The following is a 57671-nucleotide window of genomic DNA, read 5'->3' as shown; positions in this document are numbered from 1 at the left end:
ACGAGCGCCAGGCCTGGCGCGACGAGCGGCGTGGGCGGCTGCACGGCGGCCATCGCGACTGACCGGCCGGCGGGCCGGTGTCGCGGCGGCGGCCCCCGGCCCGGAGGCGGTGTTTCCGCGGCGCGTCCGTACTGCTCGGCGGCCGATCGCAACCGTGTGCATAAGCACGCGTACAGCGGGTAGGGCTGGTGCATCGTCTCTCGTACGGCTGCGGGGTGCGAAAAGTCGTGCGCAGCGAGACGGGCAAGGGTGACTCTTCGCCGAAGCCGTCGTCAGGAGTAGACCGTGCTGCTACCGCATCAGCCTCTGCAGGACACCGCAGTTGTTCCGTCCCAGCGGGTTCCCTCTCGCGAAGAGGCCGGTCCCTGGCACGCGGAGGCGGTGTGCCGCCGTGACGAGGCGGGCCTGTTCTTCGCACCGTCCAAGGAGCCGACCGCCGCGCGCCTGGCGAGGGAGGAAGCCGCCAAGCGGGTCTGTGCCCGCTGCCCGGTGATGATCGAATGCCGGGAGCACGCCCTCGTGCAGCCGGAACCCTACGGGGTGTGGGGCGGCCTGACCGCCGCCGAGCGCCGGGTCGTACTGGCCCGCCGCCGGCGCCGGGAGACCGAGCTGCAGCGCTCGGCCCGTATGCAGGCCGCCGCCGGTTGAGCGGCCCGTGCGACCGGCACGCGTGACGGGCCGGGACCCCGCCGGGAAGACGGCGGAGTCCCGGCCCGAGTGTTTGCGGGGCCGGCCGGGGCGCCCGAAGACGCATGCCGGGTGCCGCGACGGCCTTGTCGGGTGCCGCGACGGCCTTGCCGCGACCGGTTGTTGCCGGTCGGGGCCGGTTCGGGCTAGTTGGGGCGCTCGAAGTCGACCGAGCTGTACGCGCGCAGCTTGGAGAGCCGGTGCTCGGAGTCGACCCGGCGGATCGTGCCGGACTTGGAGCGCATCACCAACGACGAGGTGGTCGCGGTCTCGGCGCGGTAGCGCACCCCGCGCAGCAGGTCGCCGTCGGTGATGCCGGTGGCGACGAAGAAGACGTTGTCGCCGCGGACCAGGTCGTCGGTCTGCAGCACCTGGTCCAGGTCGTGCCCGGCGTCGATCGCGCGCTGCCGCTCCTCGTCGTCCTTGGGCCACAGCTTGGCCTGAAGGGTGCCGCCCAGGCACTTCAGCGCGCACGCGGCGATGATGCCCTCCGGCGTGCCGCCGATGCCCAGCAGCAGGTCGACGCCGGTGCCCTCGCGGGCCGCCATGATCGCGCCGGCCACGTCGCCGTCGGAGATGAACTTGATCCGGGCGCCGGCCTCCCGTACCTCCTTGACCAGGCCCTCGTGGCGCGGCCGGTCCAGGATGACGACGGTGACGTCCTCGACGGAGGACTTCTTCGCCTTGGCGATCCGGCGGATGTTCACGCCGACCGGCGCCGTGATGTCGACGAAGTCGGCGGCCTCCGGGCCGGTGGCCAGCTTGTCCATGTAGAAGACCGCGGACGGGTCGAACATGGCGCCGCGCTCGGCCACGGCCATCACGGAGACGGCGTTGGCCATGCCCTTGGCGGTCAGCGTGGTGCCGTCGACCGGGTCCACGGCCACGTCGCACTCGGCTCCGGTGCCGTCACCGACCCGCTCGCCGTTGTAGAGCATCGGGGCGTTGTCCTTCTCGCCCTCCCCGATGACCACGACGCCGTTCATCGAGACGGTGTGGATCAAGGCGCGCATGGCCTTGACGGCGGCGCCGTCGGCGCCGTTCTTGTCGCCGCGCCCGACCCAGCGGCCCGAGGCCATGGCTCCGGCTTCGGTCACCCGGACGAGCTCCAGCGCGAGGTTGCGGTCGGGAGCCTCAGGGCTGACCTCTAGTTGGGACGGCAGATGATGCTCGGTCATCGAGCGCACCTTTCTGTACGGCGACGGCCGGAATGGCGAGGGTGGCTATGACTTTATCGGTACGTCGCCAAAATGAGCAGCGGGCCCTACGCATGAGCGGCGACAAGCAGCCATGCGGGCGTGTCCCCGCGCGGCGGGCGGCGGGCGGGGGGCGTGTCTTCGCGGAGCCGGGGATGGGGGACCATAGAGGCGTGGCAGGTATGCGAGGCAAGCAGACGGTTCGGGACATGGTCCTGTCGATGGCGGTGATCGGCGCCCTCGTCGCGGGCATCTATGTCTTCATCCCGCACAACGACAGCAGGACCGCCGAGGTGAACGCGGTCAAGACGGTCGACTACCGCGTCGAGCTCGCGACCGCCCGGCGCGCCGCGCCGTACCCGGTCGCCGCGCCCGAGGGGCTGCCCGAGGGCTGGCGCGCCACCTCCGTCACGTACAAGGCCACCAAGGACGGCAAGGGCGGCGCCTGGCACCTGGGCTTCCTCGACCCGGAGCAGGAGTACGCGTCGCTGGAGCAGAGCGACGCGCCCGCGAAGAAGTTCATCCAGGACGTCACGCTGGGCGCCGAGAAGGCCGCGGGCCGGCAGGCCGTCGGCGGCGTGAAGTGGGACCGCTACAAGGGCGAGAAGTACCGCGCGCTGGTGCGCGAGGAGGAGGGCGTCACGACCGTCCTCACCGGCACCGCGCCGTACGGACGGCTCGCCGAGCTGGCGGCCTCGCTGAAGGCGGAGAAGGGCTGACCGGCCGGCCGTTCCGGACGGATACGTCGAGGCGCGGATACGTCGAGGCCGCCGCACCTGGGATGGGTGCGGCGGCCTCGGTGTGCGTACTGGTCGGGCGGTGCCGGATCAGACGGTGGTGACGGCCTCGTCGAAGCCCAGCCGCGGCGAGCGCGGGCTGTGTCTTTCCGGGGGCGACCCCCGGACCCCCGGCCGGATCAGACGGTGGTGACGGCCTCGTCGAAGCCGAGCCGCGGCGAGCGCGGGCTGTGTCTTTCCGGGGGCAACCCCCGGACCCCCGGCCGGATCAGACGGTGGTGACAGCCTCGTCGAAGCCCAGGCGCGGCGAGCGCGGGAAGAACGCGTCGGCGCCCGGCTTGCCGATGTTGATGACCATGAAGGACTTCTGCTTGCCGTCGCCGAAGAACTCCTTGTCGATGCCGGCGAAGTCGAAGCCGGTCATCGGGCCCGCGGCCAGGCCCGCCGCGCGGACGCCGACGATGAAGTAGCCGGCCTGCAGCGTGGCGTTCTGGACGCCGGCGACCTCGCGGACGGCGGCCTCGGAGAAGAAGGTGTCCTTGATGCCGGGGGCGTGCGGGAACAGCGTCGGCAGCTTCTCGTGGAAGTCCAGGTCCGTGGAGAGGATCACGGTCAGCGGCGCGCTCAGCGTCTTCGGGCCGTTGGCACCCATCGCGTGCCGCACCAGGCGCTCGCGGGCGTCCTCGGAGCGGACCATGGTGATGCGCAGCGGCGACTGGTTGAAGGCGGTGGGGGCGTACTTCACCAGGTCGTAGATGGCCTGCACCTGCTCGTCCGTCACCGGCTCGTCCGTGAACGAGTTGGCGGTCTGGGCCTCGCGGAAGAGGAGGTCCTGGGCGGCGGCGTCGAGCGCGAGAGACATGAGGGCACCTCGTAAGTCGGGATTTCCGTGTTCGTCGTCAACTGTAACCAAGGTAGATTAAGTTTCAACTAATACGGTGGAATCGTGACCCGATTCACAAGGTCTCACGGCGTGGTGGTGCCTCGGGGCGGGCTTGCGGCACCGAGGGCGGTGGCGGCAGCCCGGGCCCGGCCCTGTTCGGCCACTGAGGCTTCGGCCGCTGAAGCTTCGGCCTCCGAGGCCTCGGTCTGTAAGGCGCGGCTCCGCCGCGGCCCTGCCCGGCCGCTACCCGGCCGCGTCCTCGCCCGTCTCCGCTTCTTCCGCTTCCTCCGCCAGCGCCGCGTCCAGGCGCGCCCGCGCCCCGTCCAGCCAGCGGCGGCAGACCTTTGCCAGCTCCTCGCCGCGCTCCCAGAGCGCGAGGGACTCCTCCAGCGTGGTCCCGCCGGCCTCCAGGCTGCGGACGACCTCGATCAGCTCGTCCCGGGCCTGTTCGTACCCGAGCGTGGAGCCGTCCGACTGCGCCGCGTCCGCCGTGCCGTCCGCCATCGTGTCGTCGTCCGTCTTCGCCTTCGCCATGGCTCCCACCCTATTCCGGGGGTGTGACATCGGACCGCGGGCCGTTCCCGGTCACCCGTACCCGGAACTCGCCCTCGGCGACCCGGGCCCGCAGTTCGTCGTCCGGCGCGACCTCGCGCGGCGACCGCACGGCCGAGCCGTCCGGCTTCTGGAGCACCGCGTAGCCACGTTCCAGGGTCGCCTTGGGGGAGAGGGCGACGACCCGCGCCAGTGTGTGCGACAGCTCCGAGTCGGCGCGGTCCAGCAGATGCCCCAGAGTGCGCCGGCCGCGCTCCAACAGGGCTGTGACCTGGTCCTCGCGCTCCTCGACCATCCGGTGCGGCCGCTGCATGGAGGGCCTGCTCAGGGCCGCGGCCAGGCCGCGCTCCTCGCGGTCCAGGCAGCCGCTGATCGCGCGCAGCGCCCGCTCGCGCAGCTGCTGGATGCGGGCGAACTCCTCGCCGACGTCCGGTACGACCTTCTTCGCCGCGTCCGTCGGGGTCGAGGCGCGCAGGTCGGCGACCAGGTCCAGCAGCGGCGAGTCCGGTTCGTGGCCGATCGCGGAGACGACGGGGGTACGGGCGGCGCCCACGGCCCGTACGAGCTGCTCGTCCGAGAACGGCAGCAGATCCTCGACGCTGCCGCCGCCGCGCGCCACGATGATCACGTCGACCTCGGGGAGCGCGTCCAGCTCCTTGACCGCCTCGATCACCTGGGGCACCGCGTGCACACCCTGCACCGGCACGTTGCGCACCTCGAAGCGGACCGCCGGCCAGCGCAGCCGGGCGTTCTCCAGGACGTCCCGCTCGGCGGCGCTGGCCCGGCCGCACACCAGGCCGATCAGCTGCGGCAGGAACGGCAGCCCCCGCTTGCGCTCCGACCGGAACAGGCCCTCGGCGGCGAGCGACTTCTTCAGCTGCTCCAGGCGCGCCAGCAGCTCGCCGACGCCCACCGGTTTGATCTCGGCGGCCCGCAGCGAGAGCTGGCCGCGCGGGGCGTACCACTCCGGCTTGGCGTGCACGACGACGCGCGCGCCCTCGCTGACCACGTCCGCGATCTTGTCGAAGACCTGGCGGTAACACGTCACGCTCACCGAGATGTCGTACGACGGATCGCGCAGCGTCAGGAAGACCACACCGGCACCCGGCCGCCGGGACAGCTGCGTGATCTGCCCCTCGACCCAGACGGCACCCAGCCGGTCGATCCACCCCCCGATGAGCCGCGACACCTCGCCGACGGGGATCGGCGCCTCCGCAGACGTCCTCACACTCATGCCACGAGCGTATAGCCCGGCACTGACAACGCCGGGGCGCGCGGCTCCGCGCCCGTACGGACCGTCGGGGCGCGCGACCCGATGCCCGTACGGACCGTCGCGGCGTCAGCCACCCGCCGCCCCGGCCTTCCGCCGCCCGTACTGCACCGCCAGTACCACCAGCCCCACCACCAACCAGGCCGCGCCGACGATCTGCGCGGTCCGGGACGCCTCCACGACGACCGCGACCACCACACCCAGCCCCAGTACCGGCACCAGCACATGCTTGAGGAGGCTCGGCCGCTCGGCCCGCTTGCGTACCCAGAACCAGCCGATCACCGAGGCGTGCAGCAGCCCGAAGGCGGTCAGCGCGCCCACGTTGACGATCGAGGACAGGTGGTCCAGACCGTCGTCGCGACGGGCCGCCCACACCGCCGCGACCAGCGTCACCACCGCGGCGCCCAGCAAGGCCCGGCGCGGCACCCCGCTGCCCGCGTCCACCTTCGACATCGCGCCCGGCAGCCGCCGGTCCCGCGCCATCGCGAACAGCAGCCGCCCGGCCGCCGCCTGCCCCGCCAGCGCCGCGAACGCCGCCCCGACGGCTTTGCTCGCCGCCACCAGCTTCTGCAGCCATTCGCCGGCGGCCGCGTTCGCCGTCGTGTAGAAGGCGTCGCCCTGCTCGGCGGGCTTCTCCGCCAGCTCCGCCGCCGACATCGGCGCCAGCAGCGCCGCCAGGTACGTCTGTACGGCGAACAGCACCCCCGCGACGACCAGGCAGACCAGTACGGCCCGCGCCACCGGCGCTCCGCCCGCCCGCCGCCCGCCGCCACCTTCCCCCGGACGTGCTTCGCGCGGCGCTTCCTTCGCCTCCTCCGCGAACGAAGCGATCGCATCGAACCCCAGATACGACAGCACCGCGACCGACACCGCGGCCAGCACCGCACTCGTGGAGAACGCCCCCTCGCCGGTCAGCGGCACCGACCAGCCGCGCTGCGCCCCGTCCGTGGCCAGCACCCACACCGCCGTCACCACGAACACCACCAGCACCGCGAGCTCCATCGCCAGCACCACGAAGCCGGCCACCGCCGCCGTCCGTACCCCCAGGAGGTTCAGCAGCGTGGTGACGACCACCGCGAGCGCCGTCCACACCCACTGGTGCACGGACGGCACCAGCGCGTGCATGGCGATGCCGGAGAAGAGGTACGCCACCGCCGGGATCAGCAGGTAGTCGAGCATCGCCATCCACCCGGCGACGAATCCCGCCCCGTCGCCGAGCCCGGCCCGCGCGTAGGTGAAGACCGACCCGGCCTGCGGGGCGACCCGCACCATCTGCGCGTACGAGTACGCGGTGAAGGCCATCGCGACCGTCGCCACCACGTAGACGATGGTGATCGCGCCGTGCGACTTGGCCTGGAGTGTGCCGAAGATCCCGACGGGCGCCATCGGGGCGATGAACAGCAGCCCGTAGACGACCAGGTCGCGGAAGGACAGCGTGCGCCGGAGCCCGCCGCCGTCGGGCGCGGCGGACGCGCCGGGCGCCGTGGCGGTACCGGAGGCGGCGTCGCGCGCAGCGCGTCCGGGGGAGGGCGGCGGTGAACGACGGGCGGGCGGGTTCGGCTCGGACGGTGCGCTCATGGCGGTCACTCCAGCAGGGGACGTACGGCCGACGATGATCGTCGGCTGTCTCCCAGCTTCGGGCAAGGCCGCATCCGGACGGGGGTGACGCGCCAGGAGAGGCGGCCGGGGGGCGGTCAAGGGGGCGGTCAAGGGGGGCGCGCGGGAGCCGGAGGGGCGGTGGGGGGCGCCCACGCCCGCGTGAACCCCCGTGACCCGCGTGAACCCTCGTGGACCCGCGCGACCCGCGTGAACCGCGTGAACCCGTGTGAAGCGGAACCCGCACGCCCCCGTCGCGCTGCGCGCCCCGCCACGTCCCGGCGGCATCACGAACCCCGAAGTCGGCCCCGTACGATGGATCGTATGACTGCTGCTACGCCCAGCCCGTCGCCCGCCACCGTTCCGGACGGCGAGACCGTTCCGGACGGAGACGCCGCACCGCGCGAGGACCGCCGCCGGGTCCTGCTCGCCGCGCCCCGCGGCTATTGCGCGGGCGTGGACCGTGCCGTGATCGCCGTCGAGAAAGCCCTGGAACAGTACGGCGCGCCCGTCTACGTGCGCCACGAGATCGTCCACAACAAGTACGTCGTCAAGACCCTGGAGAAGAAGGGCGCGATCTTCGTCGAGGAGACCGCGGAGGTGCCCGAGGGCAACATCGTCATCTTCTCCGCGCACGGCGTCGCCCCGGTCGTCCACGACGAGGCCAAGCAGGGCAAGCTGGCGACCATCGACGCCACCTGCCCGCTGGTCACCAAGGTCCACAAGGAAGCCGTCCGGTACGCCAAGGAGGACTTCGACATCCTCCTGATCGGCCACGAGGGCCACGAAGAGGTCATCGGCACCAGCGGCGAGGCTCCCGAGCACATCACCCTCGTCGACGGCCCCGAGGACGTGAAGAACATCGAGGTCCGCGACCCGGACCGGGTCGTCTGGCTCTCCCAGACCACCCTCTCGGTCGACGAGACCATGGAGACGGTCGACGCCATCAAGGGCCGCTACCCCAACCTTCTCTCCCCGCCCAGCGACGACATCTGCTACGCCACGCAGAACCGCCAGACCGCCGTCAAGCAGATGGGCGCCGAGGCCGACCTCGTCATCGTCGTCGGCTCCAAGAACTCCTCGAACTCCGTCCGCCTCGTCGAGGTCGCCCTCGGCGCCGGCGCCCGCACGGCCCACCTGGTCGACGGCGCGGAGGAGATCGACGAGAGCTGGCTGGAGGGCGTGACCACGGTCGGCCTCACCTCCGGTGCCTCCGTCCCCGAGGTCCTGGTGCACGGCGTCCTGGACTGGCTCGCCCAGCGCGGCTACGAGGACGTGGAGACGGTCAAGGCCGCCGAGGAGTCGATCACCTTCTCCCTGCCGAAGGAACTCCGCCGCGACCTGCGCTCCGAGGCGAAGACCGCCGCCGAGGGCTGAGGCTCCGGACGGCGCCCGGTCCGCTCGGTCCGGCGGATCCCCTTCCGAACCCGAAAGTCGAGGGGTGAACCGCCCCGTCCCCGCCTAGCCTCTAGACATGAAGGTCTTTGGTGTGGACATCGGCGGGTCGGGCATCAAGGGCGCCCCGGTGGACCTGGAGCGCGGTGACCTGGCGGACGAGCGGTACAAGGTACTGACCCCGCGGCCGGCGACCCCGGACGCGGTCGCGGACTGCGTCCAGCAGGTCGTGGACCACTTCGGCTGGACGGGACCGGTCGGCGCGACGTTCCCCGGCGTGGTGACGGACGGCGTCACCCGTACGGCGGCCAATGTCGACAAGGGGTGGATCGACCGGAACGCGGCGGCGCTGCTGGCGGGCCGCCTCGGCGGCGAGACCGACGGCTGCCCGGTCACGGTCCTCAACGACGCCGACGCGGCGGGCCTGGCCGAGATGCACTTCGGCGCGGGCAAGGGCCGCGGCGGCACGGTCGTCGTGCTCACCTTCGGCACCGGTATCGGCAGCGCCGTCTTCACCGACGGCAAGCTCGTGCCCAACACCGAGCTGGGCCACCTGGAGCTGCACGGCCACGACGCGGAGAAGCGGGCGTCCACCAAGGTCAAGGACGACGAGGACCTGAGCTGGGAGCAGTGGGCCCACCGGGTGCAGAAGTACCTGGCCCACGTGGAGATGCTCTTCTCGCCCCGGCTGTTCGTGATCGGCGGCGGCGTCAGCCGCAAGGCGGCGAAGTTCCTGCCGCTGATCGAGGGCATCCGGGCGGAGATCGTGCCCGCCCAGTTGCAGAACAACGCGGGCATCGTGGGCGCCGCGATGGCCGCACGGGCAGCGGGCCAGGAGGGCACGGCGGCCCCCGCCGGCGCAGGCGCGTCAGCAGGCCCCCTCTCCACCGCCACTCCCGGCGCTTCTCCCGCTCCCTCCTCCGCTACGTCGCAGGTCGGCTGGCCGGCCGATCCCTGACCTGGCCCGCCCGCTGGACGGCGGACTGCCCCGGCGTGCGGCCGGGGCGGTGCGGCCCCTGGCCCAGCCCCGGGCGCTGTCCCGGCCCCGGCGTCTGCTCCACGCGCCGGCGCACGCGCTCCGGTTCCGCGCCCGGCGCCTTCCCGGCGCTCTGCGCCCGTGCGGGTGCCCGGCCCGCCGCACGCGCCGCCTGCCGCCGCGCGTGCCGTTCGGCCTGCCGCCGCGCCAGGGCCGCCACCTTGCGTACGAGGACGATCAGCGCGCAGGTCAGCGTGCCCGCGTACAGCCAGCCCGCCTGCGTCGCCAGCACCGTGAAGACGCCCATCAGCAGGCCGCCCACCCCGCCCGTGTTGTGGCTGATCGGTACGGTTCCGACGGTGTACGCGATGGGCAGCGCGACCGGCGCCGTGATCAGGTCGTACGGCCGTACCCACAGCCCGGCGCACACGCTCACCAGGACGAAGAACACTCCGTAGGCCGTCGGCGCGGCGCCGAACAGCAGCCGGTCGAGGAAGGCGAAGCCGAAGAGGGCGAGGGTGCTGAGCAGGCCGCACCCCAGCCCGGTGAGCCGGGGCGCGGGCAGCCGCGCGGCGGCCGCCGCGAGCGGAGCCAGCGGCCCGCTCCGGCGCGCGCGGACCCGGTAGACGGTCGAACTCTCCTCGCCGTACCCGTCCGCTCCGGGGCCGCGCGGGGCGCCTGGTCCGCCCGGTGCCCTGGGTGCTCCGGGAGTGCCCGCCGCATTCACGGCATTCCGGGCGTCCCGAGTGCCCCGGACCTCCGGAGCGTTCGTCGGCAAGGCCTCCGCGGGGCGGGGAAGCCGTGCGTCCTGGCCCGCTGCCGGACGGCCGGTCCGGGGCGGACTGTGCTGGGGGCTGCGCGCTCTGTGTTGCTCCACTCGGCAACGGTAGGCCGCCAAGTGGTATCAACCGGTTACAGGACACGCGTTTTGTCTGACCTGACCGGCCCATTCGGCGTACAAATCACCCCGCGGCCGTAACGCAGCGTACGCGTACCCGCCCCCAGGCCCCTCGAACTCCGCCCGTAACCGCCCTCCGGCCGCCTCCGCCACCCCTTCCCTCGCCCCGTAGACTGGACGACCGGTCCGCCGAGGACCGTACGGCCCTCACGAGGGCCGCCCGGGCCTCCAGCGGTCCGTACGTACCGTCGCCCAGTCCACCCGCATCCTCTCCGGGAAGTCGCCACCGTGTCGCTCACGATCGGAATCGTCGGTCTGCCGAATGTCGGCAAGTCGACCATGTTCAACGCCCTGACCAAGAACGACGTGCTGGCGGCCAACTACCCGTTCGCCACCATCGAGCCCAACGTCGGCGTCGTCGGCGTCCCCGACCCCCGCCTCGCCAAGCTGGCCGAGATCTTCGACTCCCAGAAGATCCTCCCGGCCACCGTCGACTTCGTCGACATCGCCGGCATCGTCCGCGGCGCCTCCGAGGGCGAGGGCCTGGGCAACAAGTTCCTGGCGAACATCCGCGAGTCCGACGCGATCTGCCAGGTTATCCGCGCCTTCAAGGACGAGAACGTCGTCCACGTCGACGGCAAGGTCTCGCCCAGGGACGACATCGAGACCATCAACACCGAGCTGATCCTCGCCGACCTCCAGACCATCGAGAAGGTCCTGCCGCGCCTCCAGAAGGAGTCGCGCATCAAGAAGGACGTCGCACCGAAGGTCAAGGCGGTCGAAGAGGCCAAGGCGATCCTGGAAAAGGGCGACACCCTCTTCTCCCAGGGCATCGTCCAGGGCTCCGGTAACGAGGAACTCCTCCACGACCTCCACCTCCTCACCACCAAGCCCTTCCTCTACGTCTTCAACGTCGACGAGGACGAGCTGACCGACGACGACTTCAAGGCCGAACAGCGCGCCCTGGTCGCCCCGGCCGAGGCCATCTTCCTCAACGCCAAGCTGGAAGCCGACCTCGCCGAACTGGACGAGGAGGAGGCCCTCGAACTCCTCCAGTCCGTAGGCCAGGAAGAACCCGGCCTCGCCACCCTCGCCCACGTAGGCTTCAACACCCTCGGCCTCCAGACCTACCTCACCGCCGGCCCCAAGGAAACCCGCGCCTGGACCATCAAGCGCGGCGCCACGGCCCCCGAAGCGGCCGGCGTGATCCACACGGACTTCCAGAAGGGCTTCATCAAGGCCGAGGTCATCTCGTTCGAGGACCTGGTGGAGACGGGGTCGGTGGCCGAGGCCCGGGCGGCCGGTAAGGCGCGTATGGAGGGCAAGGACTATGTGATGCAGGACGGGGATGTGGTGGAGTTCCGGTTCAACGTGTAGCGGCTGACGTATCACCACGTCGCTGATCTCGCAAACGTGCAGGTCAGATGGGGTCCGACTCTTCGGGGTCGGGCCCTTTGCGTTTTCCCGTGCTCATGGCTGAGGCGACGTACGGCATCGGGGAAGGGCCGGCGACGCGGGTGAGCTTGTCGCTGCCGGAGGGGACCGCGGAGGCGATCCGGGCTCGGGTGGGCAAGCGGGAGTTCTCCGCGTTCATCGCCGAGGCGGTCGAGCGTGAGCTGCGCGGGCAGGTCCTGGACGAGTACCTGGCGGACTACGAGAGCCGCAAGGGGCCGGTCTCCGAGTCGGCTCGTCAACGGGCGCGGGAGGTCTTCGACGAGGTGTTCGCCGAGGAGGGCGAGTGGCCCGCCGCAAGCTGAGTCACGAGGGGACGCTGGTCCTCGACAGCGAGGGGCTCTCGAAGCTGCTCGCCGACGACGAGCAGGTGGTGGCTCTGATCGCTGAGGCGCGCTCGCGTGGCATGGAGGTCGTGATCAGTGCGCTCGCCATCATCGAGGCCGTCCATGCCCGTACGGACAAGTCCCGCCTGAACCGGGTGCTTTCCGGGCTGCGGGTCGTCCCGGTCGGTGACGAGGAGGCGAGAGCCGCCTCGAAGTTGCTGATGAATGCCGGGTTGCACGGACACAAGTACGCGATCGATGCGGCCGTCGCCGAGGCCGCGCTGCGACAGCACCGCCCTGTGGTCATGCTGACTTCCGATATTGACGACATGGCCAAGCTGTGCGGTGATCGCGTCCGGCCTGTGTCGGCGTGATCCCCCATGGCCCGCGGCGTGGAGGAGCAGTGCCCCGCGTCGCTCCACTCACCGGTGTGACGAGTGCATCTCCCCTCTACGTCCCCGCATCCGTAGCGGTGGCGACACGGGCCTGCATCCCGGGAACGGGTGCCGGAGGCAGGCAACTTCCATGATCAGCACGTCGGTTGAGCTGGGCTTCATCACATCGAGTGAATTACTGGCCCAGGCTTGCGGTCAACAACGCGCGGTTGCCACGCTGTTGCTGACTGTCAAGCTGTTGGGAGGGGCATGTGCCTTTCGGTGAGCAGCCCGCGTACCTCCGCGTCGCCGGCGACCTGCGCCAGAAGATCGTCGAAGGTGTGCTGCCCCCGCACACCCGCCTCCCCTCCCAGGCCCGCATCCGCGAAGAGTACGGCGTCTCCGACACGGTCGCCCTGGAGGCGCGCAAGGTCCTGATGGCCGAAGGTCTGGTCGAGGGGCGCTCCGGGTCGGGGACGTATGTCCGCGAGCAGCCCGTGCCGCGCCGTATCGCCCGGGCCGGCTACCGCACCGGCGTCGGCGCCACGCCCTTCCGGCAGGAGCAGGCCGACGAGCGGGTCAAAGGGACCTGGGAGTCCAGCAGCGAGCGGGAGGAGGCCGGTCCGGTCGTCGCCTCCCGGTTGCGCATCCAGGTGGGGGACCGGGTGATGCGCACGCGGTATCTCTTCCGGGCGGAGGGCGAGCCGGCCATGCTCTCGACGTCCTGGGAGCCGCTGGACATCACGGGGCGTACACCGGTGATGCTGCCCGAGGAGGGGCCGCTGGCCGGGCGCGGGGTGGTCGAGCGGATGGCGGCCATCGACGTGATCGTGGACAACGTGGTGGAGGAGGTCGGGGCGCGTCCCGGGCTGGCGGAGGAGGCCATGGCGCTGGGCGGGGTGCCGGGCCATGCGGTGCTGGTCATCTCGCGTACGTACTTCGCGGGCGGTCGCCCTGTGGAGACCGCCGACGTCGTGACGCTCGCCGACCGCCATCGGGTGGCTTATCACTTGCCGGTGCATTGAGGGGGAGGCGGGGGACAGGGTAGGGGAGGGCGGGCCTTTCCCTTTCCTGTGGTGGCTGAAACCCGTTCCTGGGGAGCGATTTTCGCGGGGCCAGAGTCAAGATCGCACGTTGTGTACTGATGCGTAACCCGCCAGTAGCCACCCCCTAATTCCTGGTATGTCGGGATTTGGGCGGTCAATTGGCGTGTTGGAAACCTCACACACCTTCAGCCAGGGCCACGTTTTGACCCTGCATGGGAATCCGATCTTCCAATTCGCTCTTACGATGGCGAAGTTTGTGCACGGCACGGGGGAAGATCAGGAGACCAAGCACGTTGAGCACGACGCAGACCCAGAGCGCGGAGCAGGGCTCCCACTCGAATTACCGACGGTCCCTCGGGACCATTGCCCTGACCGCCACGGGTCTTGGGTCGATCATCGGTTCCGGCTGGCTCTTCGGGGCCGAGCGGGCCGCCGCCATCGCCGGTCCGGCCGCCATCCTGGCCTGGGTCATCGGCGCGGCCGTCGCGCTCACGATCGCCCTCACCTACACCGAGCTCGGCTCGATGTTCCCCAAGGCGGGCGGCATGGTCCGCTACGGCCAGTACTCGCACGGTTCGCTCGCCGGCTACCTCGCCGCCTGGGCCAACTGGATCGCGATCGTCTCCGTCATACCCGGGGAGGCGACCGCCTCCGTCCAGTACATGAGTTCGTGGAGCTTCGGGTGGACCCAGGGGCTGTACGACGGCAAGGAGCTGACCGGCAGCGGTGTCGCGCTGGCCAGCCTCCTGCTGATCTTCTACTTCTTCCTGAACTGGTTCGCGATCTCGCTCTTCGCGAAGACCAACACCGCGATCACGGTCTTCAAGGTCGTCGTCCCGATCCTGACCGCGAGCGCCCTGATGCTGGCGCACTTCGACACCGGCAACATCAAGGACCACGGCGGCTTCACACCGAACGGCTGGAGCGCGGTCTTCACCGCCGTCGCCGTCTCCGGCATCGTCTGGGCCTACAACGGCTTCCAGTCGCCGCTGAACATGGCCGGTGAGGCCCGCAACCCGGGCAAGTCGCTGCCCAAGGCCGTCATCTACTCGATCCTGATCGCGCTCGTCATCTACGTCGCGCTCCAGGTCGCCTTCCTGATGGCGGTCCCCGGCGGCAAGCTGGAGTCCGTCGGCGGCTGGGCCCACCTCGGCTACAACTCGCCGCTGGCCGACCTCGCCGTCGCCTGGGGCCTGAACTGGCTGGCGCTGCTGCTGTACGCGGACGCGTTCGTCTCCCCGTCGGGTACGGGCATGATCTACGCGGCCACCACCTCGCGCATGATCCAGGGCGTGCAGGAGAACGGCCACCTGCCGAAGATCTTCGGCCGGGTCGACAAGAAGACCGGTGTGCCGCGTCCGGCGCTGGTGCTGAACCTGTTCATCGCCTTCCTCTTCCTCGCGGTCTTCCGCGGCTGGGGCTCGCTCGCCGAGATCGTCTCGGTGGCCACCGTGATCTCGTACATCACCGGCCCGGTCGCGGTGATGTCGCTGCGCCGTCTCTCGCCCGACCTCAAGCGGCCGGTCAAGCTGCGCGCGATGCCGTACATCGCGCCGGTCGCGATGGTCTTCGGCTCGCTCGTCCTGTACTGGGGCCGCTGGCCGCTCACCGGCAAGGTCATCCTGATCATGGCGGTCGGTCTGCCGGTCTGGGCCTGGTACGAGCTGCGCAAGCCGTGGGCCGAGCTGAAGCCGCACCTGAAGGCGGGCGCCTGGATGGTGGCGTATCTGCTGGTCATGGCGTGTGTCTCGTACATGGGCGGCGAGGAGTTCGGCGGCAAGGGCTATCTGCCGCCGGGCTGGGACATCGTCGTGGTCGCCGTGATCGGTCTGCTCTTCTACATGTGGGGCGTACGCAGCTCCTGGCGCAACCCGTCGCTGATCGCGGCCGAGGCGGAGTCGCTGGCCGAGGCCGAGGCCGAGGCCGCCGAGGAGCGGGCCGCGGCCGGCACCGAGGCCGGTGACGCGGCCGACGCCAAGTCGGAGAAGGTCAGGGCGTAACGCCCCTGGGGGCGCGGTGCCGGTCCTCTCAGGCAGGGCGTGACGCCCTCCCGCGCACGGCGCCGTGCCTTCTCGCGCACGGAATCCGACGGGCGCCGTCGGTGGCAGGAGCCACCGGCGGCGCCCGTTCGTATGTGCGCCCGGGGCGCTCGAAGGGCCGCCCGCGCGCCCCTCGGGCCCAGTGCGATGGCCGGTTCGGTACCTCTTTGTGCAAAGCCGTATCCGGTGCGTAAAGGTCGGGCGTAGGCTCGGGCATATGCGGAATGCGGTTTCGGCATCAGTGCAGGAGGGGCGCGCGACGGCGCGCTGGACGGCGGACGGAGGGGCGCGATGACCGACAGTGGCGCGGTGCTGCCCTGGCTCGTCATTCGCCAGGACGAGGGCGGCAACCGCTATCGCGTCGGCCGCTACGCCACGCGTGCGGAAGCGGAGCAGGTGGCCGACCGGCTCGACACCCGCAGGAACGGGCGGCTGTACGTCGTGGAGCGGGTGGGGCACGCCGCCACCTGAGGCGAAGGGGCGGCAGCGCGGGACGTAGGCTGCCGCGCATGACGGACGTGCGTGTGGTGGTGGGTGGAGCGGTGCTCGACGGGGGAAGGCTGCTGGCGGCGCGGCGCAGTGCTCCGGCCGCGCTGGCCGGCCGCTGGGAGCTGCCCGGCGGCAAGGTCGAGACCGGCGAGACGCCCGAGGAGGCGCTGGTCCGCGAGCTGCGCGAGGAGCTGGGCATCGAGGTCGAACCGCTGGACCGGATTCCGGGGGAGTGGGCGCCGCGGCCCGGTCTCGCCCTGCGGGTGTGGACGGCCCGGCTGGTGTCCGGCGAACCGAGGCCTCTCCAGGACCACGACGAGCTGCGCTGGCTGGCGCCGGGGCAGGAGGGCGAGGTCGACTGGCTGGACCAGGACCGTCCGGCGGTCGACGAGGTGATGCGCCGCCTCGGGGCCGCGGAGGTGTCGGGGGCTCTGTATCCGTCCGGCGCCCCGTACGCGCCGTAACGCGCCCGACGCTCCGGGACCGCGCGCGGCGCCCCGTATGCCCCGTTACGAGTCCGATGCTCCGTAATACACCCGGCGCCCGGTCTGCCCCGAAGCGCACCCGACGCCCGTAGCCCCGCACGCTCCCGGCGTCCCGCCCCGCCCCAGGTGGACCGGTCATCTTGTCACCTCACCGTTCCCCCGTACGGGCCGATCATCGGATCGGGCGGGTCCCTCGTGCGGGTCTGCCGCAGTGCGGCGGCGCACCGGGGTGCCCCGCCGCACACGAGGCGCGCGCGTCGCGGTCCCGTCTGCCTCAGTACGCCGTTTGTGCCACAGTGCGCCATTGAGGGCGATATTGATGCGCTGATACCGGGTATGTGCTGTTTACCCCCTCACCACGGACCATCCGGAGGGTGTTCGCATCGGGCTGGGAAGTGATCGGCGTGAGCGACAACGCAGCGGCAGGGGCTCCCGAATCCGCCTCCTACGCGCCCCGACGCGGCATGATCTCCGGCTCCCCGCTCGCCGAGTGGAGCTTTCCGGCCGAGCCGGGCTCCGCCCGTACCGCCCGTGCCGTGGTCCGCGAGACACTGCAGGACTGGGGGCTGGACACCGTCGTCGACCTGGCCGTTCTGCTCGTCAGCGAGCTGGTGACCAACGCGCTGCGCTATGCGAGCGGCCCCATCGGCGTACGGATCGTCCTCAAGAGCGGGGGCGGGCTGCTCGTCGAGGTCTCGGACCCGGTGCCCGACCCGCCCCGGGAGCGCACCGCGACGGCCGAGGACGAGGGCGGCCGGGGACTCCAGCTGGTGGCGTGCACGTCACGGTGTTGGGGCACCCGACATGGCAGGACAGGTAAAACAGTGTGGTTCGAGCTGTCCGTGGCGGGTTAGGAGTCTGGTGGCGGCCTGATCGTTGCCGTTTCATTGACATTCTGTGGACGGCCTGCGATCGAGACTGTGCTGTGATCGTGAAGACCGTGTTCCGGACAGCCGCGGTGCTGGATACTCGGCTCGTCCGGTCCGGGCACGATGAGCTGGAGGGGACGGGGCTCGTGAGCGAGAAGTCATCTGGCGGGGCAGGACCCGCGCAGCCTGCCGGGCCGGGCGGTACGGACGGTCCGGCGCGGCCGTCGGGCCGCTCGGGGCCGGACGGCCCGGAAGGCCCGCCGATATGGCAGAGCAGCCCACCCGGCTCCATCTACGACTACATCCGGGTCGCGTCCTTCTCCCTCGGCCCCGACGGGCGCATCGACCGGTGGAGCGAGCGCGCCGCCGAGATGCTCGGCATTCCCGCCGCCGACGCGGTCGGCAAGGACCCGGTGACCGCCTTCGTCCCGCACGAGCTGCACGCACAGGCCCACCGCACGGTCTCGCAGATCCTGGACGGCCGGGAGTGGACCGGGCTGGTCCCGTACCGCCCCCGTGGCGCGGACCGGGAGGGCGGGCCGGGCGCCGGGGAGGACGGACTCGCGGAGATCTACGTGATGCCGTCCGAGACGGCGGACGGCGAGCGGGCCGCGGTCTGTCTCGTCGTCGACGTCCGCGCGCTGCGCGGCATCGAGACCGACCTCGCGGCCTCTCAAGCCGTTTTCGGCCAATCTCCGACAGGCTTCCTGCTCTTCGACACGGACCTGCGGATCCGCCGCGTCAACGAGCGTTTCGCGACCGTCTTCGGCGGCCCCGCGGCCAAGTACCGCGGCGGCGGGCCGCACGACTTCCTGCCCCGCTCCGAGGCCGAGCGGTTGCAGGCGGCGCTGCGGCGGGTGCTGGAGACGGGTGAGCCGGTCGGCGAGATGCAGCTCGTCGGTACGGTCCCCGCGCCCGCCTCCGCCGCCGCCATTCCCGCCCCCACCGCTCCCGAGCCCGCCGCCCCCTCCGGCGCGGCGTACGCCTCCGGCGCCACCGGCACGGCGTACCCCTCCGCGCCCGCCGGTACGGGCTACCCCTCCGGCCCGGCCGGTGAGGCCGACCGGCGCCGCTGGTCGGTCTCCCTGTACCGCCTGCACGGCGCCAGCGGCCGCCCCATCGGGGTCGCCGCGCTGGCCGCCGACGTGACGGGCCGCCGCCGGGCCGAACGGGAAGCCGCGAGCGCCCGCCGCAACCTGGCGCTGCTCAACGAGGCCGGCGCCCGTATCGGCAACTCCCTCGACCTGGAGACCACCGCCCGCACCCTGCTCGACGTGGCCGTGCCGCAGTTCTGCGACCTGGCCTCCGTGGACCTCTACCAGGGCCTGCTGGCCGGTGACGAGGCGCCGCCGGGGATGGCCGACGGCAGCGCCGAGCTGCGCCGGGTCGCCTTCTCCAGCGCCGTCTCGGACGCGCCGCTGGCCACCATGGCCTGCGACGTGCCCGAGGGCGAGGCCGGGCCGGTCGCGGTCGGCGCTGTCCACCGCTACCCGTTCAACTCCCCGTGCGCCGGCGCGCTGCGTACGGCGCAGGCGCAGATCATCCCGGGCCGGGAGAACGAGGACCGGGCCGAGCTGGGTGCCGTGGTGCACTCGACGCTCGCCGTGCCGATGGTCGCCCGTGACACGGTCGTCGGGCTGGTGCAGTTCTCCCGGACGAAGGGCAGCGAGCCGTTCGGCGAGCGCGACACCGCCCTCGCGGTCGACCTGGCCGCGCGCGCCGCGGTCTGCATCGACAACGCCCGGCTGTACCGCAGGGAGCACGAACGCGCCCTGATCCTCCAGCGCAGCCTGCTGCCCCCGGGCGACCCCGAGGCGGCCGGCCTGGACATCGCCTGCCGCTATCTGCCGGGCACCACCGCCACCGAGGTCGGCGGCGACTGGTTCGACGTCATCGAGCTGCCCGGCCACCGCACCGCGCTCGTCGTCGGCGACGTGATGGGGCGGGGGCTGCGCGCCGCCGTGGCCATGGGCGAACTGCGGACGGCCGTCCGGACCCTGGCGCTGCTCGACATGGAACCGGCCGAGGTGCTCTCCGCGCTCGACGAGATCGCGCGCGGGCTCGGAGCGACCGGCGGCGGCGCCCGTACGGCATCGCGCGCCTCGCGCAGCCGTTCCGCGCCCCCCTCCGGTGCCCCGACGGGCTCCACGGGGGAGGCCTCGCGCTGCGGCTCGGGCACCGCCGATCTGTCCGAGGTCTACCTCGCCACCTGCGTCTACGCCGTCTACGACCCGGTCACCCGGCGCTGCACCTTCGCCAACGCCGGACACCTGCCGCCCGTCATGGTCGAGGAGGGCGAGGACGCGCTGCTGCTGGACGTGCCGCCCGGCATGCCGCTGGGCGTCGGCGGCGAGCCGTTCGAGGAGACGGAGGTCGAGCTGCCGGACGGCGCGCTGCTCGCCCTCTACACCGACGGCCTGGTCGAATCCCGCGACCACCCGCTGGACGAGGGGCTGCGCGCCTTCCAGACGGCCCTGTCGGAGGCCGGGCGTCCGCTGGAGGACGTCTGCGACCACGTGCTGAACGCGCTGGACACCCGGCACGGCGAGGACGACATCGCACTGCTGATGGCCCGCGTGCACGGCCTGCCCAAGGACTCCGTCGGTGACTGGAACCTGGCCCCCGAGGCCCGCTCGGTCTCCCGCGCCCGTGAGCTGGCCCGTGACCAGCTCACGGACTGGGGCCTGGAGGCCCTGGTCGACACCACCGAACTGCTCGTCAGCGAACTGGTCACCAACGCGCTGCGGCACGGCCACGGCGAGATCCGGCTGCGACTGCTGCTGGACCGGACCCTGGTGTGCGAGGTGTGGGACGCGGACCTGGCCCAGCCCCGCCGCCGGAGGGCCCGCGACACCGACGAGGGCGGCCGCGGCCTCCAGCTCGTCGGGCTCCTCAGCGCCGGCTGGGGCAGCCGCCGGACCCCGCGCGGCAAGACCGTCTGGTTCGAACTGCCGCTCCCGGACGGGGACACCGCCCTGCCCGATCCGGCGGACGCCCTGCTGAGCCTGTTCTGACCCGGGCCGGGCCGCCCCGCCGCCGTTAGTCTGGTGGCATGGCGGATCCCGAGTCCGGTGGCATGGCAGATCCCGACGAGCCCGTCCATGTCGAGGCCTACGATCCGGCCTGGGAGCAGCTGGGGCATGCGCTCGTCCGTGACCTCTCACGGCAGCTGGCGTGGGCCTCCGCCGACGTCGAGCACATCGGTTCCACGTCCGTACCCGGGCTGGACGCCAAGCCGGTGATCGACGTGCAGGTGGGCTGTGCGCCCGCGCTGGTCCCGCTGGTCGTCGAGGCCGTGCGGGGGATGGGATTCGAGCACCTCGGCACTGCCGGTGTCCCCGGCCGCGAGTACCTCAGAAGACGCTCCGCCGACCCCGCCAACGTCCACGTCATGGAACGCGGCGGGCGTCTGTGGAGGGACAACATGGTCTTCCGGGACTTCCTTCGGGCCCGTCCGGACGTGGCCCGGCGGTACGCCCGTACGAAGCGCGAAGCAGCGGAGCGGGCCCCCACGCTGCTCGCTTACTCCGCACTCAAGGCGCGCACGGTCGCCGAGATCATGGCGGCGGCCCGTTCCGGCCCCGGCCCGTGACGCGGAGGAGAGCGGCCACGGGCACGTCGTCTCCCGTACCGCCCCTCAGCTCACTCCTTCCGCCGCCGGATCTTGTTCCCCAGCCACACCAGCGGGTCGTACTTGCGGTCGGCCGCGCGTTCCTTCAGAGGGATCAGGGCGTTGTCGGTGATGCGGATGTGTTCGGGGCAGACCTCGGTGCAGCATTTGGTGATGTTGCAGTGGCCGAGGCCATGGTTCTCCTGGGCGGTGCGTTTGCGGTCGAGGCCGGTTTCGGGGGCGGCGTCCAGCGGGTGCATGTCGAGTTCCGCGATGCGCATGAGGAAGCGGGGACCGGCGAAGGCGGCCTTGTTCTCCTCGTGGTCGCGGACGACGTGGCAGGTGTCCTGGCACAGGAAGCACTCGATGCACTTGCGGAACTCCTGGGAGCGGCCGACGTCCTCCTGCCGCATGCGGTAATCGCCCGGCGCCAGGTCCGGCGGCGGGACGAAGCCGGGGATCTCGCGGGCCTTGGTGTAGTTGAAGGAGACGTCCGTGACCAGGTCGCGGACGACCGGGAAGGCCCGCATCGGGGTGACGGTGACCGTCTCGTCGCGCTCGAAGACGGACATCCGGGTCATGCACATCAGGCGCGGCCGGCCGTTGATCTCCGCGCTGCACGAGCCGCACTTGCCCGCCTTGCAGTTCCAGCGCACCGCGAGGTCGGGGGCCTGGGTGGCCTGAAGGCGGTGGATGATGTCGAGGACGACCTCGCCGTCGTTGACCTCGACACGGAAGTCCGTCAGGCCGCCGCCGTCCGCGTCGCCCCGCCAGATCCTGAAGTGCGCCTTGTAGGCGTCGGACTGCGCGCTCACCGGTTCGTCTCCTCGTCGTCCGCCGCTCCGGGCGTCGGCGCCGCCTTCGCCGTACCTGCGGTGTCCGCCGTACCTGTCGTCTCCGCCGTACCCGCCGCCAGTTCGTCGTCCGTCAGGTACTTCGCCAGTTCGTCCCGTTCGAAGAGGGCCAGCAGATCGGGCCGGACCGGCGGGTTCTCCCGGCGGGTCAGGCGGATCTGGCCGATGGCCGGGTCCCGCGGCGGGAGGTCCGCGCCGTCCTCGGCCAGTTCGCAGACCAGGTTGATCCGGCGCCAGCGCCGGTCCATCTCGGGGTAGTCGTCGCGGGTGTGCCCGCCGCGGGACTCCCTGCGTTCCAGCGCGGCACGGGCCACGCACTCGCTGACCAGCAGCATGTTGCGCAGGTCGATGGCCAGGTGCCAGCCGGGGTTGTACTGCCGGTGGCCCTCGACACCGGCCCGGCGGGCCCGGGTGCGCAGGTCGGCGAGGCGTTCCAGGGCCTCCTCCATCTCGCTCTGCCGGCGGATGATGCCGACCAGGTCGTTCATCGTCTGCTGGAGCTCCTGGTGGAGGGTGTACGGGTTCTCGGCGGGCCGGCCGGCGTGGTGCGCGTCGGGCCCCTCGGCGCTGAACGGACGCAGCGCCTCCGCCTCCGCGGCGTCGAGCTGGAGGGGGTCGGCGGCGGGCCGTGCGGAGCGGGCGCGCGCGTACTCGGCCGCGTACAGGCCCGCGCGGCGGCCGAAGACCAGCAGGTCGGAGAGGGAGTTGCCGCCGAGCCGGTTGGAGCCGTGCATTCCGCCGGCCACCTCGCCGGCGGCGAAGAGGCCGGGGACGCCGGCGGCCGCCGCGGTGTCCGGGTCGACGTCCACGCCGCCCATCACGTAGTGGCAGGTCGGCCCGACCTCCATCGCCTCGGCGGTGATGTCCACGTCCGCCAGCTCCTTGAACTGGTGGTGCATGGAGGGCAGCCGGCGCCGGATGACCTCGGCCGGCATCCGGGTGGAGACGTCGAGGAAGACCCCGCCGTGCGGGGAGCCGCGACCCGCCTTGACCTCGGCGTTGATGGCGCGCGCGACCTCGTCGCGGGGCAGCAGCTCGGGCGGGCGGCGGTTGTGGTCCGGGTCCTCGTACCAGCGGTCGCCCTCGTCCTCGGACTGCGCGTACTTCTCCTTGAAGACGTCCGGGACGTAGTCGAACATGAAGCGCTTGCCGTCGCTGTTGCGCAGCACCCCGCCGTCGCCGCGGACGGACTCGGTGACGAGGATGCCCTTGACGGACGGCGGCCAGACCATGCCGGTCGGGTGGAACTGGACGAACTCCATGTTGATCAGCGGCGCCCCGGCGAGCAGCGCGAGCGCGTGCCCGTCGCCGGTGTACTCCCAGGAGTTGGACGTGACCTTGAAGGACTTGCCGATCCCGCCGGTCGCCAGGACCACCGAAGGGGCCTGGAGGACGAAGAAGCGGCCGGACTCGCGTTCGTAGCAGAACGTGCCGGCCACCCGGCCCTCGTCCTTGAGGACGCGAGTGACGGTGCACTCCTGGAACACCTTCAACCGGGCCTCGTACGAGCCGAGTTCGCGTTCGTCCTGCTGCTGGAGGGAGACGATCTTCTGCTGGAGGGTGCGGATCAGCTCCAGGCCCGTACGGTCGCCGACGTGCGCCAGGCGCGGGTACTCGTGGCCGCCGAAGTTGCGCTGCGAGATCCGGCCGTCCGGGGTGCGGTCGAAGAGCGCGCCCCAGGTCTCCAGCTCCCAGACCCGCTGCGGCGCCTCCCGGGCGTGCAGCTCGGCCATCCGCCAGTGGTTGAGGAACTTGCCGCCGCGCATCGTGTCGCGGAAGTGCACCTGCCAGTTGTCGCCCTCGTTGACGTTGCCCATGCTGGCCGCGATGCCGCCCTCGGCCATGACCGTGTGGGCCTTGCCGAACAGCGACTTGCAGATCACCGCCGTACGCATGCCCTGCTCACGGGCCTCGATGGCGGCGCGCAGCCCGGCGCCGCCCGCCCCCACCACGACCACGTCCCACTCCTGCCGGTCCAGCTGCGTCATCACAAGGCACCCTTCCTAGAAGAAGCGCGGGTCGTCGAAGGCCCCGGTGGCGAGGAGGAAGACGTAGAAGTCGGCGGCGGCCACGCTGATCAGCGAGGCCCAGGCGAGCGCCGCGTGCCGGGCGTTGAGCTTGCCGGCCCAGCCCCACAGGCGGTAGCGCACCGGGTGTTTGGAGAAGTGCCGCAGCCGGCCGCCGACGATGTGCCGGCAGGAGTGGCAGGAGAGGGTGTACGCCCAGATCAGGACGATGTTGACGAGGAAGACGAGGGTGCCGAGACCCATGTGGCCCCACGCGTAGTCCGCGTTGCGGAAGGTGAGCACGGTGTCGTAGGTGAGGATGCCCGCGACCAGCACCGCGAAGTAGAAGAAGTAGCGGTGGATGTTCTGCAGGATCAGCGGGAAGCGGGTCTCGCCGGTGTACTTCTTGTGCGGTTCGGCGACCGCGCAGGCCGGGGGCGAGGCCCAGAAGCCGCGGTAGTACGCCTTGCGGTAGTAGTAGCAGGTCAGCCGGAAGCCCAGCGGGAAGATCAGGATCAGCAGGGCGGGGGACAGGCCCCACCAGCTGCCGAAGACGTCCCAGTTGGGGCCGCCGCGCATCGGGTGGCAGTTCTCCGCCAGGCACGGCGAGTAGAACGGCGAGACGTACGGCGCGGAGTAGTAGTCCGCGTTCGCGAACGCCCGCCATGTCGAGTACACGACGAAGGCGAACAGGCCCGCCGCGGTCGTGGCCGGGTACAGCCACCAGCGGTCGGTGCGCAGGTGGCGGGCGGGTATCGCGGCACGCGAGGGCGCGTGGACGCCGGTGCCGGACGGTCCGGCCGCGCCCTTCGCGCCGCTTGCCTCGGTATGCGGTTGGGGTTCGGTGCCAGTGGCCAACGTCGGTCTCCGTGGACGGCTGTCTGGGGGTGGGACGGGTGGCGCTCAGCGGTGGTACGGGGGCGCGCGGTGCGGGGCGCCGCCGTACGGAGGTGCGGCTACGGTGCCCGGCGGTCGCGCGCGCCGAGGCCCTCGTCCTCCGCGTCGGCCCACAGGGCGGCGTCGTACGGCGCGTCCGGGATGGTCACCATCTCGGGGGCGGGCACGGGCGGGCGGCCGGTGCGCGCGCCCACGGTGTACGCGGGCCGCCCGCCGGGCGCGTCCGTACTGCCGTCCCGCAGCAGTTGCAGGCTCTCGCGCAGATGGTCCGTGTCGCTGCGTACGCGCCGGATGTCCAGGCCGCCGCCGACCTGTTTCTCCAGTCGTCCGACCGACCGTTCCAGGTCGTCCAGACTGCGCTGAGCTGCCGTCAGATCGTCCTGCAAGGACATGACTTGCCTCACCTCCGCGGGTGTGGTCGGCGCGCCCTCGCCCCTCGCCCGGACCCGTCCGGGCGCAGCGGCGTGCGCCTGCGAGTGTCGCGCGTCACAGTCGCGATTGGGAAGGGATCTGCCGTGATTGCGGAACCGGACCGGCGTGTTTCGGCACGTGTGCGCCGTCGGTCCGCGCCGGAGGACGTGCTTTCGTACGGCGGCGTGTACGCCCGCGGGCGCGGGGCCCGTACGCCCTCCCGTTCCGTTCGCGGACGGGGCCGCAGACGGAACCGCGCAGCCTGCCGTACGGGTCGCCGAGCGCCCGGGGGCGGGAACGGCCGGGAACGGAAACGGTTGGGCCGGGCGGGTGGCCTTCGCGGCGGCCGCCGACGTGTCGCCCGCCCCGGTGGCGGCCGGTCCCCTTCAGTGGTGGAGCCATAGATGTGATGAGCCGCAAAGTCGGCCGAACGTGATCCGTGGTCCCGCGGCCCGCCGCGGCGGCGGCGCGGCGCGGGCGAGCCCCGGAGGTAACCGTGATGACCCACCCCGTCAGCTCAGGCGGCGCGGCCTGCCGCAGGCGCCGCTGCGCCGCGCTCCTCGCTGCCGGAGTGCTGCTGCCGCTGCCGGTCCTGACCGGCTGCGGTGGAGGCGACGACGCCGAGCAGGCCGGCCCCGGTGCCCAGGACATCTCCGTCACCCCGCGCGACAAGGTGCGCCAGGGCGGCACCCTGCGCTGGGCGGTGGACGCCGTGCCCGGCACGCTGAACGCCTTCCAGGCGCGCGCGGACGCGGCTACGCGGCGCGTCACCGATGCCGTACTGCCCCGGCTGTTCACCCTGGACGAGCGGGGCCGCCCGCAGCGCAACCCGGACTTCCTGGACGCCGCCGACGTCACCGACCGCGAGCCCCGCCAGACCGTCGTCTACAAGATCAACCCGAAGGCGCGGTGGAGCGACGGGCGGGCCGTCGGACCGGAGGACTTCGCCGCGCAGTGGAAGGCGCTGAACGGCAAGGACAACGCCTACTGGAGCGCGCGCAACGCCGGGTACGACCGGATCGAGAAGGTCGAACAGGGCGGCGCCGCGCGCGAGGTCAAGGTCACCTTCGCCAAGCCGTACGCCGACTGGAAGTCACTGTTCACACCGCTGTACCCGAAGAGCGTGACGGGTGACGCGCGCGCCTTCAACGACGGCGCGCGCGAACAGCTCAAGGAGGTCGCCGGGCCGTTCACCTTGGGGGAGCGGGACAGTGAGGCCGGCACGCTCACCCTCGCGCGGAACCCGAAGTGGTGGGGCGCCCGGCCCAAGCTGGACACGATCGTGCTGACCGCGCTGCCGCGCGAGCGGCGGGCCGCGGCGCTGGCGTCGGGCAAGGCCGATCTGGCCGAGGTGGACCCTGCGGACGCCCGGGCGATCATCGCGGCGCGCAAGCCCCCGGCCTCGCGGCCGGCGAGCCCCCGGCCGACCGGCGGCAGCCCGTCCGGCCCCGGATCGCCGGAAGCCGGCTCGCCGAGCGCCGGAGCGCCGGACGGCGCATCGGAGGCCGGGCGCGTCGAGGACGCCGACGCCGGGCGCTCGCCGGCCCCCGGCGGCGACGACGCCCCGCCACGCAGAACGTCCGCCGCCGAGCAGGACGCCTTGCGCCGCTACACCGTCCGCAAGGCCCTGGAACCCGCCTACACCCAGCTCGCCCTCAACGGCAGCACCGGCCCGCTCAACGACGACCGGGTGCGCCGCGCGGTGGCCCGCGCCGTCGACCGGCAGAAGCTGGCCGACTCCGTACTCAAGCCCCTCGGCCTGCCGAACCGGCCGCTGGGCAGCCATCTGCTCATGGCGGGCCAGCCCGGGTACGCGGACCACAGCGGCGCCCTCGGCGGGCCGGACACCACGGCCGCACGGGCGATGCTGGCGGACGCGGGCTGGCGGGCGCCGGGCGGCGCCTCGGAGCAGCCGCGGAACCCGGAGCAGAAGCCGGAGAAGAAGGTGGACGCCGACCGGGGCGGCTCCGACGACGGCAAGGCGGGCGACCGGGAACTGGCGGCCGCCGTACCGGTGACGCCGCTGTCCGCGGTCGGCGTGCGGTCCGCCGACCTCCAGCGGTCCACGCTGCTGCGGCAGAGCGCCGGCCTGTACAAGGACGTGGCGGCGGACCGGCGTACGGCGGCCCGGGGGGACACCACCGTCGCGGCGTACGCGGACTACCGGCGCTTCGAGATGCTGGCGGCCGGAGCGCTGAGCGCCGCCGAGATGATCGAGGTGGCCCCGGCGCCCGGCAGCCGGGGCCCCGGCGGAGACGGGACGGACCACATCAGGGCGGCCGACGGCAAGCCGGTCGAGGGCGGTCTGGCCGCCCCGGTGGACGTCTTCCGGGCCGATCCCGCGGCCCACGGCCCGGTCCCGGCCCTCAAGAAGGACGGCAAGCCGCTCGTTCTGCGCTTCGTGCTCCCCGACGGCCCGGGCTCCGAACGGCTGCGCACGGTGGCCGACCGGATCTCCAGGATGCTGGCCCGCATCGGGGTGCAGACCGCCGTGCAGAAGGTGCCGGACAAGAGCTACTTCGAGGACCACATCGCGGCCGGCGACTTCGACCTGGCGCTCTACACCTGGCCCGGCTCCGCCTACCCGGCCACCGACGGCCGCCCGATCTACGCCAAGCCGCAGCCCGCGGCCGACGGCAGCCTCACCGTCGAGCAGAACTACACCCGGGTCGGCACCGACCACATCGACCAGCTCTTCGACCAGGCGGCCGCCGAGCTGGACGAGGACGCCTCCCGTGAACTGGTCGACCGCGCCGACGCGCGGATCTGGGCGGCGGCCGGGTCCGTACCGCTCTACCAGCGGCCCGAGGTCGTCGCGGCGAAGCGGGACCTGGTCAACGCGGGCGCCTTCGGTTTCGCGACGCCGCGCTTCCAGGACATCGGTTACAAGAAGTGAGGGACCGGGTGTAGCGGACGACCGGTCCGGCGGCCGGACCTGGTCGCCGGGCCGGCCGTCGAACCGGCCGTCGAACCGGTCGCCGGGCCGGTCGCCGAACCGGTTACGGACAGGTTGCGCCCGGCCGAAGCAGGCGTGGACCCCCGGCGCACAGCGCCCGTTCGATTATGGGTCTTCGCAGGTCAGAGGCGGTTCAGCGGCCCAGGGGCGGCCGAAGCCGCGGCAGCCCCGTACCATGGGGTGAGGCCGTGGCGTCTTCATGCCCGGCAGGCACACGTACCGGACCGTACGTGCCGCCATCCACGATCCGGGAGAAGCGCCGCAGTATGCCCACGCGCCACGACATTCGTAACGTCGCCATCGTCGCCCACGTCGACCACGGCAAGACGACCCTCGTCGACGCCATGCTCAAGCAGGCCGGTTCCTTCGCCGCGCACGCTGCCGAGTCCCTCGACGACCGCATGATGGACTCGAACGACCTGGAGCGTGAGAAGGGCATCACGATCCTGGCCAAGAACACGGCGGTGAAGTACCACCCCAAGGATGGCGGCGACGTCATCACCATCAACATCATCGACACCCCCGGCCACGCCGACTTCGGCGGTGAGGTCGAGCGCGGCCTGTCGATGGTGGACGCGGTCGTGCTGCTGGTGGATGCCTCCGAGGGCCCGCTGCCGCAGACCCGCTTCGTGCTGCGCAAGGCGCTGGACGCGAAGATGCCGGTCATCCTGTGCATCAACAAGACCGACCGCCCGGACGCCCGGATCGCCGAGGTCATCGACGAGACCTACGACCTGTTCCTGGACCTGGACGCGGACGAGGACCAGATCGAGTTCCCGATCGTCTACGCCTGCGCCCGTGACGGTGTCGCCTCGCTGACCAAGCCGGAGGACGGCACGGTCCCGCAGGACAGCACCAACCTGGAGCCGTTCTTCAGCACGCTGCTGGACGCCGTCCCGGCCCCCGAGTACGACGAGTCGGCGCCCCTCCAGGCCCACGTCACCAACCTCGACGCGGACAACTTCCTCGGCCGTATCGCGCTGCTCCGCGTGGAGCAGGGCGAGCTGCGCAAGGGCCAGACCGTCGCGTGGATGAAGCGCGACGGGTCGGTCCAGAGCGTGCGCATCACCGAGCTGATGATGACCGAGGCGCTCACCCGCAAGCCCGCCGAGGTGGCCGGCCCCGGTGACATCTGCGCCGTCGCCGGTATCCCCGACATCATGATCGGCGAGACGCTGGCCGACCCGGAGAACCCGGTCGCGCTGCCGCTGATCACGGTCGACGAGCCCGCCATCTCGATGACCATCGGCACCAACACCTCGCCGCTGGTCGGCCGTGGCGGCACCGGCAAGGGCGCGGACGCCAAGGCCGCGACCAAGGACCGCAAGGTCACCGCCCGCCAGGTCAAGGACCGTCTGGACCGCGAGCTGATCGGTAACGTCTCGCTGCGCGTGCTGGACACCGAGCGCCCCGACGCCTGGGAGGTGCAGGGCCGCGGTGAGCTGGCGCTGGCCATCCTGGTCGAGCAGATGCGCCGTGAGGGCTTCGAGATGACCATCGGCAAGCCGCAGGTGGTCACCAAGGAGGTCGACGGCAAGACCTACGAGCCCGTCGAGCGCATGACGATCGACGTGCCCGAGGAGCACATGGGCGCCGTCACCCAGCTCATGGGTGTCCGCAAGGGCCGGATGGACAACATGTCCAACCACGGCTCGGGCTGGGTCCGCATGGAGTTCGTCGTCCCGTCCCGCGGTCTGATCGGCTTCCGTACGGAGTTCCTGACCAACACCCGCGGTACCGGTATCGCGCACTCCATCCACGAGGGCCACGAGCCCTGGTTCGGCACGCTGACGACCCGTAACAACGGTTCGCTGGTCGCCGACCGCTCCGGCGCGGTCACCGCCTTCGCGATGACCAACCTCCAGGAGCGCGGCGTGCTCTTCACCGAGCCGGGCACCGAGGTGTACGAGGGCATGATCGTCGGTGAGAACTCGCGCTCCGACGACATGGACGTGAACATCACCAAGGAGAAGAAGCTCACCAACATGCGCTCCTCCTCCGCCGACTCCTTCGAGGCGATCGTGCCGCCGCGCAAGCTCTCCCTGGAGCAGTCGCTGGAGTTCTGCCGCGACGACGAGTGCGTCGAGGTGACCCCGGAGGCGGTCCGTATCCGCAAGGTCGTCCTGGACCAGAAGGAGCGCGGCCGCACCGCTTCGCGCGCGAAGCGGTAATACGCACCGTGACGCCGTGCGGACACGCTGGGTAATGCCCCGCGGCCGCCCGGCGATTACGCTCCGCGAGCGCCCCATCGGATTTCTGATCCGGTGGGGCGCTTTCCGTTTACCGGTACGCCGGGCCGGCTACCGCATTAATGATCACCGTGTCAACGGGATTCCGGTTGCGATCGGGCCATGGCGGGTCCGAATTACGGACGAAGATCAGCATGTGCGGCGCCGACGGTCCGTTTCGTTACCGTCTGGATGGTTTGGTTTGTCCGGATTCCGAACTCCAGGAAAACGGATGTGACCAAACCGAGACCCCTTACACGTGGTTTATGGGGCGAACGTGACTGAGACTGGGGTGCATTGAGCTCGGGTCAATGGGTCACGCGCTGTGGGGAGCGCCGACTCACGAGCAGCAGGAGCTGGTCGCTGGCTGTCAGGGGTGTCAGCTGCGGGCAGCTCCTTTCCATGAAGTGAATGGACTCATGAGGAGGCAGTCCCATGCGCGGTGCCAAGAGCGCCACCTGGGTCGCAGGTGCGATAGCCGTGGCCCTGACCGCCACGGCGTGCGGCGGCGGCAGCAGTAGTGGCAACAACGCGGCCGTTGACCCCAACGGCACGTACACCTACTACAGCACCGAGCCGCAGCACGAGCTGATCCCGACCAACAGCAACGAGGTCGGCGGCGGTTACATCATCAAGAACCTCTTCCGAGGTCTCGTCGACTTCGACGCCAAGGGCAAGCTGCGTTACCAGAACGCCGAGAGCGTCGAGTCCACGGACAACCAGCACTTCACGGTGAAGCTGAAGAAGGGCTGGAAGTTCCACAACGGCGAGCCGGTGACGGCCTCCTCCTTCGTGGACGCCTGGAACTGGGGCGCCAATGCCAAGAACGCCCAGCTGAACTCCTCCTGGTTCGAGCCCATCAAGGGTTACGAGGAGATCCACCCGAAGGAGGGCGACCCGGAGACCGACAAGATGTCGGGCCTGAAGGTCGTCAACGACAACGAGTTCACCATCGAGCTGTCGAAGCCCGTCTCCACCTTCAAGGAGCGGCTGTTCTACGACGCCTTCTTCCCGCTGCCCAAGGCGTTCTTCAAGGACACCAAGGCGTTCGGTGAGCACCCCGTCGGCAACGGTCCGTACCAGCAGGACGGGAACTGGGAGCACAAGGTCCAGTTCAAGACGAAGAAGTTCGCCGACTACAAGGGCGTGGACAAGCCCAAGAACGGCGGCGTGATCTTCAAGTTCTACAACACGGACGACAGCGCCTACAACGACCTGGTCTCCGACAAGGTCGACATCATGTACAAGGTCCCGAACTCGGCGACCAGCAAGTTCAAGGCGGACCTCGGTGACCGCGCGGTCAACGAGCCGTACGGCGGCCAGACCACCATCGCCTTCCCCATGTACGACAAGGAGTGGGGCAAGCCCGAGAAGGCCAAGGTCCGCCAGGGCCTCTCCATGGCCATCGACCGCGACACCATCGTCAAGACCGTCCTGAAGGACGCCTACGACGCGGCCGACGGCTGGGTTCCCACGGTCGTCGAGGGTTACCAGAAGGACGCCTGCGGCGAGTTCTGCAAGTTCAACCCGACCAAGGCCAAGCAGCTGATCAAGGAAGGCGGTGGCGTCCCCGGCAACAAGATGACCATCACCTTCAACAATGACGGCGGCCACCGGGACTGGGCCGAGGCGGTCTGCAACGACATCAAGCAGAACACCGGCGTGAACTGCGCCGCCCAGCCGCGCCCGACCTTCCAGCAGGTCCGTAACGAGATCACCGGCAAGAAGATGGACAGCGCCTTCCGTATGGCGTGGGTCCAGGACTTCCCGAACATCTCCAACTTCATCTCCGAGCAGTACCGCACCGGTGCCGGCGCGAACGACATGGGCTTCTCCGACCCGGAGCTCGACAAGCTGATGGACCAGGCCAACGCTGCCAAGACCATCGAGGAGTCCAACAAGCTCTACCTCCAGGCCGAGAAGAAGCTGACGGAGACGATGCCCTCCATCCCGCTGTTCTTCGACCACACCCTCGGCGGTTACTCGAAAAACGTGCAGAACGTGAAGTTCGACACCTACCGCCAGGCGATCTGGACCGACGTCGAGGTCAAGCAGAAGTAACCGGGACGCTGCATGTGACGCAGGCCCAGTAGCCGCCCGCCCCCCTCACCCCCGGGGCGTGGCGGCCGCTGGGCCCGTCAGCGACAGGAGGAACCATGGGGCGTTATGTCGCGAGGCGACTGCTCCAGATGATCCCGGTGTTCATCGGGACCACTCTGCTCATTTTCCTGATGGTGTATTCGCTGCCGGGCGACCCCATCAAGGCGCTTTTCGGTGACAAGGCCGCCGACCCGGCCACCGTCGCCAGACTTCGGCACCAGTTCGGGCTGGACCAGCCCATGCTGACCCAGTACTGGAACTACCTGACCGGCCTGTTCAAGGGCGACTTCGGGCAGAGCTTCACCGGCCGCCCGGTGGCCGACCTGATCGGCGAGGCCTTCCCGGTGACCATTCGGCTGGCGCTCTACGCCTTCGCCATCGAGGTCGTCATCGGTGTCGCGCTCGGTATGCTCACCGGCCTCAAGCGCGGCAAGTTCGTCGACCAGCTGGTCCTGGTGCTCACCCTGATCGTGATCTCGGTCCCGGTGTTCGTGCTCGGCTTCCTCGCCCAGTTCTTCCTGGGCCTGAAGTGGCAGCTGATCACACCGACGGTCCAGGACTCCATGAACCTGGGGCAACTGACCGTCCCGGCGATCGTTCTCGGCGCCCTGTCGCTCGCGTACGTCACCCGGCTCACCCGTACCACCGTCGCGGAGAACCTGCGCGCCGACTACATGCGCACCGCGCTCGCCAAGGGCCTGCCGAAGAGCCGGCGCCTGGGCGTGCACCTGATGCGCAACTCCCTGATCCCCGTGGTCACCTTCCTCGGCACCGATCTCGGCATGCTGATGGGCGGCGCCATCGTCACCGAGGGCATCTTCAACGTCCAGGGCGTCGGCAACACGCTCTACCGGGCGATCCAGACCAGTGAAGGGCCCACCGTGGTCGGCATCGTGACGGTGCTCGTCCTCATCTACCTCGTGAGCAGTCTGGTCGTGGACCTGCTGTACGCCGTCCTGGACCCGAGGATCCGCTATGCCTGAGAAGACAACTGTGAACCCTGGCGCCGTCGCGGGCCCGGGCACCACCGGCGACACCGTGGACCTCGCGGCGCCCGGTGTCGGTGCTGCCGCTGTCGAAGCCGCCGGCGGCCCCGCCAACAAGCCGCGCAGCCTCGGCCAGGACGCCTGGCGCGAACTGCGGGGCCGGCCGATGTTCTGGATCGCCGGTGCGCTGCTCGTGCTGCTGATCGTGATGGCGATCGTGCCGTCGCTCTTCACGGGCGCCGACCCCGACCACGCCGACCTGCGCAACCACTACCTCGGCGAGCCCCAGTGGTCGCACCTTTTCCAGGTGGACTGGTTCGGCTACAACAAGCAGGGCCAGAGCGTGTGGGCCCGTACGGTCTACGGCGCCCGCGCCTCGATCATCGTCGGCGTCTGCGTGACCTTCGCGGTCACCGTCTTCGGCGGCCTGCTCGGCATGCTCGCGGGGTACTTCGGCGGCTGGGCGGACGCCCTCCTGTCGCGTATCACCGACGTGTTCTTCGGCATCCCGCTGCTGCTCGGCGCGCTCGTACTGCTCCAGGCGTTCACCAACCGCACCGTGTGGACGGTGACCCTGGGCCTGTCCGTCTTCGGCTGGATGCAGCTCGCCCGCGTCATGCGCGGCGCGGTCATCACCCAGAAGCAGTCGGACTTCGTGACGGCCGCCAAGGCGCTCGGCGCGGGCCACACCCGCATCCTGTTCAAGCACATCCTGCCGAACGCCATCGGGCCGGTCATCGTCGTCGCCACCATCGCGCTGGCCGGCTACATCTCCGCCGAGGCCACCCTGTCCTACCTGGGCATCGGCCTCCAGCCGCCGGCCATCTCCTGGGGCGTGGACATCTCCGCGGCCAAGGACGTGCTGCGCGACGCCCCGCACGTCCTGCTCATTCCGTCGGCATTCCTGAGCATCACGGTGCTGGCGTTCATCCTCCTCGGCGACGCGGTGCGCGACGCCCTCGACCCCAAGCTGCGCTGAGGGAGGCGTACGTGACCACCATCTCAAAGACCGCGGACGTCCCCCGGCGGGGGACGGACGCCAAGGACAGCGGTCCGCTGCTCGACGTTCGTGACCTGCACGTCGAGTTCCACACCCGGGACGGCGTCGTCAAGGCCGTCAACGGCGTCAACTACAACGTCAGCGCCGGCGAGACGCTCGCCGTGCTCGGCGAGTCCGGCTCCGGCAAGTCCGTCACCGCGCAGGCCGTGATGGGCATCCTGGACATGCCGCCGGCGCGGATCCCGCAGGGCGAGATCCTCTTCCGCGGCGAGGACATGCTGAAGATGACGCCCGAGGAGCGCCGCCGGACCCGCGGCGCGAAGATCGCCATGATCTTCCAGGACGCGCTGTCGTCGCTGAACCCGGTGCTCACCGTCGGCTACCAGCTCGGCGAGATGTTCCGGGTCCACCAGGGCATGTCCAAGAAGGACGCCAAGGCCAAGGCGATCGAGCTGATGGACCGGGTGAAGATCCCGGCCGCGGCGGCCCGGGTCTCGGACTACCCGCACCAGTTCTCCGGCGGTATGCGCCAGCGCATCATGATCGCCATGGCGCTGGCCCTGGAACCGGACCTGATCATCGCGGACGAGCCGACCACGGCCCTCGACGTGACGGTCCAGGCGCAGGTCATGGACCTGCTCGCGGACCTCCAGCGCGAGTACAACATGGGCCTGATCCTGATCACCCACGACCTGGGTGTGGTCGCCGACGTCGCCGACAAGATCGCGGTGATGTACGCGGGCCGGATCGTCGAGCACGCACCCGTGCACGAGCTGTACAGCAACCCCGCGCACCCGTACACGCGCGGCCTGCTCGACTCCATCCCGCGCCTGGACCAGAAGGGCCAGGAGCTGTACGCGATCAAGGGCCTGCCGCCCAACCTGCTGAACATCCCCACGGGTTGCGCGTTCAACCCGCGCTGCCCCAAGGCGCAGGACATCTGCCGTACCGAGGTGCCGCCGCTGCACAGCGTCGCCGACGGGCGCGGCAGCGCGTGCCACTTCTGGGAGGAGACGATCAATGGCTGAGCCCACGAAGGACGCGGCGCGCGAGCCCATCCTCGAAGTCCGCAACCTGGTCAAGCACTTCCCGCTCACCCAGGGCATCCTGTTCAAGAAGCAGGTCGGTGCGGTCAAGGCCGTCGACGGCATCTCCTTCTCGCTGTACGAGGGCGAGACCCTCGGCATCGTCGGCGAGTCCGGCTGTGGCAAGTCCACGGTCGCCAAGCTGCTGATGAACCTGGAGCGGGCGACGTCCGGCGAGGTCTTCTACAAGGGCCAGGACATCTCCAAGCTGTCGGGGCGCGCGCTGAAGGCCGTGCGCCGCAACATCCAGATGGTGTTCCAGGACCCGTACACCTCGCTGAACCCGCGCATGACGGTCGGCGACATCATCGGCGAGCCGTACGAGATCCACCCCGAGGTGGCTCCGAAGGGCGACCGGCGCAAGAAGGTCCAGGACCTGCTGGACGTCGTCGGCCTCAACCCCGAGTACGTCAACCGCTACCCGCACCAGTTCTCCGGCGGCCAGCGCCAGCGCATCGGCATCGCCCGCGGCCTCGCGCTCAACCCGGAGATCATCATCTGCGACGAGCCGGTCTCGGCGCTGGACGTGTCGGTCCAGGCGCAGGTCATCAACCTGATGGAGAAGCTCCAGGACGAGTTCAACCTGTCCTACCTCTTCATCGCCCACGACCTGTCCATCGTCCGGCACATCTCCGACCGGGTCGGGGTGATGTACCTCGGCAAGATGGCGGAGATCGGCACCGACGAGCAGATCTACGACCACCCGACCCACCCGTACACCCAGGCCCTGCTCTCCGCGGTCCCCGTACCGGACCCGGAGGCCCGCGCCGGCCGTGAGCGGATCATCCTCTCCGGCGACGTGCCGTCCCCGGCCAACCCGCCGTCGGGCTGCCGCTTCCGCACCCGCTGCTGGAAGGCCCAGGACAAGTGCGCCGAGGAGGTGCCGCTGCTCGCCGTACCGGAGCGCTTCGCCACCACGGGCAGCCTGGCGGCGCACGACTCGGCCTGCCACTTCGCGGAGGAGAAGGACGTGGTCGGCGCGGCCTGAGCCGGCCCGTACACGCGTACGCGGGGGCGCCCGGAGCTTCGGCTCCGTGCGCCCCCGTCCGCGTACGCGTTCGGCTCACGCCTCTTTGGGCGCGACGGTGAACCACACCGCCTTCCCGTTCGGGTAGTCCCGCACCCCCCAGCTGTCCGCACACGCCTCCACGATCCCGAGCCCGCGCCCGAACTCCTCGTCGACCGCGGCCTTCTGCCGCTCCGGCACGCCGGGACCGGTGTCCCACACGGCGATCGTCAGATCGAACGGTGAGCGGTCCACGCTCACGTACGCGTCGGTCTTCGCGTACTGGTACGAGTTGGTGATCAGCTCCGAGACCATCAGCTCCGCCGTCTCCGTCAGGCAGGTCAGCCCGGCCCCTTCCAGGATGTGCCGCAACGCCGCTCTGACGACACCGACCGCCCGTGGATCATGCGGGATGAACAGGCCGTAGGACCAGGTCTCGCTGGGCGTGCGCATGTGGCAGCCTCCGGGTGAGTGCGGTCTGTGACTGGCGTCACACTCAAGGTAGCGACAGGGGTTTCCTATTCACAACCTCATTGCCGCAACGCAAAGTTGCGAAATACTGCTCGCGTGCATCGAGGGAGGGACCGATGGGCCTGCGCGCCAACCCCACGTACCGCCAGCGACGCTTCGGGGCGGAAGTCCGGAAGCTGCGCGAGCGCGCGAAGCTGTCGGTGGGTGAGGGTGCTGCCGTGATGGGGATGCATCAATCGCACATCAGCAACGTCGAGAGCGGACGTACGAGCCTGTCGGCCGAGCGGCTGCGCCGACTCGCCGACGCGGCGGGGAACATCGATGCCGGGTACGTCGAAGCGCTGACCGGCCTCGGGCAGCGGACCGGGAAAGGGTGGTGGAGCCTGTACCGCAACAGCGTACGGGCGCCGCTGCTCGACTTCGCCGAACTGGAGGCCGGGGCCGAGTCCATCGCCTGCTACGAACCGATGTTCGTCCCCGGCCTGCTCCAGACGAGGGCGTACGCCACGGCCGTGCACCGCGGCGGGTACGTGGAGGTGCCCCACAGTGCGGAGGCGTCCGCGGTGGACTTCCGGCTGGCGAGGCAGCGGGTGCTCACGGGGGAGGGAGCGCCGAGGCTGCACATGGTCGTCCATGAGGCCGCGCTGCGCGTCACCCTCGGAGGCCGGGAGCTCGTGCGGGAGCAGTTGCTGCGCCTGCTCGAAGCCTGCCGCCTGCCGAACGTGACGCTCCAGGTGCTGCCTTTCGACGGGCCGGTGCCCTTCGGCGCTCCCTTCACCGTGCTGATGCCGCGGGTGCGTGAACTGTCGACGGTGGTGGTCCCGCACGTCGAGAACTCCCTGTACCTGGGCGAAGTTGAAGCCGTCAGCAGGTATTCGCACACGTTCGCTAAGCTGGCGAAGGCGGCGCTTCCGCCCGAGGCGCGGCAGGCCAAGGACACGGTGCGGCTCATCGAGCGACTCCTGTACCCCCTGCTCTAGGAAGGTGTGCATGTCCCGGTTCGAGTGGCAGAAGTCCAGCTTCAGCGAGGGACACACCGAGGCGTGCGTCGAGGTGGCGGTGGGGGGCGACGGGGGTCGGCGGGTGCGGGAGAGTGCGGAGCCGGGGGTGGTGTTGGGGGTGTCTGTGGGGGCGTTGCGGGGGCTGGTACGTAGGCTGAAGGCTGGGGCCTTCGGTTTGGCGGGGGATCTCCGCGCTTCGCGTGAGGGTTCGCGCTGACGCGCGGCTCGCATGGGTTCGTTGTGGGGGCGGGAGTCGAGCACCCTGGTGCCCACCCTCCTGGTGGTGAGGCTCACGAGGTGGAGGCGGTAAGGCGGATCGCTGTACGGCGGTCGGTCGCTCGCGGGGCTGCGCGGTGGCGAGGTGGTGGGCTCCGGCGCATTCTGGTGGGGTAGGTGCGTTCCACCGGGTGGGTGAGGCCGATGCGCCGCCTTGTCATCATGACGTCCGTCGCCGTCCTGGCCGCGGCAGCCCTGGCGGGCTGCGGGGCGTCCGGTGAGGATCGGGCGGATCGTACGGAGACCACGGTCACCAGTACGCGTACGGTCACCGGGGCGCCGACGCCCGCGCCCACCGGCAGCGCGACGGCGACGCGAGGAACCGGCTCCGCCACCGCGCAGGATGCCGCCTCCGTCGTCCAGGACTATTACGCGGCCGTCAATGCTCGCGACTTCCGCCGTGCTTGGGACTTGGGCGGCAAGAACCTCGGAGGCGGGTACGACGCCTTCGTGGCGGGCTTCGCCGACACGGCCCGCGACACCGTGCACGTCGTCGGGGTGAGCGGCGACATGGTCACGGTGACACTCGAAGCGGCGCAGCGGGACGGGTCCGTGCGGACCTTCGCCGGAACGTACACGGTGCGGGACGGAGTCGTCGTCGCCGCCGACATCCGTGCGGTGGCGGGGCCGACGCCGAGTGACGGGGGCGGCGGATCTCCTCGCCCCGGGCCGTCGGCCGGCGGGCCGGACGTCGACTGCTCGGACCTCGACGGGCCCACCGTCGTGGGGACCGACGACCCGAACCATCTCGACCGGGACGGTGACGGCATCGGCTGTGATCCTCACGGGGGATGACGAAGATCGCTCGTACGGGGGGTTCTGGCCCGTGTTGCGCCCGGGTGACGGGGCGCGGCGGGTGTGAGGTGTCAGGTTGGGGCCGAGAGGCCGGGACGGTGGGGTGCCCGGGGTCGCAGCTCTGAGGAGGCAGGTCGTTGCGGGGTGCCTGGCGCGTCGGGTCGGTGTTCGTCGTGGGCGCCGTGGTCGTTCTGGCGGGCGCCGGGTGTGGTGGGGGTGGGCAGGACCCCACGGTCGTACGGGCGTCCTGGGGGGATCCGCAGAATCCGGTGGAGCCGGCCAACACCACCGATGTGCAGGGTGGCAAGGTGCTCGATCTCGCTTTCCGGGGGCTGAAGCGGTACAACCCGCGGACCGCTGTCGCGGAGAACATGGTCGCGGAGTCGGTCGAGTCGTCTGATGCGCGGAATTTCACGGTGAAGTTGAAGCGGGGGTGGACGTTCAGCAACGGGGAGAAGGTTACGGCGCGGTCTTTCGTGGACGCTTGGAATTACGGGGCGCTGGTCACCAATCGGCAGCAGGGGGCGCCGTTCTTCAGTTACGTGGAGGGGTATGGGGACGTGCATCCCGAAGGGGCGGGGGAGAAGCCGGCTGCGCAGACCATGCGTGGGCTGCGGGTGCGGGATGAGCTGACGTTCACGGTGCGGCTGAACCAGAAATTCGGGCTGTGGCCGGACATGCTCGGGTACAACGCCTTCCTGCCGCTGCCCCGGATGTTCTTCACCGACCACGACGCGTGGCTGGCGAAGCCGGTCGGCAATGGGCCGTATGCCGTGCAGTCGTATGCCAAGGGCGGGGTCATGCGGCTGCGGAGGTGGGATGGATATCCGGGGCCGGACCGGGCGGAAAACGGCGGGGTGGATCTTCAGGTTTATACGGATAGCGATACTGCCTATACTGATTTGATGGCGGGGAACCTGGACCTGGTCGATGATGTGCCGGCTCCGCAGTTGAAGCATGTGCAGAAGGATCTGGGCGGACGGTACATCAATCAGCCTGCCGGGATCATTCAGACGCTGTCGTTCCCGATGTATGACGCGAAGTGGTCGAAGGCGGGAGTGGAAAAGGTCCGGCGGGGGATTTCCATGGCCGTCAACCGGCCGGCGATCACCCGGCAGATCTTCCGGGGTACGCGGACGCCCGCCACCGACTGGTCCGCGATGGCCCTGGGGGAGCACGGCGGGTACCAGGCGGGACTGTGCGGTGCGGCGTGCACGTACGACCCCGCCGGGGCCCGGAAGCTGGTCGCCGAGGGGGGCGGGATTCCGGGCGGCTCGATGAAGGTGACGTACAACGCGGACACCGGGTCGCACAAGTTGTGGGTGGACGCGCTGTGCAACAGCGTGAACAAGGCGCTGGGCCGGCATGTGTGTGACGGCGCGCCGGTGGGGACCTTCGCCGATTACCGAACCAAGGTCACGGGGAAGAAGATGAGCGGGCCTTATCGTGCCGGGTGGCAGATGGACTATCCGCTGATCCAGACGTTCGTGCAGAGCCAGTACTTCACCGGTGCTTCGTCCAACGACTCGGGCTGGAGCAACAAGGAGTTCGACCGGCTGGTGAGCCGGGCCAACGCGGAGAGCGAGCAGCGGCAGGTGAACGAGACGTATCACCGGGCCGAGCGGATTCTGGCCCGGGAGATGCCGGCGATTCCGCTCTGGTACCAGAACGGCAGTGGCGGGTACGGGGAACGGGTCGAGAATGTCGCGCTGAACCCTTTCAGTGTTCCTGTGTACGGTCAGATTCGTATCAAGGGCTGAGGGGGGAGGCGGTCGTGGGACGTTATGTGATCCGGCGGTTGTTGCAGATGGTGCCGGTTTTCGTCGGTGCCACCTTTCTTATCTTTGTCATGGTGTATGCGCTCGGCGACCCGGTCGCGGCGCTTTCCGGTGACCGTGCGCCCGACCCTGCCACGGCCGCGCAGATCCGCCGCGAGCTGCATCTGGACCAGCCGCTGTGGCAGCAGTACCTGCATTACATGGGGCAGATTTTCACGGGGAATTTCGGCACCACCTTCGACGGGCAGCAGGTCCTGGACAAGATGGGTACGGCCTTTCCCGTCACCCTGCGGCTGACCGCCGTCGCCGTCGTCGCGGAGATCGTCGTCGGGGTGACGCTCGGCGTGCTCGGCGGGCTGCGGCGGGGGCGGCTGCTGGACTCCGGGGTGCTGGTGCTCACGTTGATCGTGGTGTCCGTACCGACGTTCGTCAGCGGGTACGTGCTCCAGTACCTGCTGGGCGTGAAGTGGGCGTGGGTGAGCCCGGCCGTCGCCCTGGGCGCGCCCCTGGACGAACTGCTGCTGCCGGGCTGTGTGCTGGCCCTGGTGTCGCTGGCGTACGTCACCCGGCTCACCCGGACGTCGATCGCGGAGAACGCCCGTGCGGACTACGTGCGTACGGCCGTCGCCAAGGGCCTGCCCCGGCGCCGGATCGTCGTACGGCACCTGCTGCGCAACTCGCTGATCCCGGTGGTCACCTTCATCGGCGCGGACATCGGCACGCTGATGGGCGGCGCGGTGGTCACCGAGAGGATCTTCAATGTGCACGGCGTCGGCTACGAGCTGTACCAGGGCATCGTCCGCCAGAACTCCCCGACCGTCGTCGGCTTCGTGACCGTCCTGGTCATCGTCTTCCTGCTGGCCAACCTGATCGTCGACCTCCTGTACGCCGTGCTCGACCCGAGGATTCGTTATGCCTGAGCCCGAGCGTCCGGAGTCGTTCCAGCCGTCGGGTGTCGGGACGCCGCTGCCCGCCGTCGAGGCGGAGACCGTGGGCGGGCCCGGGGGGACGCCGGAGGTGCCCGGGGCCCCGGGGGCGCCGCAGGGGGCCGGTGTGCAGCCGGCCGGCGGCCGGGCGCGCAGCTTGTGGTCGGACGCCTGGCACGACCTGCGCCGCAATCCGGTCTTCGTCGTCTCCGGCCTGCTGATTCTGTTCTTTCTGCTGATCGCGGTCCGGCCGTCCCTGCTGACCTCCACCGATCCGTTGGACTGCGACATCACCCTGTCGCAGGAGGGCGCGCGCAGTGGTCATCCGTTCGGTTTCGACACCCAGGGCTGCGACGTCTTCGCGCGGACGGTGTACGGGGCCCGGGCGTCGGTGACGGTCGGCGTGTGCGCGACGGCCGGGGCGGCGCTCCTCGGCGGGGTGCTGGGCGGGCTGGCCGGGTTTTTCGGCGGCTGGTGGGACGCGCTGCTCTCCCGTGTCGCGGACATGTTCTTCGCCATTCCGATGCTGCTGGGCGGCCTGGTGTTCCTGTCCGTGGTGCCGTCCGGCTCCGTGTGGCCGGTGGTCGGGTTCATCGTGCTGCTGGGCTGGCCGCAGCTCGCGCGGATCGCCCGCGGTTCCGTACTGACCGTCAAGCAGGCCGACTTCGTGCAGGCCGCGCGGGCGCTGGGGGCGGGGAACACCCGGCTGCTGCTGCGGCACCTGGCACCGAACGCGGTGGCGCCGGTGATCGTCGTGGCGACCATCGCCCTCGGCACGTACATCGCGCTGGAGGCGACGCTCTCCTACCTGGGCGTCGGTCTGAAGCCGCCGACCGTCTCCTGGGGCATCGACATCTCCGAGGCGTCCAAGCAGATCCGCAACGCGCCGCACATGCTGCTGTGGCCCGCCGGCGCGCTCAGCCTGACCGTACTGGCGTTCATCATGCTCGGCGACGCGGTGCGCGACGCCCTCGACCCCAAGTTGCGCTGAGGAGACCGTGGATGACGGCTGAGGGGACACGGCAGGAGGACGGTTCCGGTGGCGGCGTGCTGCTGGACGTGCGGGAGCTGAAGGTGGAGTTCCGTACACGGGACGGTGTGGCGCACGCGGTCAACGGGGTCAATTACCGGGTGAGCGCGGGCGAGACGCTGGCCGTGCTGGGGGAGTCGGGCTCGGGCAAGTCGGTGACCGCGCAGGCCGTCCTGGGCATCCTGGACACGCCGCCGGGACACGTCACGGGCGGCGAGATTCTCTTCCACGGGCGGGACCTGCTGCGGATGGGCGCGGAGGAACGGCGCCGGATCCGCGGTACGCGGCTGGCGATGATCTTTCAGGACGCGCTGTCGGCGCTCAACCCCGTGCTGAGCGTGGGGACGCAGCTCGGGGAGATGTTCGAGGTGCACCGGGGGATGTCCCGCAAGGAGGCGCGTGGCTGCGCGGCCGAGCTGATGGACCGGGTGCGTATTCCGGCCGCGCGGAGCCGGGTGGGTGATTATCCGCACCAGTTCAGCGGCGGGATGCGCCAGCGCATCATGATCGCGATGGCGCTGGCCCTCGGCCCCGATCTGATCATCGCGGACGAGCCGACGACGGCGCTCGACGTGACGGTCCAGGCCCAGGTCATGGACCTGCTCGCGGAGCTGCGGCGGGAGTACGCCATGGGATTGGTGCTGATCACCCACGACTTGGGGGTGGTCGCGGACGTCGCCGACCGGATCGCGGTGATGTACGCGGGCCGGATCGTGGAGACCGCGCCCGTGCACGACCTCTACCGGGCGCCCGCGCACCCGTACACGCGCGGCCTGCTCGATTCCATCCCGCGCCTGGACCAGAAGGGCCGCGAGCTGTACGCGATCAAGGGCCTGCCGCCCAGCCTGACCGCGATCCCGCCGGGCTGCCCCTTCCACCCGCGCTGCCCCAAGGCGCAGGACGTCTGCCGTACGGACCGGCCGCCGCTCTACGACGTGGCTCCGGGCCGGGCCAGCGCCTGCCACTTCTGGGAGGAGACCATCAGTGAGCGAGGAGACCGCCGGTGAACGCTGAGGCGGCCGGGCGCGTGGGGGAGACCGTCCTCGACGTACGGGACCTGGCCAAGCACTACCCGCTGACGCGCGGCGTCGTGCTGCGCAAGCAGGTCGGGTCCGTCAAGGCCGTGGACACCGTCTCCTTCGCCCTGCGCAAGGGCGAGACGCTGGGGATCGTCGGGGAGTCCGGCTGTGGCAAGTCGACGGTCGCCAAGCTGCTGGTCGGGCTGGAGAAGCCGAGCGGCGGGCAGATCCTGTACCGGGGGGAGGACATCACCAGGCTGTCGGGGCGCGCGCTGAAGGCCGTACGCCGCAACATCCAGATGGTCTTCCAGGACCCGTACACCTCGCTGAACCCGCGCATGACGGTCGGCGACATCATCGGCGAGCCCTACGACATCCACCCGGAGGTGGCTCCTAAGGGGGACCGGCGACGGAAGGTCCAGGAGCTGCTGGACGTGGTCGGGCTCAACCCGGAGTACATCAACCGCTATCCGCACCAGTTCTCCGGCGGGCAGCGCCAGCGCATCGGCATCGCCCGCGGGCTGGCGCTGCGCCCCGAGGTGATCGTGGCGGACGAGCCGGTCTCGGCGCTGGACGTCTCCGTCCAGGCGCAGGTCGTCAACCTGCTGGAACGGCTCCAGGACGAGTTCGACCTGTCGTACGTCTTCATCGCGCACGACCTGTCCGTCGTCCGGCACATCTCCGACCGGGTCGCGGTGATGTACCTGGGCCGCTTCGCCGAGGTCGGTACGGAGGACGAGATCTACGGCCATCCGACGCACCCGTACACCCAGGCCCTGCTCTCCGCCGTCCCCGTCCCCGACCCGGAGGCGCGCGACCGGCGTGACCGCATCCTGCTCAGCGGTGACGTCCCCTCGCCGGCCGACCCGCCGTCCGGCTGCCGCTTCCGCACCCGCTGCTGGAAGGCGCGGGAGCGCTGCGCGCTGGAGGTGCCGCCGCTGGACGTGCCGGAGGGCTTCGAGGGGGTGGCGGGCCCGGCCCGGCACGCCTCGGCGTGCCACTTCGCGGAGGAACGGCAGGTCGTGCCGGGTGGGTGACGGGGCGCCGGGGCGGCCCCGGCCTCAGCTTCCGAACGGCACGTCGCTGTTGGTGGCCATGCGCCGCTCGGCCGGGTGGCCGGCGACGTAATCCCTGATGGAAGCCAGCGCCTTCTTCACCGAGGACGCGTCGGTGCCGCAGCCGCCGCGCCACTTGGACGTGCCGTCCGGGTAGCAGGCGGCCCGCAGCCCGTAGATGAGGCTGTCCGCGTCGGCCCCGCCCGCGGCGTACGGTGCCAGCAGTTTGGTGACGTGCTGCGCGTCGCCCGTGCCGACCGTCCAGCCGGCCGTCGAGGCGAGTTCCTCGCGACTGCGGGCCTCGGCGCCGGCCCGGAGTTCGGAAGTGATCTTGCGGGCGTTGAGCGAGAGGCTGAAGAGGCCCTTGTCCATCATCCGCTGGTTCGCGGGGATGTGTGAGCCGTGGGCCGCGAAGGACTTCGCCACGTCCGCGGCGTTGCCGCTGAGGTCGATCCCTTCGAGCGGGCGCAGGCCGGTCGAGACATCCTTCCAGCCGGTGCCGCCCTCGGTACCGTAGAACCCGTAGAGCACGCGGACGCCCTGCTTCTCCACGGTGCGGCGGGCCAGGTCGCGCAGTGCCGCCACCGAGCAGTGCCGCCACTTCGCGTCGTCGCTGCGGCAGTGGTCCGGGTTCTTGATGTCGAGCCACACGAAGTTGACGGTCTTGCCCTCGCCGCGCCGCTGCGCGATGCGCTGGAGCATGGCTTCCATCGTGTCACCGGCGCTGGTGGGGGTGCCGTCGTGATCCGCCCACCAGCCCTTCTTCCAGGCGGTGGCGTCGATCTCGACGGCGTTGGCCCCGTGCCGCAGCGCCGTGTCCACGCCGTCGGCGGTGAGCACCCGGTGGGCGACGGCGTAGGTGGGGCGCGGTGCGGGCCGGTGCGGGCCGGTGGCGGCAGCGGCGGCCGGGGTGCTCGCGCAGAGGAGTGCCAGGACTCCGGTGGTGGCCAGGAGGGGGACGCGGGTGGGTATCCGGGCCGGGGAGCGGTGAGCCATAGGTGTCATCTGTCCTTGTGTGGATCCAGTGCGTCCTCGGCACCTGCCCCGGACGGCTGATCCGACACCGGGGGACGCGGGCCGGGGCCCCGGCCGCTCAGGAACCCTCGTCGGCCGCCGCCGGCCCTGGCACCGCGTCCTCGATCGCCGCCAGCGCCGGGTCCAGCACGATGTCCTCGTCCCGCGCCGCCGTCGTGGGCTCCTCCGGGAAGTGACAGGCCGTCAGGTGGCCGCCGACGCTGCCGGTGATCTGCACCAGGGGCGGTTCCTCGGCGGCGCACTTGTCGCGCGCCTTCCAGCAGCGGGTACGGAACCGGCAGCCGGAGGGCGGGTTGATCGGCGAGGGGACGTCGCCGGCCAGCCGGATGCGTTCGCGGTCGTCCGCTTCCTCCTGCGCGTCCAGCAGCCGGGCCTCGGGGACGGCGGAGAGCAGCGCGTGGGTGTACGGGTGGCGCGGCCGCTGGTAGATCGAGTCCCGGTCGCCGACCTCGACGATCTTGCCGAGGTACATCACCGCGACGCGCTGGCTGAAGTGCCGGACGATCGCCAGGTCGTGCGCGATGAACAGGAACGCGATGTTCAGCTCCCGCTGCAACTCCTGGAGCAGGTTGACCACTTGGGCCTGGATGGAGACGTCGAGCGCGGAGACCGGTTCGTCCGCGACGATCAGCTTCGGCTCCAGCGCGAGCGCGCGGGCGACGCCGATGCGCTGGCGCTGGCCGCCGGAGAACTCGTGCGGGAAGCGGTTGTAGTGCTCCGGGTTGAGGCCGACGATCTCCAGGAGTTCGCGGACCCGGTGCTCCCGGCCGCCTTCCGGATCGATGCCGTTGATCTCCATCGGCCCGCCGATGATGGTGCCGACCGTCTGCCGCGGGTTGAGCGACGAGTACGGGTCCTGGAAGATCATCTGGATCTCGGAGCGGACCGGCGCCAGCTCCTTGCGCCCGGCGTGGGTGATGTCCCGGTCCCGGTACGTGATCGAGCCCGCGGTCGGCTCCAGCAGCCGGGTCAGCAGCCGCCCGGTGGTGGACTTGCCGCAGCCCGACTCGCCGACCAGGCCGAACGTCTCGCCGCTGTGCACGGTCAGGTCGATGCCGTCCACCGCCTGCACCGCGCCGACCCGCCGCTTGAACGGGAACCCGGCCATGATCGGGAAGTGCTTGGTCAGGCCCCGGGCGGTCAGCAGCACCTCGCCGGGGCCGGCGGCGGCCGGCCGGGGAGCGGGCACGAGGGCGTCTTCGGGTGCGCTCATGGTCGTCGCTTCGCTTCCTAGCCCAGCCGGGGCTTGATCTGCTCGGTGAACAGGGTGTGTTTCTGCTCGGGGCTCAGATGGCAGGCCGCCGCCCGGCCGGGGGCCAGCGTGGGCCGTTCGTCCTGGCAGCGGGTGCCGCCGACCTCGGAGACGAAGCCGCAGCGCGGATGGAAGGGGCAGCCCGACGGCGGGGCGAGCAGGCTCGGCGGGGTACCGGGGATCGGCGTCAGCGGCTCCTCCACGCTCGCCGTCAGCCGCGGCATCGAGCCCAGCAGGCCCCAGGTGTACGGGTGGTGCGGCTCGGTGAGGATCTCCTTGACGGTGCCGCGCTCGACGGCCCGTCCGGCGTACATCACCAGCAGTTCGTCGGCGGTGTTGGCGACCACGCCCAGGTCGTGGGTGATCAGGATGATCGCCGAGCCGAACTCCTGCTGGAGGTCCTTGAGCAGGTCCAGGATCTGCGCCTGCACGGTCACGTCCAGCGCGGTGGTCGGCTCGTCGGCGATCAGCAGCGACGGGTTGCACACCAGCGCCATGGCGATCATGGCGCGCTGCCGCATCCCGCCGGAGAACTGGTGGGGGTAGTCGTCCACCCGCAGCGTCGGCTGCGGGATGCCCACCTTCTCCAGCATCTCGATCGCGCGCCGCCGGCCCTCGCGCTTGCTCGCGCCGGTGTGCTTGACGAACGGCTCGGCGATCTGGCGGCCCACCGTGTAGTACGGCGACAGCGAGGTCAGCGGGTCCTGGAAGATCATCGCCATCTTGTTGCCGCGCAGTTTCTCCAGGTCCTTCTCCCTGGCGCCGGTCAGCTCGTCGCCGTCCAGCAGGATCTCGCCGGTGATCGTCGTGTAGTTGGGGCTGTGCAGGCCCAGGACGGCGAGGTTGGTGACCGACTTGCCGGAGCCGGACTCGCCGACGATGCCGAGGGTACGGCCGCGCTCCAGGTCGAAGGAGAGGTCGTCGACCGCCTTGACGACACCGTCCTCGGTGGCGAACCGCACGTACAGGTCGCGTACGGACAGGAAGGGGCCCGAGGCGGCCGGGGCCGGTGGGCCCGCGGGCTGGGTGAGTGTGGACACGGGGCCTCTCCTAGGACAGCCGCACGCGCGGGTCGATGAACGCGTAACAGGCGTCCACCACGATGTTGAGCAGGATGATGAAGGTCGCGGCGAACAGCATCACGCCCATGACCATGGGCAGGTCGGTGTTCTGTACCGACTTCACGGCGAGGGTGCCCAGGCCGGGCAGCGCGAAGGTGTATTCGGTGATCATCGCGCCACCGAACAGCGACCCCAGGTCGATACCGAAAATGGTCACGATGGGAATGAGCGAGCCGCGCCAGGCGTAGCGGAAGAAGACCGTACGGGACGTCATTCCCTTGGCCCTGGCGGTCCGTACGTGATCCTCCTGCAACTGTTCGATCATCGACGAGCGGGCCATACGCGTGTACTGCGCGGTGAAGATGAGGGACAGTACGAACCACGGAATGATCAGTCCCAGGAACCAGCCCACGGGATCGTCCGTGATCGGCACGTATTTCGGCTGACCGAACCAGCCGAGGTTGTAGACCAGCAGCGCGAGCACGATCGGCCCGACGAAATAGATCTGCATGGAGGAGAGCACCAGCGAGGACGAGCTGAAGATCTTGTCGATGAGCCGGCCCTGTTTCCAGGCGGCGATCATTCCGGTACCGACACCGGCGGTCAGGAACACCGCGGCGGCGCCGATGGTCAGCGAGACGGTGGTGGGGAACCGGTCCAGAATCGTGTCCCAGACGGGGTCGTTGTTGGCGAAGGAATAGCCGAAGCAGGGCGCCGGGCAGTGCCCGACGGCGAAATCCCGTCCGGTGACGATGCCGGACATGAACAGCCAGTACTGGACCGGTACGGGTTTGTCGAGCCCGAGATTTTTGTGGATCACTGCGATGGCGTCCGGCGTGCAGTTCTTTCCGCAGGCCAGCAGTGCGGGATCCCGGGGGGCGGCGAAGAAGAGGAAGAACGTGAACGCGCTGATGATCAGCAGGATCACGATCGCGCCGAGGGACCGGCGGAAGAGAAAACGCAGCATGGCGGTCGCAGCTCTCTTGGGCAGCCAGAAGGGCGGGAGTGTGCCGGGCCGGTGCGCCCGCCCGGGACGGCGGGCACACCGGACGCGGGCGGCGCACGGCGCGCGGGCGGCGCCGGGGCGCCGGCCCCGCTACTTCTTCACGAACATCTTGGTCGGGTCGACGGAGCTGATGATGTCGTTGTTGACCACCCCGCCGACCTTGGAGCCGTGCAGCTGGATCTGCTTGTAGTAGAAGGTCGGCAGCTGCGGCAGGTCCTCCTTGAGGATCTTCTCGCCGAGCGCGAACCAGTCGTGGGCGGCCTGCTTCTGGTCGGTCAGCTGGGAGATCCGGTCGATCTCCTTGTTGACCGCCGGGTTGTTGTAGTGCGAGTAGTTCGGCGCGTTGTCCTGGATCTGGCGGCCGTCGTAGACCGGGGGGATCACGGTCAGCGCGCTGGGCCAGTCGGCGCCCCACGCGGACGGGTAGATGTCGAACTGGTTGTCGACCTTGCCGATGATGTCGTAGTACGTGTCCGAGGGCAGGTCCTTGTTCTGCACGTTGAAGCCGGCCTTGCGCAGGTTGTCGGCGATCGCCACCGAGTACTTCTGCGGCTCGGGCGCGTTGGTGTAGGCGAAGGTCAGCTTCATGCCGACCTTGCCGGCCTCCTTGAGCAGCTGCTTGGCCTTCTCGACGTCGCCCATCGGCTTCTTGAGCTTGCCGTACGGGTCGATGTCCTTGTGCCCGGTGAGCGTCGGGCTGATGTAGCTGCCCGCCAGCTCGCCGCCGCCCGGCGTGCCGAACGCGTCCAGGACCGCCTGGATCGGGATCGCGTGGGCGATGGCCTCGCGGACCTTCTTGTCCTTCAGGCGCTTCATGTTGAAGTTGATGGCGCCGACGTAGGGCTGGTAGCCGCTGGTGGAGCGCTTCTTGATGTCCGGGGTGGCGGCCACCTGCTGGAGGCTGGCCGCGTCGACCTGGTTGTTGAAGCTGACGGCCGTCTGGTTGTCGGCGCTGTCGGACATCAGCCGCTGGGTGGAGTCGGGGTAGGAGACGCCGAACTGGATGTCGAACTTGTCCACGTACTGGTGGCGGGTGATGTCCGTGTTCGGGTCCCAGTTGGGGTTCTTGACCAGGGACATGCCCTTGCCGGACTTGAACGACCCCGGGGCGATCTTGTACGGCCCGGAGGAGACCGGGGCCTTGTCGTACCGCTCCTTGGTGTCGCCCTTCTCCGGTACGACGGAGTAACCGGCCATGGCCAGCGCGTACGGGAGGTCGCCCACCGGCTTCTTGAAGTGGAAGCGGATGGTGTTCGCGTCCGGGGTCTCCAGCACGCTGTCGGGCAGGTGCTTGCCGCCGTACGGGCCGCCCGGCAGCAGCTTGCGGTACTCGTTGCCCTCCGCGTCGGCCAGCCAGCGCTGGACGTACGTCGGGCCGTTGGAGATGAAGTCGGCGAAGGTCCGCTCGAAGGTGTGCCGGATGTCCTTGGACGTGATCGGCTGGCCGTTCTCGAACTTCACGCCCTTCTTCAGGGTGTACGTCCAGGTCCGGCCGCCGTCGGTGGACTTGCCGCTGTCCGTCGCCAGGTCGCCGACGACCGTGTACTTCCCCTTGTTGTCCAGGTGGTAGGAGGTCAGCCGGCGGAAGATCAGCGTGGAGAGGGTGCCCTCGTCGCTGACGTAGATCTGCGCCGGGTCCAGGTGGTCGTAGGTGTCGCGCTGGTAGACCTTGATCGTGCCGCCGGGGGTCGCGTCGGGCACCGGCTCGGCCGGTCCGGTGGACGCCTTGGCGTCGCCGAAGGCGATCTGGGCGCGCTGGCTCTCGGCCTCCTTGCGTCCCTGGTCGTCCTCCGCCCCCTGACCGGCGCCGCTGCTGCAGGCGGTCAGGACCAGGGCCCCCGCGGACAGCGCCACGACGGTGGCGCGCGCTCTGTGCGTACGGGCTGTGTTCATGGTGGTGGATGCACCTGCCTGTCGTAGTTCCGTGGCCGCTGCCTGACGTGTGCGGTGCTGGGGTGGCAGCACCCCCCGTGGAACACGGTTCACCGGGCGCGTTTCGGGTCGAAGGCATCCCGGACGGAATCCCCGAGGAGGTTGAACACGACGATGAAGAGCACCATCGCGATGCCGGGGAAGAACAAGTACGTGATGTCGTTGCGGTAGTAATCGGCGGCGTTGGCGAACATCCGGCCCCAGTCGGGGGTGGGTTCGACGAGGCCGACGCCGAGGAAGGACAGGCCCGCGATCGAGGTGACGAAGCTGGGGAGCATGTAGGTCGTCTGCACCAGGATCGGTGTCATCACGTTCGGCAGCAGCTCACGCCGGATGATCCGGGCCGGGGAGGCGCCGCTGACCTTGGCGGCGTCGATGAACTCGCGCTCGCGCAGCGACAGGGTGGTGCCGCGCAGCAGCCGGGCCAGGCTCATCCAGCCCAGGAACCACAGCACCAGGATCAGAATGAGACAGCGCATCCAGGTCGCCATCGCGTCCTCGGGGGCCACGAAGATCGCGCCGACCACGGGGACGAAGGCGACGAAGAAGAGCTGGTTGGGAAAGGCCATCAGCAGGTCGATGACGCGGCCGATGAAGTAGTCGACCCGGCCGCCGAAGTATCCGGCGGCCACACCCAGGACGATTGCCGTGAGCACCGAAACGAGAGTGATGGCGACCGAGAGGTAAAGCGTGGTCCGGATGCCGTAGACGAGTTGCATGAACACGTCACGCCCGAGGGTGGGTTCGATTCCGAACCAGAATTCAGCGGAGATGCCTCCGTTCGGCTGTGCCGGATATCCGTTCACCAGCAGACCCGGAGTGATCTGTCCGTACCGCGTGTACGGGTCCTTGCCGTACAGCTTGGAGATCAGCGGGGCGAGCAGACCGATCAAGAAGAACGCCAGCACGACGCATCCGCTGATCACTCCGGTCCGGTCGCGCTTGAACCTGATCCACATCAATTGGCCGGGGGAACGGCCGACCAGTTCCCCGCCCTTGCGGTCCTTGACTTTCCGCAGCCCTTCGGGCCCGAGTCCGGAGGGATCGGTCTGCGTTACCGCGGTCTGGGACGGACTGGTCATCGCGAAGTTCCCCCGCACCGAGTTCACTTGCAACAGGACGCAGCGCTGATTCGCACCGCTGGTTGAGCGGACTTTGGCAAGTGATTTATGGCCCAGTCAAGAGGACGGTGAACGCTCGCCGGCGTGGTTTCCTCTTCTTGAGCGAAGATTGCGCAGATTGACGCCCGTGCGTGCTTGACAGCGGTACGCGGTGTGCGGCATGGGCGACATATCCCGCTCAACGTCCGTAACAGCGGGGCAACTTGACTGTCGTCACGCCGATATACGGACGCGCCATACTCGACAGCGTACGGCCGTGCGGGTGCCGTCGACCGGCCGGGGTGGCCCTGCGATCACCCCGGCCGGCTGCCGCCCGGACGCCGTCCGCCGTCTGCTGCCGCGCGGTTGTCCCGGTGCGGTGAGTGGAGTAGACCTGTCCGTGCGGGGGCAGGGGGTGGGCCACGTCATGGGGCGGAGAAGGGCTCGCGCGCGCGGTGTCGGAGGGTTCGGCGCACTGTTGGGCCTGCTGCTCGCGCTGCTGAGCGCCGGTTGGATCGCCCGCGACCTCGCTGTGGCTCAATACCCCCTGGACATATGGTGGTTGTGGGCGGGCGTGCCGATACGTCCGGAGGGTGCGGTGGTCCGGGCGACCACGCTGCTGGATCCGGTGCTGGGGTTCGGCTGCCTCTTCGCGGCGGTGGCGGTGCTGCGCCGCTCGCCGTCCGCTCCGCGCGCGCTGAGTGCGGTGGCCGTGGCGACGCTGCTGTTCCGGGTGCCGCCGCTGTGGAGCCTCGGCGCGGACGGGCTTCCCGGGGCGGGGGCCGGGGCCAGGGGGTGGGCGCTGATCACGGCTGGTGTTGCCCTTGTGGGGAGTGTGTCGCTTCTGATCGTGGCTGCGGCTGGGCGCAGTGGCGCGGCCCGCGGGGAGGGGCGTCTGCGTCGCGCGCCCGCGGTGGGTGCTGCGCTGCTGCTGGTCGGCGCCGGCCTGGTGCTGGTGGCCTGGCAGGTCTGTTCCGTAAGGGAGTTGGGGTGGAGCGCGTACTGGGGCAGTGTCGTCGGCGACGGTGACGCGCATCGCGCACTCTTGCAGCCCCCGGTCAACTGGTCCCTGCTGTCCCTGACGCTGCTGTCCCTGGTGTCCGCCGCCGGGGCGGCCCGGCGGGCACCGGCCGTACAGCCCCTGGGCCTGCTGACCGCGTCACTGCTGCTGGCGCACGGTGCCGCGGCGCTGGCGGCTGCACAGCGCGCGGGGCTGATCGGACACTTCGGCGCCCTGGCACCGCGCACTCAGCTCGACCTTGTAACCGCCTCGTTCGCCGCCCTGGCCGGCCTCGTGGTGCTGCTGGCGCTGGCCCGCCCGGCGGCCGGGGCGGACGCATCGCGCGGGCCCGTGGGCGGGCAGCTGCCGCCGGGGTACGCGCCGCCGCCCCCGCCCTCGGACCTTCCGCCGAACTGGTGAGGGAGAGCCGTCCGGCTCAGTTCACCCCCAGCGAGCGCTTGAGGAAGTCGACTTGCAGCAGCAGGAGGTTTTCGGCCACCTGCTCCTGCGGTGTCATGTGCGTGACGCCCGACAGTGGCAGCACCTCGTGCGGCCGGCCCGCCGCGAGCAGCGCGGAGGAGAGCCGCAGGGTGTGCGCCACCACCACGTTGTCGTCCGCCAGCCCGTGCACGATCATCATCGGCCGGTGCGGCTCCGCGGCGCCCACCAGGCCCTCGTCGCCGACCAGGGAGTTCTCGGCGTAGAGCGCCGGGTCCTCGTCCGGGTGCCCCAGGTACCGCTCCGTGTAGTGCGTGTCGTACAGCCGTTGGTCGGTGACCGGGGCGCCCACGACGGCGGCGTGGAAGACGTCGGGGCGGCGCAGCGCGGCCAGCCCGGCCAGATAGCCGCCGAAGGACCAGCCCCGGATCGCGACCCGGTCCAGGTCCAGCGGGAAGCGGTCCGCGAGCCCGTGCAGCGCGTCCACCTGGTCCTGGAGGACCACCGCGGCCAGGTCCCGGTAAATGGCCTTCTCCCAGTCGGGGGAGCGGCCCGGGGTGCCCCGCCCGTCGGCGACGATCACCGCGAAACCCTGATCGGCGAACCACTGCGACGTCAGATGGGCGTTGTGCGCGGCCACCACCCGCTGCCCGTGCGGACCGCCGTACGGGTCCATGAGGACCGGCAGCGGACCGTCCTCCTCCCGGTAGCCGGTCGGCAGCAGCACCGCGCAGGGGATCTGCCGCTCGCCGGACAGGACGAAGCGCGGGCTGGTGGCGAGCACCGGCACCTCGGCGTACGAGCCGACCGCGGCCAGCCAGGTCTCGCCGCCGTCCGCCTCCAGGCGCACCACCTCGGTCTGCGCCCCCGGCCGGTCCGGGCAGGCGTGCGAGAGGACCGTCACGGCGCCGCCGCGCACCGCGGAGGACACCGACGGGTACGGGCGCTCGCCGACCCGCTCCCAGCCTCCCTGGTCGCCGCTGCCGCGGTACCAGGCGCGGTAGACGCCGATGTCGTGCAGTTCCTCGCCGCTCGCGGTGAACAGCACGTCGTCCTCGCCGATGTCCAGCACGGCCCGGACGTGCAGCGGCGCCGCCGTCAGCGCTCGGTCGCCGACGAAGAGCCGGCGGGCCCCGCCCTCGTCCGCGACGCGCACCAGGCGCCCGTCGGGCGTCCAGGCGGGCGACCCGGTGGTCAGCTCCACCCACCGGGGGTCCTCGTCGGCGTGCACGGTGCTGGTCGCGCCGGTCTTGAGGTCGACCGTCAGGTAGCGCTGGGCGCGCTGGTCGCGGCTCTGCACGAGGAGGAGGGGCGGGCCCGCCGCCGACCAGTGCACGCGCGTCAGGTACGGGTAGCGCTCGTGGTCCCACGTGACGTCCGTGCGCGAGCCGTCCAGGCCGAGCAGGGCCAGGCCCACGGAGGCGTTGGGGGTGCCGGCCGCCGGATAGGCGACCCGGGCCGGTTCGCGGTCCGGGTGCGCCGGGTCGGCGATCCACCAGCGCCGTACGGGCGCGCCGTCGACGCGCGCGGCCAGCACCCGGTCGCTGTCCGGGGACCACCAGAAGCCGCGGTAGCGGCCCATCTCCTCGGCCGCGAGGAACTCCGCGAGCCCCCAGGTGACGTCCGGGCCGTCCGGCTCGGCGAGGGAGCGGTCGCCCGGGGTGCCGTCGCCGTCGCCCGGCGCGGCGTCGGCCGGGACGACCCGCAGCCGGCCCTGGGACACGTACGCGACGTGCCGCCCGTCGGGCGACGGCCGGGGATCCACCACCGGCCCCGGTACGGGCAGTTCACGGGCGGTGCCGGCACGCAGTTCGGCGGTGAACAGGCGGCCCGAGAGGGTGAAGGCGGCCAGCTCCACCGCGGCGTCCACGGCGTAGCCCACCACACCGGACGAACCCTCGCGCGTACGTTCGCGGCGCGCCCGCTCCTCGGGCGACAGCTCCTCGTCCGCGCCGGCGAGCAGCGCCGCCGGGTCGGCGGCGGCGTACTCCCGCCCCTCGTCAAGATCCAGTACCCACAGCAGATTCGCTCGATCGGTACCCGCACGGGAGCGGAGGAAGGTGACGCGTGAGCCGTCCGGCGCCACCGCGAAGCCGCGCGGCGCGCCCAGCGAGAAGCGCTGGGTACGGGCGTGTTGCCGAGGAAATGAGAGCTGTCCGGTCATGCGGAGGAGCCTAGGCCCTGTCGTCAAATTCCCGCCTGCCGCGCGACTCCCCCAGCTACCGCTGGGGGGACCCCCAGCACGCACGCTCGCTGCGTTGTCGGGCCCTTCCCGGTACACCCAGTACCGGGAAGACCCTCCGCCTTGCGATCGGCTCGGCTTCCGAGAAACAGATGCAAAGAGCCGAGACGTAGCGAAGCGAAGTGCACCAGACGCCGCGCGGCCCGCCCTCCGGGCGGAACGACGGGAATTTGACGACAGGACCTAGCGGTGCCGCGCCCCCGGCGTGCCCGCTGCCGCGATGATCGTGTGCGCCCCCGTTCTGCTCCCGTGCACCGACATATGCGCGAGCGTGGAAAGTTATGATCCAGTCCGCGGAGTGGGTAAGGGAGTGGAGCGTGACTTCCCCGTGCCCGCGGGGCCGTCAGCCGTCGGCCCCGCGCCGTCCCAACGCTGTCCGGACCTGCGTACTTGGAGGTGAGCCGCCGTGGCACTGACGATTTCGGCGGTGGTGCTGCTGGCGATCATCGTCTTCCTGCTCGTCAAGAAGTCCGGGCTGAAGACGGGACATGCGCTGGTGTGCATGCTGCTCGGCTTCTATCTGGCCAGTTCGTCGATCGGCCCGACCATCAAGCAGCTGACGACGAACGTCGCCGGGATGCTCGGCGGGATCAAGTTCTAGGGATCCGCGCGCGCGGTGCCGCGCCCCCGCCGGAGCCCGTGCGCGGGGGCGGTGGGCCCGGCCCCTGACCGGGGGTGGGCCGGGCGGGCCGGATCGGGATGCGGGGTCCCGGCCGCCCGGCTCGTACGCTGTCTCCATGACCGACCTTCCCGCCCGCCGGCTGCTGCTCGTTCACGCGCACCCGGATGACGAATCCATCAACAATGGCGCCACGATGGCCAAGTACGCGGGCGAAGGGGCCCTGGTCACACTCGTGACCTGCACCCGCGGCGAAGAAGGCGAGGTCATCCCGCCGGAGCTGGCCCATCTCGCGCCGGACCGCGACGACGCCCTGGGCCCGTACCGGGTCGAGGAGCTGGCCGCCGCCATGAAGGTGCTCGGGGTCACCGACCACCGCTTCCTGGGCGGCGCCGGCCGCTACCGCGACTCCGGGATGATGGGCGCCCCGCAGAACGACCGGCCGGACGCCTTCTGGCAGGCCGACCTGGACGAGGCCGCCGGCCACCTGGTCGCCGTCGTCCGCGAGGTGCGGCCACAGGTGCTGGTCACCTACGACGGCAACGGCGGATACGGCCACCCGGACCACATCCAGGCGCACCGCGTCGCCATGCGGGCCGCCGACCTCGCCGCCGACCCGGACTTCCGTCCCGAGCTGGGGGCGCCGCACCGGATCGACAAGATCTACTGGAACCGTAATCCGCGCCCGGTGGTCGAGGAGGGCTTCGCGCGGCTGCGCGCGGCGGGCCCGTCCTTCCCCGGCGTCGGCGTGGCGGAGGACGTGCCGGGGATCGTGGACGAGAGCGTGGTGACCACCGAGGTCTCCGGCGGCGAGCGCTGCGCGGCCGCGAAGGCGGCGGCGATGCGGGCACACGCCACACAGATCGCCGTGGAAGGCCCCTTCTTCGCGCTCTCCAACGGCCTGGGACAGCCCCTGTACGGGACCGAGTACTACCAGCTCGTACGGGGCAGATCCGGCGCCGCGGCAGGGGAGCGCGAGGACGATCTCTTCGCGGGCGTGGCGGACGACACGGGGAACGGGGAGCGCACCGAGAACGAGAAGGAGCAGGCGGTATGAGCGGCGCGAAGAAGCGCACCAGGGCCGCGTCCGGCGGCAAGGGGCCGAAGGCGGGCGCGTCGGCGGCCTCCAAGGGCGCGGCGGGCCCCAAGGGCGCGGCGGGCCCCAAGGGCGGCAAGGGCGCGGCGGCCAGGGGCGGTGGCGGCGCCGGCGCCGGGGCCGGGGCGGC

The 57671-nt window shown here is 70.7% G+C and carries 51 protein-coding genes (1 of these 51 running past the window's edge); 33 read left to right on the top strand and 18 right to left on the bottom strand.

The genetic code is table 11. From position 1 onward, the window contains the following. Positions 1-62 carry the 3' end of a DUF1707 SHOCT-like domain-containing protein gene (locus JXZ78_RS34010; RefSeq protein WP_050503046.1) on the top strand. It extends 724 nt beyond the left edge of the window, so only the last 62 of its 786 coding nucleotides appear in the window; the start codon falls outside the window, past its left edge; its stop codon occupies positions 60-62. A gap of 223 nt (positions 63-285) precedes the next feature. After that, the gene (locus JXZ78_RS34005; RefSeq protein ID WP_033040133.1) at positions 286-648 is read left to right on the top strand and encodes a WhiB family transcriptional regulator; all 363 of its coding nucleotides are present in this window, start codon (positions 286-288) and stop codon (positions 646-648) included. A 185-nt stretch (positions 649-833) separates the two neighbouring features. Here the strand turns inward: JXZ78_RS34005 and glpX are convergent, their stop codons facing one another. Further along, positions 834-1865 carry a class II fructose-bisphosphatase gene (gene glpX, locus JXZ78_RS34000; RefSeq protein ID WP_030024652.1) on the bottom strand — a complete coding sequence of 344 codons (1032 nt, stop codon included), beginning with the start codon at positions 1863-1865 and terminating at the stop codon, positions 834-836. Positions 1866-2065: 200 nt separating this feature from the next. Between glpX and JXZ78_RS33995 the strand changes: the two genes are divergently transcribed. Then, complete coding sequence (locus tag JXZ78_RS33995) at positions 2066-2602, top strand: DUF4245 domain-containing protein (RefSeq protein ID WP_030024651.1); 537 nt, start codon at positions 2066-2068, stop codon at positions 2600-2602. Positions 2603-2888: 286 nt separating this feature from the next. Here the strand turns inward: JXZ78_RS33995 and JXZ78_RS33990 are convergent, their stop codons facing one another. From JXZ78_RS33990 to JXZ78_RS33975, 4 genes are all read right to left on the bottom strand, one after another. Continuing rightward, the gene (locus tag JXZ78_RS33990; RefSeq protein ID WP_030024650.1) at positions 2889-3482 is read right to left on the bottom strand and encodes a malonic semialdehyde reductase; all 594 of its coding nucleotides are present in this window, start codon (positions 3480-3482) and stop codon (positions 2889-2891) included. 264 nt (positions 3483-3746) lie between these two features. Then, a complete protein-coding gene (locus tag JXZ78_RS33985) occupies positions 3747-4037 on the bottom strand; it encodes an exodeoxyribonuclease VII small subunit (RefSeq protein WP_030024649.1) in 291 nt (96 codons plus the stop codon). A gap of 10 nt (positions 4038-4047) precedes the next feature. Beyond that, on the bottom strand, positions 4048-5289 hold the full coding sequence (gene xseA, locus JXZ78_RS33980; protein ID WP_030024648.1) for an exodeoxyribonuclease VII large subunit: 1242 nt from the start codon (positions 5287-5289) through the stop codon (positions 4048-4050). A 105-nt stretch (positions 5290-5394) separates the two neighbouring features. Continuing rightward, positions 5395-6903, bottom strand: coding sequence for an APC family permease (locus JXZ78_RS33975; RefSeq protein WP_238783556.1), 1509 nt, complete (start codon positions 6901-6903; stop codon positions 5395-5397). 333 nt (positions 6904-7236) lie between these two features. Between JXZ78_RS33975 and JXZ78_RS33970 the strand changes: the two genes are divergently transcribed. Both JXZ78_RS33970 and ppgK read left to right on the top strand, forming a co-directional pair. Further along, positions 7237-8298 (top strand): 4-hydroxy-3-methylbut-2-enyl diphosphate reductase, encoded by a 1062-nt coding sequence (locus JXZ78_RS33970; RefSeq protein WP_030020228.1) that lies wholly within the window; start codon positions 7237-7239, stop codon positions 8296-8298. Positions 8299-8395: 97 nt separating this feature from the next. After that, positions 8396-9274, top strand: coding sequence for a polyphosphate--glucose phosphotransferase (ppgK, locus tag JXZ78_RS33965; protein ID WP_030020229.1), 879 nt, complete (start codon positions 8396-8398; stop codon positions 9272-9274). Here the strand turns inward: ppgK and JXZ78_RS33960 are convergent. Beyond that, positions 9240-10019: a DUF6542 domain-containing protein gene (locus tag JXZ78_RS33960; protein ID WP_050502492.1), complete on the bottom strand. Its 780-nt coding sequence runs from the start codon at positions 10017-10019 to the stop codon at positions 9240-9242. The two genes, ppgK and JXZ78_RS33960, sit on opposite strands and share 35 nt — an antisense overlap. A gap of 459 nt (positions 10020-10478) precedes the next feature. Between JXZ78_RS33960 and ychF the strand changes: the two genes are divergently transcribed. The 10 genes from ychF to JXZ78_RS33910 all read left to right on the top strand — a co-directional run bounded on the left by ychF (position 10479) and on the right by JXZ78_RS33910 (position 20862). After that, the gene (gene ychF, locus JXZ78_RS33955; RefSeq protein WP_030020231.1) at positions 10479-11567 is read left to right on the top strand and encodes a redox-regulated ATPase YchF; all 1089 of its coding nucleotides are present in this window, start codon (positions 10479-10481) and stop codon (positions 11565-11567) included. A 95-nt stretch (positions 11568-11662) separates the two neighbouring features. Beyond that, positions 11663-11947, top strand: a complete 285-nt coding sequence (locus JXZ78_RS33950; protein ID WP_030020232.1) for a hypothetical protein — start codon at positions 11663-11665, stop codon at positions 11945-11947. After that, a complete protein-coding gene (locus JXZ78_RS33945; RefSeq protein ID WP_030020233.1) occupies positions 11929-12342 on the top strand; it encodes a hypothetical protein in 414 nt (137 codons plus the stop codon). Before JXZ78_RS33950 ends, JXZ78_RS33945 begins: the two co-directional genes overlap by 19 nt. A 272-nt stretch (positions 12343-12614) precedes the next feature. Then, positions 12615-13367: a GntR family transcriptional regulator gene (locus JXZ78_RS33940; RefSeq protein ID WP_030020234.1), complete on the top strand. Its 753-nt coding sequence runs from the start codon at positions 12615-12617 to the stop codon at positions 13365-13367. Positions 13368-13681: 314 nt separating this feature from the next. After that, entirely contained in the window at positions 13682-15388 is a 1707-nt protein-coding gene (locus tag JXZ78_RS33935) for an APC family permease (RefSeq protein WP_030020235.1), read from the top strand. A 330-nt stretch (positions 15389-15718) separates the two neighbouring features. Continuing rightward, on the top strand, positions 15719-15898 hold the full coding sequence (locus tag JXZ78_RS33930; RefSeq protein ID WP_030020236.1) for an SPOR domain-containing protein: 180 nt from the start codon (positions 15719-15721) through the stop codon (positions 15896-15898). 38 nt (positions 15899-15936) lie between these two features. Next, positions 15937-16380 (top strand): (deoxy)nucleoside triphosphate pyrophosphohydrolase, encoded by a 444-nt coding sequence (locus tag JXZ78_RS33925; RefSeq protein WP_050502493.1) that lies wholly within the window; start codon positions 15937-15939, stop codon positions 16378-16380. Positions 16381-16865: 485 nt separating this feature from the next. Next, a complete protein-coding gene (locus JXZ78_RS33920; RefSeq protein ID WP_030020238.1) occupies positions 16866-17255 on the top strand; it encodes an ATP-binding protein in 390 nt (129 codons plus the stop codon). Positions 17256-17416: 161 nt separating this feature from the next. Next, positions 17417-20284 (top strand): SpoIIE family protein phosphatase, encoded by a 2868-nt coding sequence (locus JXZ78_RS33915; protein WP_372498464.1) that lies wholly within the window; start codon positions 17417-17419, stop codon positions 20282-20284. A gap of 38 nt (positions 20285-20322) precedes the next feature. Then, positions 20323-20862: a GrpB family protein gene (locus JXZ78_RS33910; protein WP_050502494.1), complete on the top strand. Its 540-nt coding sequence runs from the start codon at positions 20323-20325 to the stop codon at positions 20860-20862. Positions 20863-20912: 50 nt separating this feature from the next. On the opposite strand, the gene JXZ78_RS33905 is transcribed toward JXZ78_RS33910, so the two are convergent. From JXZ78_RS33905 to JXZ78_RS33890, 4 genes are all read right to left on the bottom strand, one after another. Further along, positions 20913-21695 carry a succinate dehydrogenase/fumarate reductase iron-sulfur subunit gene (locus tag JXZ78_RS33905; protein ID WP_030020241.1) on the bottom strand — a complete coding sequence of 261 codons (783 nt, stop codon included), beginning with the start codon at positions 21693-21695 and terminating at the stop codon, positions 20913-20915. After that, positions 21692-23722: a fumarate reductase/succinate dehydrogenase flavoprotein subunit gene (locus tag JXZ78_RS33900; RefSeq protein WP_030020242.1), complete on the bottom strand. Its 2031-nt coding sequence runs from the start codon at positions 23720-23722 to the stop codon at positions 21692-21694. The genes JXZ78_RS33905 and JXZ78_RS33900 overlap by 4 nt, the downstream gene beginning before the upstream one ends. Before the next feature lie 15 nt (positions 23723-23737). Beyond that, positions 23738-24598: a succinate dehydrogenase subunit SdhC gene (gene sdhC, locus JXZ78_RS33895; protein WP_030020243.1), complete on the bottom strand. Its 861-nt coding sequence runs from the start codon at positions 24596-24598 to the stop codon at positions 23738-23740. Between the two features lie 98 nt (positions 24599-24696). Next, positions 24697-25029, bottom strand: a complete 333-nt coding sequence (locus tag JXZ78_RS33890; RefSeq protein ID WP_030020244.1) for an Rv0250c family protein — start codon at positions 25027-25029, stop codon at positions 24697-24699. Positions 25030-25547: 518 nt separating this feature from the next. Between JXZ78_RS33890 and JXZ78_RS33885 the strand changes: the two genes are divergently transcribed. The 7 genes from JXZ78_RS33885 (at position 25548) to JXZ78_RS33855 (ending at position 36391) form a co-directional block, all read left to right on the top strand. Beyond that, positions 25548-27944: an ABC transporter substrate-binding protein gene (locus JXZ78_RS33885; protein ID WP_030020245.1), complete on the top strand. Its 2397-nt coding sequence runs from the start codon at positions 25548-25550 to the stop codon at positions 27942-27944. A 326-nt stretch (positions 27945-28270) separates the two neighbouring features. Further along, positions 28271-30175 carry a translational GTPase TypA gene (typA, locus tag JXZ78_RS33880; protein ID WP_030020246.1) on the top strand — a complete coding sequence of 635 codons (1905 nt, stop codon included), beginning with the start codon at positions 28271-28273 and terminating at the stop codon, positions 30173-30175. A gap of 492 nt (positions 30176-30667) precedes the next feature. Then, a complete protein-coding gene (locus tag JXZ78_RS33875; RefSeq protein ID WP_030020247.1) occupies positions 30668-32293 on the top strand; it encodes a peptide ABC transporter substrate-binding protein in 1626 nt (541 codons plus the stop codon). Positions 32294-32388: 95 nt separating this feature from the next. Continuing rightward, positions 32389-33315, top strand: coding sequence for an ABC transporter permease (locus JXZ78_RS33870; protein WP_030020248.1), 927 nt, complete (start codon positions 32389-32391; stop codon positions 33313-33315). Beyond that, a complete protein-coding gene (locus JXZ78_RS33865) occupies positions 33308-34297 on the top strand; it encodes an ABC transporter permease (RefSeq protein WP_238783555.1) in 990 nt (329 codons plus the stop codon). The genes JXZ78_RS33870 and JXZ78_RS33865 overlap by 8 nt, the downstream gene beginning before the upstream one ends. 11 nt (positions 34298-34308) lie before the next feature. Next, positions 34309-35346 (top strand): ABC transporter ATP-binding protein, encoded by a 1038-nt coding sequence (locus JXZ78_RS33860; RefSeq protein ID WP_238783554.1) that lies wholly within the window; start codon positions 34309-34311, stop codon positions 35344-35346. Further along, the gene (locus JXZ78_RS33855; RefSeq protein ID WP_238783553.1) at positions 35339-36391 is read left to right on the top strand and encodes an ABC transporter ATP-binding protein; all 1053 of its coding nucleotides are present in this window, start codon (positions 35339-35341) and stop codon (positions 36389-36391) included. Before JXZ78_RS33860 ends, JXZ78_RS33855 begins: the two co-directional genes overlap by 8 nt. Positions 36392-36466: 75 nt before the next feature. Here JXZ78_RS33855 and JXZ78_RS33850 read toward each other — a convergent pair whose 3' ends face one another. Next, complete coding sequence (locus JXZ78_RS33850) at positions 36467-36862, bottom strand: ATP-binding protein (protein ID WP_030020253.1); 396 nt, start codon at positions 36860-36862, stop codon at positions 36467-36469. 134 nt (positions 36863-36996) lie between these two features. Between JXZ78_RS33850 and JXZ78_RS33845 the strand changes: the two genes are divergently transcribed. From JXZ78_RS33845 to JXZ78_RS33810, 8 genes are all read left to right on the top strand, one after another. Continuing rightward, positions 36997-37860, top strand: a complete 864-nt coding sequence (locus JXZ78_RS33845; protein WP_030020254.1) for a helix-turn-helix domain-containing protein — start codon at positions 36997-36999, stop codon at positions 37858-37860. Between the two features lie 10 nt (positions 37861-37870). Beyond that, on the top strand, positions 37871-38098 hold the full coding sequence (locus tag JXZ78_RS33840) for a DUF397 domain-containing protein (protein WP_030020255.1): 228 nt from the start codon (positions 37871-37873) through the stop codon (positions 38096-38098). A gap of 203 nt (positions 38099-38301) precedes the next feature. Continuing rightward, positions 38302-38952, top strand: coding sequence for a hypothetical protein (locus JXZ78_RS33835; protein WP_050502495.1), 651 nt, complete (start codon positions 38302-38304; stop codon positions 38950-38952). A 137-nt stretch (positions 38953-39089) separates the two neighbouring features. Beyond that, on the top strand, positions 39090-40712 hold the full coding sequence (locus JXZ78_RS33830) for a peptide ABC transporter substrate-binding protein (protein WP_033037870.1): 1623 nt from the start codon (positions 39090-39092) through the stop codon (positions 40710-40712). Between the two features lie 14 nt (positions 40713-40726). Beyond that, positions 40727-41650, top strand: a complete 924-nt coding sequence (locus JXZ78_RS33825; RefSeq protein ID WP_030020258.1) for an ABC transporter permease — start codon at positions 40727-40729, stop codon at positions 41648-41650. Continuing rightward, positions 41643-42647: an ABC transporter permease gene (locus JXZ78_RS33820; RefSeq protein WP_238783552.1), complete on the top strand. Its 1005-nt coding sequence runs from the start codon at positions 41643-41645 to the stop codon at positions 42645-42647. The genes JXZ78_RS33825 and JXZ78_RS33820 overlap by 8 nt, the downstream gene beginning before the upstream one ends. A gap of 56 nt (positions 42648-42703) precedes the next feature. Then, positions 42704-43693 (top strand): ABC transporter ATP-binding protein, encoded by a 990-nt coding sequence (locus tag JXZ78_RS33815; RefSeq protein WP_308281071.1) that lies wholly within the window; start codon positions 42704-42706, stop codon positions 43691-43693. Next, complete coding sequence (locus JXZ78_RS33810) at positions 43690-44742, top strand: ABC transporter ATP-binding protein (RefSeq protein WP_238783550.1); 1053 nt, start codon at positions 43690-43692, stop codon at positions 44740-44742. Before JXZ78_RS33815 ends, JXZ78_RS33810 begins: the two co-directional genes overlap by 4 nt. Positions 44743-44766: 24 nt before the next feature. Here JXZ78_RS33810 and JXZ78_RS33805 read toward each other — a convergent pair whose 3' ends face one another. The 6 genes from JXZ78_RS33805 to JXZ78_RS33780 all read right to left on the bottom strand — a co-directional run bounded on the left by JXZ78_RS33805 (position 44767) and on the right by JXZ78_RS33780 (position 52128). Next, positions 44767-45756, bottom strand: coding sequence for a PI-PLC domain-containing protein (locus JXZ78_RS33805; protein WP_050502496.1), 990 nt, complete (start codon positions 45754-45756; stop codon positions 44767-44769). A gap of 97 nt (positions 45757-45853) precedes the next feature. After that, positions 45854-47008 (bottom strand): ABC transporter ATP-binding protein, encoded by a 1155-nt coding sequence (locus JXZ78_RS33800; RefSeq protein ID WP_030020265.1) that lies wholly within the window; start codon positions 47006-47008, stop codon positions 45854-45856. A gap of 17 nt (positions 47009-47025) precedes the next feature. Continuing rightward, the gene (locus tag JXZ78_RS33795; RefSeq protein ID WP_030020266.1) at positions 47026-48087 is read right to left on the bottom strand and encodes an ABC transporter ATP-binding protein; all 1062 of its coding nucleotides are present in this window, start codon (positions 48085-48087) and stop codon (positions 47026-47028) included. Between the two features lie 10 nt (positions 48088-48097). Beyond that, positions 48098-49075 carry an ABC transporter permease gene (locus JXZ78_RS33790; protein ID WP_030020267.1) on the bottom strand — a complete coding sequence of 326 codons (978 nt, stop codon included), beginning with the start codon at positions 49073-49075 and terminating at the stop codon, positions 48098-48100. 129 nt (positions 49076-49204) lie between these two features. Next, positions 49205-51007: an ABC transporter substrate-binding protein gene (locus JXZ78_RS33785; protein WP_030020268.1), complete on the bottom strand. Its 1803-nt coding sequence runs from the start codon at positions 51005-51007 to the stop codon at positions 49205-49207. 89 nt (positions 51008-51096) lie between these two features. Continuing rightward, on the bottom strand, positions 51097-52128 hold the full coding sequence (locus JXZ78_RS33780) for an ABC transporter permease (protein ID WP_030020269.1): 1032 nt from the start codon (positions 52126-52128) through the stop codon (positions 51097-51099). A 592-nt stretch (positions 52129-52720) separates the two neighbouring features. On the opposite strand from JXZ78_RS33780, the gene JXZ78_RS33775 reads away from it, so the two are divergent. Further along, positions 52721-53566: a hypothetical protein gene (locus JXZ78_RS33775; RefSeq protein WP_157851586.1), complete on the top strand. Its 846-nt coding sequence runs from the start codon at positions 52721-52723 to the stop codon at positions 53564-53566. Between the two features lie 16 nt (positions 53567-53582). Here the strand turns inward: JXZ78_RS33775 and JXZ78_RS33770 are convergent, their stop codons facing one another. Further along, positions 53583-55748 carry a S9 family peptidase gene (locus tag JXZ78_RS33770; protein WP_030020271.1) on the bottom strand — a complete coding sequence of 722 codons (2166 nt, stop codon included), beginning with the start codon at positions 55746-55748 and terminating at the stop codon, positions 53583-53585. Positions 55749-56232: 484 nt separating this feature from the next. Between JXZ78_RS33770 and JXZ78_RS33765 the strand changes: the two genes are divergently transcribed. Together JXZ78_RS33765 and mshB are read left to right on the top strand one after the other, a co-directional pair. After that, positions 56233-56427, top strand: coding sequence for a hypothetical protein (locus tag JXZ78_RS33765; RefSeq protein WP_030020272.1), 195 nt, complete (start codon positions 56233-56235; stop codon positions 56425-56427). Between the two features lie 136 nt (positions 56428-56563). Then, a complete protein-coding gene (gene mshB / locus JXZ78_RS33760) occupies positions 56564-57502 on the top strand; it encodes an N-acetyl-1-D-myo-inositol-2-amino-2-deoxy-alpha-D-glucopyranoside deacetylase (RefSeq protein ID WP_033037872.1) in 939 nt (312 codons plus the stop codon). Positions 57503-57671 lie beyond the last annotated feature (169 nt).

The organism is Streptomyces monomycini, from assembly GCF_022271435.1.
In the GTDB taxonomy this organism is placed as follows: domain Bacteria; phylum Actinomycetota; class Actinomycetes; order Streptomycetales; family Streptomycetaceae; genus Streptomyces; species Streptomyces monomycini.
Note: the sequence above shows the minus strand (reverse complement) of the source record. Positions and strands in the feature narration are given on the sequence as shown.

Excerpts from the sequence above, each read along its gene's own strand:
- JXZ78_RS33800 (WP_030020265.1), bottom strand. The coding sequence starts at position 47,008 with ATGAGCGCACCCGAAGACGCCCTCGTGCCCGCTCCCCGGCCGGCCGCC.
- JXZ78_RS33845 (WP_030020254.1), top strand. The coding sequence starts at position 36,997 with ATGGGCCTGCGCGCCAACCCCACGTACCGCCAGCGACGCTTCGGGGCG.
- JXZ78_RS33780 (WP_030020269.1), bottom strand. The coding sequence starts at position 52,128 with ATGACCAGTCCGTCCCAGACCGCGGTAACGCAGACCGATCCCTCCGGA.
- JXZ78_RS33835 (WP_050502495.1), top strand. The coding sequence starts at position 38,302 with ATGCGCCGCCTTGTCATCATGACGTCCGTCGCCGTCCTGGCCGCGGCA.
- JXZ78_RS33925 (WP_050502493.1), top strand. The coding sequence starts at position 15,937 with ATGACGGACGTGCGTGTGGTGGTGGGTGGAGCGGTGCTCGACGGGGGA.
- JXZ78_RS33990 (WP_030024650.1), bottom strand. The coding sequence starts at position 3,482 with ATGTCTCTCGCGCTCGACGCCGCCGCCCAGGACCTCCTCTTCCGCGAG.
- JXZ78_RS33790 (WP_030020267.1), bottom strand. The coding sequence starts at position 49,075 with ATGCTGCGTTTTCTCTTCCGCCGGTCCCTCGGCGCGATCGTGATCCTG.
- mshB (WP_033037872.1), top strand. The coding sequence starts at position 56,564 with ATGACCGACCTTCCCGCCCGCCGGCTGCTGCTCGTTCACGCGCACCCG.
- typA (WP_030020246.1), top strand. The coding sequence starts at position 28,271 with ATGCCCACGCGCCACGACATTCGTAACGTCGCCATCGTCGCCCACGTC.
- JXZ78_RS33900 (WP_030020242.1), bottom strand. The coding sequence starts at position 23,722 with ATGACGCAGCTGGACCGGCAGGAGTGGGACGTGGTCGTGGTGGGGGCG.
- JXZ78_RS33855 (WP_238783553.1), top strand. The coding sequence starts at position 35,339 with ATGGCTGAGCCCACGAAGGACGCGGCGCGCGAGCCCATCCTCGAAGTC.
- JXZ78_RS33885 (WP_030020245.1), top strand. The coding sequence starts at position 25,548 with ATGACCCACCCCGTCAGCTCAGGCGGCGCGGCCTGCCGCAGGCGCCGC.
- JXZ78_RS33850 (WP_030020253.1), bottom strand. The coding sequence starts at position 36,862 with ATGCGCACGCCCAGCGAGACCTGGTCCTACGGCCTGTTCATCCCGCAT.
- JXZ78_RS33785 (WP_030020268.1), bottom strand. The coding sequence starts at position 51,007 with ATGAACACAGCCCGTACGCACAGAGCGCGCGCCACCGTCGTGGCGCTG.
- JXZ78_RS33995 (WP_030024651.1), top strand. The coding sequence starts at position 2,066 with ATGCGAGGCAAGCAGACGGTTCGGGACATGGTCCTGTCGATGGCGGTG.
- JXZ78_RS33950 (WP_030020232.1), top strand. The coding sequence starts at position 11,663 with ATGGCTGAGGCGACGTACGGCATCGGGGAAGGGCCGGCGACGCGGGTG.
- JXZ78_RS33805 (WP_050502496.1), bottom strand. The coding sequence starts at position 45,756 with ATGGCTCACCGCTCCCCGGCCCGGATACCCACCCGCGTCCCCCTCCTG.
- JXZ78_RS33875 (WP_030020247.1), top strand. The coding sequence starts at position 30,668 with ATGCGCGGTGCCAAGAGCGCCACCTGGGTCGCAGGTGCGATAGCCGTG.
- JXZ78_RS33985 (WP_030024649.1), bottom strand. The coding sequence starts at position 4,037 with ATGGCGAAGGCGAAGACGGACGACGACACGATGGCGGACGGCACGGCG.
- JXZ78_RS33865 (WP_238783555.1), top strand. The coding sequence starts at position 33,308 with ATGCCTGAGAAGACAACTGTGAACCCTGGCGCCGTCGCGGGCCCGGGC.
- JXZ78_RS33770 (WP_030020271.1), bottom strand. The coding sequence starts at position 55,748 with ATGACCGGACAGCTCTCATTTCCTCGGCAACACGCCCGTACCCAGCGC.
- ppgK (WP_030020229.1), top strand. The coding sequence starts at position 8,396 with ATGAAGGTCTTTGGTGTGGACATCGGCGGGTCGGGCATCAAGGGCGCC.
- JXZ78_RS33920 (WP_030020238.1), top strand. The coding sequence starts at position 16,866 with ATGATCTCCGGCTCCCCGCTCGCCGAGTGGAGCTTTCCGGCCGAGCCG.
- JXZ78_RS33970 (WP_030020228.1), top strand. The coding sequence starts at position 7,237 with ATGGATCGTATGACTGCTGCTACGCCCAGCCCGTCGCCCGCCACCGTT.
- JXZ78_RS33820 (WP_238783552.1), top strand. The coding sequence starts at position 41,643 with ATGCCTGAGCCCGAGCGTCCGGAGTCGTTCCAGCCGTCGGGTGTCGGG.
- JXZ78_RS33975 (WP_238783556.1), bottom strand. The coding sequence starts at position 6,903 with ATGAGCGCACCGTCCGAGCCGAACCCGCCCGCCCGTCGTTCACCGCCG.
- JXZ78_RS33910 (WP_050502494.1), top strand. The coding sequence starts at position 20,323 with ATGGCGGATCCCGAGTCCGGTGGCATGGCAGATCCCGACGAGCCCGTC.
- JXZ78_RS33930 (WP_030020236.1), top strand. The coding sequence starts at position 15,719 with ATGACCGACAGTGGCGCGGTGCTGCCCTGGCTCGTCATTCGCCAGGAC.
- glpX (WP_030024652.1), bottom strand. The coding sequence starts at position 1,865 with ATGACCGAGCATCATCTGCCGTCCCAACTAGAGGTCAGCCCTGAGGCT.
- xseA (WP_030024648.1), bottom strand. The coding sequence starts at position 5,289 with ATGAGTGTGAGGACGTCTGCGGAGGCGCCGATCCCCGTCGGCGAGGTG.
- JXZ78_RS33890 (WP_030020244.1), bottom strand. The coding sequence starts at position 25,029 with ATGTCCTTGCAGGACGATCTGACGGCAGCTCAGCGCAGTCTGGACGAC.
- JXZ78_RS33870 (WP_030020248.1), top strand. The coding sequence starts at position 32,389 with ATGGGGCGTTATGTCGCGAGGCGACTGCTCCAGATGATCCCGGTGTTC.
- JXZ78_RS33840 (WP_030020255.1), top strand. The coding sequence starts at position 37,871 with ATGTCCCGGTTCGAGTGGCAGAAGTCCAGCTTCAGCGAGGGACACACC.